Origin of the sequence: Allobosea sp. AAP35, assembly GCF_001295925.1 — a bacterium.
Classification (GTDB): Bacteria; Pseudomonadota; Alphaproteobacteria; order Rhizobiales; family Beijerinckiaceae; genus Allobosea.
Window position 1 is genome coordinate 1 of the sequence record NZ_LJHQ01000022.1, and the last position, 57,498, is coordinate 57,498.

Sequence of the window (57,498 nt, forward strand, 5' to 3'; positions counted from 1 at the left end):
GGGGGGGGGGGGGGGGCCCCTGCCGCTATTTCATTCTGCAGCGTCCGGCCCTCACCCCTGCCCCTCTCCCATACGGGAGAGGGGTTCCTCGCGCCTTTTCCTGCGAGCGGGCACGGTGACCGCCGCGCCCATCGAACTGCCGCGCTGGGCCGATAACGCGCTCGTGCCGCTGGTGTCGGTCTCGGCCGCGCTCGTCATCGCAGGCCTCGTCGTGCTGGGCATTGGCGAGAGCCCGCTGGAGGCGACCGCGCTGCTGCTGCGCGGCGCGCTGGGCTCGGCCGAGGGCATCAGCTTCACGCTCTACTACACCACGAACTTCATCTTCACGGGGCTCGCGGTCGCCGTCGCCTTCCATGCGGGGCTGTTCAATATCGGCGGCGAGGGGCAGGCGACGATCGCCGGCATCTTCGCGGCGCTGGCCTGCCTCTGGCTCGCGCCGCTGCCGGGTTTCCTGCTGGTGCCGCTGGCGGTGCTGGCGGCGGCCGGTGGTGGGGCGCTCTACGGGCTCATCCCCGGCTGGCTGCAGGCGACCCGCGGCAGCCATGTCGTCATCACCACGATCATGTTCAATTTCCTGGCCGCGATCCTGACCGTGTATCTCCTCGTCGAGATCATCGGGAAGCCCGGCTCGATGCAGCCGGAAACCGCCGAGTTCGCCTCGCATGCTATACTGACCCCGATGCACCGGCTGCTCGCGCCGCTCGGCATCAAGCTGCCGTCGACGCCGCTGAATACAGCCTTCCTGCTGGCGCTCGCCGCCCTCGTCGCGGTCTGGGCGCTGATCTTCCGCTCGCGGCTGGGCTATGCGATCCGCACCGTCGGGGCCAACCCGAGGGCCGCGACCTATGCCGGCATCTCGCCGGCGCGCATCACGATGGTGGCCATGGCGATCTCGGGGGCGTTGGCGGGCGGGCTTGCGGTCAACGAGGTGATGGGCGTGCAGCATCGTCTGCTGCTGGATTTCTCCGCCGGCTACGGTTTCGTCGGCATCGCCGTGGCGCTGATGGGGCGTGGCCATCCGGTCGGCGTCGGGCTCGCCGCGCTGCTCTTCGGCGTGCTCTACCAGGGTGGAGCGGAGCTCTCCTTCGATAAACCGAGCATCACCCGCGACATGGTCGTGGTGATCGGCGGGGTGATCATCCTGTTCGCGGGTGCGCTCGACGGGCTGTTCCGCCAGGTGGTGGCGAGCGTTCTGCGGATCGGGCGGGCAAGGTGATGATACGCCCCCTCCTGTCATTCCGGGGCGGCCCGCAGGGCCGAACCCGGAACCCACGACCGGGTGAGCCCGGCTGCAATGGCTTCAAGCGTTTTTACCCCGTCGTGGGTTCCGGGTTCGCACCTTCGGTGCGCCCCGGAATGACAGGGAGGGGCCGCTGACCATGGACGCGCTCGCCACCCTCTCCGTCATCCTCGATTCCGCGATCCGGCTGTCCGTGCCGCTGCTCTGCGCCGCGATGGCCGGCCTCTGGTCGGAGCGAGCGGGCGTCGTCGATATCGGGCTCGAGGGCAAGATGCTGATCGCCGCCTTCGCCTCGGCGGTCATCGCCGCGCAGAGCGGTTCGGCCTGGGCCGGGCTCGGCGCGGGCATCCTCGCCTCGGTGATGCTGTCGCTGGTCCACGGCTTCGCCGCGATCACCTGGCGCGGCAACCAGATCGTCTCCGGCGTCGCCATCAACATGCTGGCGGCGGGGCTGACCGTGGTCGTCGGCAACGCCTGGTTCGGCCAGGGCGGGCGCACGCCGACGCTCGAAGGCGCAGCGCGCTTCGGCGAGATCACCCTGCCCTTCGCCGCGACGCTGCGCACCCATCTTCCGGGGCTCGGCCTAGTCTATGACGAGGTGATCTCGGGCCATTCCGCGCCGGCCTATCTTGCCGTGCTCGCCCTGGTGCTGACGGCGCTCGTGCTGAAGCGCACGCGCTTCGGCCTGCGCCTGCGCGCAGTCGGCGAAAATCCGGCGGCGGTCGACACCGCCGGTATTTCGGTCGCCGGTCTGCGCTACAGCGCCGTCATCATCTGCGGCGTGCTGTGCGGGTTGGGCGGGACCTATCTCGCCGTTTCGCAATCGGCCGGTTTCCTGCCGCATATGACCGCCGGCAAGGGCTTCATCGCGCTGGCCGCCGTGATCTTCGCCAATTGGCGGCCCTGGCCGACGCTGTGGGCCTGCCTTCTGTTCGGCGGGCTGGACGCGGTGGCGATCCGACTGCAGGGCGTGGCGCTGCCCGGCATCGGGCAGGTGCCGGTGCAGGCGATCCAGGCGCTGCCTTATCTGATGACGGTGATCCTGCTCGCGGGCTTCATCGGCAAATCGACGCCGCCCAAGGCCGCCGGCCTGCCATATGTGAAGGAGCGCTGAGCCATGGCCGGAAGCACCGAGGCGATCGATTTCGAGGCGCTGTTTGCGGCCGCCGCGCGGGTGCAGACCTTCGCCTACGCCCCCTATTCGCGCTTTCGCGTCGGTGCCGCGATCCTCGGCGACGACGGCGTCGTCTATCCCGGCTGCAATGTCGAGAACGCGGCCTATCCTTCGGGAAGCTGCGCCGAACAAGGCGCGATCTCGGCCATGATCGCGGGCGGCGGCCGTCGTATCATGGCCATTCTCGTGGTCGGCGATGGCGAGGCGCTGGTCACGCCCTGCGGCGCCTGCCGCCAGCGCATCCGCGAGTTCGCCAGCCCGGACTTAGCCGTCGCGATCGCTGGACCGGACGGCATCAGGCAGCGCTTTTCGTTGGACGGCCTGTTGCCAGCATCCTTCGGACCAGACAATTTGCGCCGGTGATTTGCTTTTCCGGACCTCCTGCCGGGGCGGGTGATTGCGCGACCGGGAGACAAGCCATGGCGGCCGATCCAGTATTCGACAACGCGGCATCGACCTTGATCGACCGCGGTGTCGATGGCGTGATCGATTGCGCGATCGTGCTCGGCACGGGGCTTGGCCGGATCGCAGAGGAGATGCTGGACAGGGTCACGATCCCTTTCGCCGAGATTCCGGGATTTCCCGAAGGCGTCGTCTCCGGCCATGCCAAGCAACTGAGCTACGGCACCCTGCATGGCAAAAAGGTGCTGATTTTCGAGGGGCGGGCGCACTACTACGAAAGCGGCAATCCGGCCGTGATGCGCGTGCCGATCGGCATGCTGGCCGCGTTTGGCTCGCCGCCGCTGATCCTGACCAACGCCGCCGGCTCGCTGAAGCCCGACCTGAGACCCGGCGGGCTCGCCTTGATAACCGACCATATCAACCTGAACGGTCCAAATCCCCTCATCGGCGACATCGGCGACGGTCGATTCGTGCCGATGGTCGATGCCTATGACGTGAACCTGCGCGGACGCTTGACGCGTGCAGCGGCGAGTTCCGGCGCGCATCTCGGCGAGGGTGTCTATATGTGGTTCTCGGGCCCGAGCTTCGAGACGCCGGCCGAGATCAAAATGGCCAAGCTGCTGGGCGCCGATCTGGTCGGCATGTCGACGGTTCCGGAGGTGATTCTGGCGCGACGCTTCGGCATCCGCGTCGCCGCCATCTCGGTCATCACCAATATGGGCGCCGGCCTGCTCGGCGGCACGCCGAGCCACAGCGAGACGCGAGACGTTGCCACAGGCGCGACGACCGGGCTGCGCCGGCTCCTTCGCGCCTTCCTGTCGGAGCTCTAGGCCATGTCGGACGTGGCGATCGCAAAACGGGCGTTGGCGCTGCTCGATCTCACCGATCTGGCGGAGGATTCCAGCACGGCCAGCGTGCAGGCGCTGTGCCAGCGTGCCGTCGGCGGACCGGCGCCCGTCGCCGCGATCTGCATCTGGCCGCGCTTCATCAGCGCGGCCAAAGAAGCGCTCGGCACCTGGTCCATGCGCATCGCCACGGTGGCCAATTTTCCGGCCGGCGGCACGGATGTCGTCGCAGTCACGGACGAGACGCAGGCCGCACTCGGCGCGGGGGCCGACGAGATCGACCTCGTCCTGCCCTGGCGGGCTTTCCTGGTCGGCGATGACGCGGCGGCCGATGCCATGGTTCGCGCCGTCAGGGAGGCCTGCGGCGGCAAGACCCTCAAGGTCATCCTCGAAACCGGGGAGTATCCCGATCTCGACCGGGTGCGGGCCGCTTCCGAACTCGCCATCGCGGCCGGGGCGGATTTCATCAAAACCTCGACCGGCAAGACGGCCAACTCAGCCAGCCTGGCGGCAGCCCGTACGATGCTGGAGGTGATTGCAGCCGCGGGGCGGCCGGTCGGGCTGAAGCCTTCGGGCGGCATCCGCACGCTCGCCGACGCGGCAGCCTATCTCGCGCTAGCCGACGAGATCATGGGCCCGGGCTGGGCAAAGCCGGAGGCCTTCCGTTTCGGCGCGAGCGGGCTGCATCAGGTGCTGGTCGATGTGATCGCGGGCGGGGCGGCGGGACGCGCAAGCGGACCTTATTGAGATGAAACTGACGCAGGAAATCATCGCGGCCAAGCGCGACGGCACTGAACTGCCCGAGGCCGACATCCGCCAGATCGTCGCCGGCATCGCCGACGGCACGGTCAGCGAGGGACAGGCCGCCGCCTTCGCCATGGCGATCTTCTTCCGCGACATGACCGTCAAGGAGCGCGTCGCGCTGACGCTTTCCATGCGCGATTCCGGCACGGTGCTGAACTGGGACGATCTGCCCGGCCCGGCGCTCGACAAGCATTCGACCGGCGGCGTCGGCGATACGGTGAGCCTGCCGCTGGCGGCTGCGGTCGCGGCCTGCGGCGGCTATGTGCCGATGATTTCGGGGCGCGGCCTCGGCCACACCGGCGGTACGCTCGACAAGCTCGACGCTGTGCCCGGCTATGTGACGCAGCCGGACAACGACCTCTTCCGCAAGGTGGTTCGCGAGCAGGGCTGCGCCATCATCGGCCAGACGGCCGATCTGGCGCCGGCCGACAAGAGGCTCTACGCGATCCGCGACGTCACCGCGACGGTGGAGACGATTCCGCTGATCACCTCCTCGATCCTGTCGAAAAAGCTCGCGGCCGGGCTGCACGGCTTGGTGATGGATGTGAAATACGGTTCGGGCGCCTTCCTGCCGGACTATGCGAAGGCGCGTGCGCTGGCCGATGCGTTGGTCGACGTCGCCAATGGCGCTGGGCTACCGACCACGGCGCTGATGACCGACATGGACGAGCCGCTGGCGAGCGCCGCCGGCAACGCCCTGGAAGTCGCCTACGCCATCGATCACCTGACGGGTCAGCGGCGCGAGCCGCGCTTCCACGAGGTTACGGTCACGCTCGGCGCCGAGATGCTGCTGCTGGGACGGCTCGCGGCCGATATCGACGAGGCCAGGGCGAAGATCGAAGCGGCCTTCGCCAGTGGGGCGGCGGCCGAGCGCTTCACGCGCATGGTCGTGGCGCTGGGCGGGCCGGCCGACCTGTTGGAGCAGCCCGGGAACCATCTCGCCGCCGCGCCGATCGCCAGGCCGGTCTTTGCCGCTGCGCCCGGCACGGTCCAGGCCATCGATACGCGCGGCGTCGGCCAGGCCGTCGTGGCGCTCGGCGGCGGACGAACGCGGCCGCAGGATGCGATCGACCACGCCGTCGGCATCGTCGCACTGGCGGAACTGGGCGACGCTGTCGGACCCGATCATCCGCTCGGCATCGTCCATGCCCGCGACGAGGCCGGTTTCGCCAAAGCGGAGGCACGCTTGCGCGATGCCTATCGCCTGGGAGAGGGTACGCCGCAGCGCGGCCGCCTGATCGCGGACCGCATCACGGAGAGATCGCACGCATGAGCCTGCTTCTGGCAATGACCGGCTGGCATGTCGAGGATTGGCGCGCACGCTTCCAGGCGCTGCTGCCGGAGATGCCGATCGTGACGCTCGGAGAGCCCTTCGACCGGCGCTCGGTGCATTACGTCGCGAGCTGGAAGCATCCCGAGGGCAGCCTCGCGGGTCTGCCGAACCTGGCGGCCGTGTTTTCGCTGGGCGCCGGCGTCGACCATCTCTTCGCCGATACCCGCCTGCCCGAGGTGCCGATCGCCCGCGTCGTCGATCCAGACCTGACGACGCGGATGAGCGAATATGTCGTGCTGCACTGCCTGCGCTATCTGCGCCAGCAGCCGCGCTACGACCGCCAGCAGACCGAGAAGAGCTGGGAGGACGACCGCAACCAGCCGGCCGCGCGCTCGGTGCGCGTCGGCATCATGGGGCTGGGCGAACTCGGCCTCGATGCGGCCCGCAAGCTCCAGGTGATGGGCTTCGATGTCGCCGGCTGGAGCCGTTCGCCCAAGACGATCGAAGGGCTTTCGACCTTCGCCGGCTCAGAGGGCATGACGACCTTCCTCGCCCGCACCGACATTCTGGTGAGCCTGCTGCCGCTGACGCCGGAGACGCGCGGGACGATCAACGCCACGCTGCTCGCCGGTCTCGCGCAGGATGGCCGGCTCGGCGGGCCCTTCCTGATCAATGCCGGCCGCGGCGGACTTCAGGTCGAGGCCGACATTCTGGCCGCGCTGGAGGCCGGCACGCTGGAGGGGGCGACGCTCGACGTGTTCGAGACTGAGCCGCTGCCAACGGAGTCCCCGCTCTGGACTCACCCGGCCGTGACGGTCACGCCCCACAACGCGGCGATGTCGGAGCCCGAAGCGATCGCGACGCTGATCGCGGCCCAGATCCGCCGGCTAGAGGCGGGCGAGCCGCTGGAGCATGTCGTCGATCCGGCGCGGGGCTACTGAGCCTCAAGTCTCGCGGGAGACATAGGCCTTGAACGCCTCGGCATGATCGGGGTGCCAGCGCGACAAAGGTGGCCGGTTCTCGATGATGTCGCCCATCGCCCAGGCCATGCGCTTCTCGTCGAGTTCGCGCGGCGTGTCGGCATCGGGGCACAGGATGTAGAAATCGCCCTGCTCCAGCCGCTCCAGCATGAAGGCGACCGTCTGCTCCGGCGTCCAGGCGCCGGCGGGCTTCTCGGTGCGGCCCCGCGCCGTCAGGCCGGTGAAGACGAAGCCGGGGATCAGCAGATGGGCGCTGATCCGAGAGCCTTCCCGTCCACGCAATTCATGTTGCAGCGCCTCGGTGAAGGTTTTCACCGCCGTCTTGGAGACGTTGTAGGCCGGGTCTCCTGGCGGCGTCGTGATGCCCTGCTTTGAGCCGGTGTTGATGATCAGGCCGGGCTGGCCTGCTTCGATCATGGCCGGCGCAAAGACCTGGCAGCCATGGATCACGCCCCAGAGATTGACCGCCAGAATGCGCTGCCAGTCCTCCCAGGGCGAGAAGACCGCACTGCCCGGCTGAATGCCGGCATTGTTCATTACAACATGAACGGCCCCGAAGCGGCCCATCACCTCGTCGCGCAAAGCCTCCAGCGCGGCGCGGTCGGCGACGTCGAGCGGCCGGATCAACACCTCGGCCCCGGACTCGCCGAGGTCTCCCGCTGCCTGCTCGAGCGCGGCCGCGTCGCGATCGACCAGGACGAGCTTCAGGCCCTGACGCGAGAAGGCACGGGCGGCCGCCAGCCCGATGCCGGAGGCGGCGCCCGTGACCAGCGCGACATGGCCGGGGGCGAGGGCTTCGATCGCTGTCATCGGGCTTGGACCTTTCAGAGCGCGCCATCGCGTCAGGAGGTCTGGTTGCCACCCGACGGGGGCATGAGCAAGGCAGGGCCCCGTCGCTGGCTTGGGAGCGGTCGGACGCGGCTTCATCCGATCGTTACCGATCCGTCTTGGCCCTGCAATTCGGGACGGCGCAGATGCGCGCAACCTGCCAACCCGGAGCCTCCCATGCGCCTTTCCCTGATCGCAGCCCTGCTGCTGTCCTCCACCATCCTCGCCGGCGCTCAGGATGCGCCGAAGGAATTTCCGGCCAAGCTGCTGGGCCATGCCCTGTTGCCGGCCAACACCATGGTCGCGGCCCCCGCCGATGCACCGGCCGATCTCAAGGTCTCCGGCAAGTTCGTCGCGCCCGGCAAGCGCAATGAGGCGATCGGCAGCGTGATGGGTCTGTCGGGCGGCCGCCCGACCGGGCTCTCCACACCGTTCCAGGGTCAGCCGGTGCAGGGCTTTTCGGGCATCCGCTCGCTCGGCAATGGCGAATTCCTGGTGCTGACCGATAACGGCTTCGGCTCCAAGGCCAATTCGCCCGACGCGATGCTGTTCTTCCACCGCATCAAGGCCGATTTCGCCGGCGGCAAGATCGAGCGGACCGCCACCACCTTCCTGCACGACCCCGATAAGAAGGTGCCGTTCCGCATCGCCAATGAAGGCACCGAGAAGCGCTACCTCACCGGCGCGGATTTCGATCCCGAGTCGATCCAGCCGATCGGAGGCAAGTTCTGGATCGGTGAGGAGTTCGGCCCCTATCTGATGCGCGTCGACGCCACCGGCAAGGTCGAGGCCGTGTTCGAGACCATGGTCGATGGCAAGCCCGCACGCTCGCCCGACCATTTTGCCGTCACCACGCCGGCGGCCCCCAACCTGCCGGTCGCGTTCAATGTCCGCCGCTCCAAGGGCTATGAGGGCATGGCGCAGTCGCCGGACGGGCGCTTCTTGTATCCGTTGCTGGAAGGCCCGCTCTGGAACGCCGAAACCAAGGGCAATGAGGAGGTCGACGGCAAGGAAGTCCTGCGCATCCTCGAATTCGACGTCGCGGCTGAAAAATGGACCGGGCGCTCCTGGTTCTTCCCGCTGGAGCAGAAGGGCCTCGCCATCGGCGACTTCAACATGATCGATGCGACGACGGCGCTGATCATCGAGCGCGACAACGGCGAGGGCACCGCCGACCGCGCCTGCGCCACCGGACAACGAGGCCCGGACTGCTTCCACGACCTCGCCAAGTTCAAGCGGATCGTGAAGATCGAGATGACCGACGCCAATGTCGGCAAGTCGGTCCGCAAGATCGGCTTCATCGATCTGATGAAGATCGCCGACCCGGACAAGAAGGCCGTCCAGGGCGCCATCGACGGCGTGCTGCCCTTCCCCTTCTTCACCATCGAGAATGTCGACGTCGTCGATCGCGCCAACGGCGTCATCGTCGTCGGCAACGACAACAACCTGCCCTTCTCCTCCTCACGCGACCCGAAGAAGGCCGATGACAACGAGCTCGTTCTGCTGTCGGTGAAGGAGTTGCTCGACGCGAAGTGAGGACGACGGACACTCGAGATGCTCGGGCTTGACCCGAGCATCTCATAACGATCGCCCTGGTTTCCGAGATGGTCGGGTCAAGCCCGACCCTGACGGCTCGATTTAACTGATTCGCTTGTCTGGCGAATCGCAGAGATCGTTCTGGATGCAGCGCCCGCATTCCGGTCTCAGCGCCTTGCAGGTGTAGCGGCCGTGCAGGATGAGCCAATGATGCGCGTGGCGGCCGAACGCGGCCGGCACGGCCTTTTCCAGGCCCAGTTCGACCTCAAGCACGTTCCTGCCCGGCGCGATGCGCAGGCGGTTGCCGACGCGGAAGACATGGGTGTCGACGGCGTGGGTGATCTCGCCGAAGGCGATGTTGAGCACGACATTGGCGGTCTTGCGGCCGACGCCCGGCAGGCTTTCCAGCTCGGCGCGGGTCGTCGGCACCTCGCCGCCGAATTCGGCGATCAGCTTCTCGCAGAGCGCGATGACATTCTTCGCCTTGGTGCGGAACAGGCCGATCGTGCGGACATGCTCGCGCACGACCTCTTCGCCGAGCGCGAGCATCTTTTGCGGCGTATCGGCGATCTCGAAGAGTTTGCGCGTCGCCTTGTTGACGCCGACATCCGTCGCCTGGGCCGAGAGCACGACGGCCACCAGCAAGGTGAAGGCGTTGACGTAGTCGAGCTCGCCCTTGGGCTCGGGATTGGCGGCCTCGAAGCGGGTGAAGATCTCGCGGACGCCGGCGGCGCTGCGCGCACGCGGTTTCGTGATCGGCTTGGGCGCAGGGGCGCGGCGCTTTGGCCCAGGCTTGGCCCTGTTTTCTTGCGTCATGGGGGCGTTATAGTCGGCACATGGACCTCGGCAAGCGCGTTTCGACGGAGCCGGAAGACGACGCTCCGGCTCGCGCCGAGCGGCCGGTCTTCGACGCCACGATCACGCCGCATCGCTCGCTGGACCGCAATGCCTTCCGCATCGTGATGACGCTGGTCTGCCTTGCAGCCATTGCCTCCTCGATCCCGTTCATGGTGCTCGGCGCCTGGCCCGTGGCTGGCTTCATGGGGCTGGATGTGGTTGCGCTCTTTATCGCCTTCCAGGTGAACTTCCGTCATGCACGGGCCTTCGAGCGCATCGTCGTGACTCCGCTGGAGGTCCAACTGCGGAAGGTCTCGCATCAGGGGCAGGAGGCCGTCTGGCGCTCGAACCCGGCCTGGACGAAGCTGGAGCGGCAGGACGACGAGGATTACGGGCTGCTGCGGCTCAGTCTCGTTTCGCGCGGACGCAGCGTGGCGGTTGCCGCGGCCTTGTCGCCGGCCGAGCGCGAAGGCTTCGCCGACGCGCTCGGTACCGCGCTGGCGAAGGCGCGGCGCGGGCCAGATCACGGGACGGCGTAAAGCGCGGGACCGCATGAGCTTGCCAGCTTTCGGGTGGAGTCGGCAGGCCGCGCTCCCTAGTTTCGCCTCATGATCGATGATGCGAAGGTGACGGCGATGACCGCTCATATCCAGAAGCTCGGCGTGATGACGCCGACCCGTTTTTCCAATGCCGTGCTGGCCCGCGCCGTCGAGGCCATGCCGACCGAGGCGGATTTTCCGTCTGTCGCGCCGGGCTCCGATTACGACACGGTGCGGCGCATCCTCGCTTTCATCACCGAGAACTGGCGCGCGCAGCCGACGATCGAGGCGATCGCGGAAGCGGCCGGGGCGACGCCGACCGATGTCCACCACCTGTTCCGGCGCTGGTGCGGGCTGACGCCGAAGGCCTTCCTGCAGGCGATCACGCTCGACCACGCCAAGGGTTTGCTCGGCGCATCCGTCAGCGTGCTCGACACCGCGCTGGAGGTCGGATTATCGGGGCCAGGCCGGCTGCACGATCTCTTCGTGACGCATGAGGCGATGTCGCCCGGCGAATGGAAGGCTGGCGGCGGCGGGCTTGTGCTCTCCTATGGCTTCCACGCCTCCCCGTTCGGCGAGGCGCTGGTCGTCACGACGGAGCGCGGACTCGCCGGGCTCGGCTGGGTGTCGGACAAGCTCGACGGCGGCAAGGTCGTCGGTGGGCGGGCGGAGGCGCTGGCCGACATGATGCGGCGCTGGCCCCATGCGGACTATCGCTTCGACCCGCAGGCGACCGCGCCCTATGCGGGGCGCATCTTCGATCCCAAGGCCTGGGCAGCCGAGACGCCGCTGCGCGTCGTGCTGATCGGCACGGATTTCGAGGTCCGGGTCTGGGAGACACTGCTGCGGATTCCGGTCGGTCGGGCCACGACCTATGGCGACGTGGCCTGCCGGATCGGCAAGCCGACAGCCGCGCGCGCGGTCGGCATGGCGGTCGGCCGGAACCCGATCTCCTTCGTCGTGCCCTGCCACCGTGTCATCGGCAAATCCGGCGCGCTGACCGGCTATCACTGGGGCCTGACGCGCAAGCGCGCCATCCTCGGCTGGGAGGCCGGGCAGATCGCGGCCGGCTGAGCCGCCCGTTTCGTTTTTCGGCTCAATCCTTCAGGTACATGTCCCAACAGGGCGAGAGCGCGACCAGCTTTCGTCCGCGCAAAGCGTCCTCGAAATGCTGGCGGATGGAGTCGCGCGCTGCGGTTGGAGGGCATTTCGGCGCGAGGATCGCGTCCGTCTGAGCCAGTTCCGCGAGGGTGTCGGGTTCCAGCGCCGGCGTGCTGCGTCCGGGATCCATGCCGATCGGGACATGGCGCGGCGGCGTCCGGTCGAGCAGGCGATTGAAGGGGTCGACGAAGTCGAGCGTCAGGAAGCCGTTGAGCCTGCGGCCATGGGCGACTTCCCAGGCGCGAATGGCGTCGACGCCTTGGCGGACCTCAAGCAGCCAGGTCGCCTGATAGTCGATCTCGGAATAGAGGATGTAGGAGGGTGGGAGATCACGCCGCGCGAGATCGCGATAGCTTTCCTGCTGTGTCGCGTAGTGCTCCAGCATCCCGGCGGCGCGCGCGGCCATGTCGGCTTTCAGGCTGACGCGACCGAGCGGGCCGAGTTCAGGTGCGTCGAGCGCGACATGGCCGACCGTGCCCAGCATGGCGCGGGCGCTGCGCTCGACGAAGATCACCGCGCTCGGCAGCGCGACAGCGAGCGCGAGCACCAGCACCGCCGGCTTCAAGGTATCTTGCCGCCCGCGCCAGTCGAGCAGGATGAGCAGCAGGATCGGCCACAGCCCGATATATTCGAGCGAGCCGGTGTTCTGCGTCTCGAAGAAGGTCAGCGCCATGAGCGCCGCCGCCAGCCAGCCGAGATTCGAGGCCAGCAGCTTGCGCAGGCCAGCGAGCGAAAATGTCAGGCCCTCGCGCCAGGACGCCAGCGCCAGCGCGCCGAGCAGGAGCAGGCAAGGCCCGACGACGTTGAACTTGACCGAGGCGACGGTGAGGAAGCGCGGCAGCAGCGCGCCGGTGTTGAGCGCCAGCAGTGCCAGGATGTCGGCGATATAGGCGCGCACCAGCCCGGTCGCGAGATCGAGCGCGCCGAGCGCGGCGAGGACCAGCCCAGCGGCGACAACCGCATCGCGCAGGCGCAGGCGGCCGGCGAGGATGGCGTAGCCGACCAGAAGCGCGCCAGTCACGGCGCCGGTGATCTTGACCAGCACCAGCGTCAGCATCAGCGCCGCTACCAGCCCGGTCGTCAGGCGGCGATCCTGCATGAACAGCAGCGTCGCGATCAGCAGATAGAGCAGCAGGGCGACATGGCGATTGTAATGCCCGTAGCCGTCAAAACCGGGCATCGGGTAGAGGCTATGCAGGTTGATCGGCAACGAAGCGAACAGCAGGAACGGCAGCAACAGCGCCAGCGCCAAAGGGCGCGACTTTGCCGAAACGGAGCCGCAGATGATGGCCGCGACCGGCAGCAGCACGGGCAGCAGCGCCCAGTTCACCAGCAGCATCGGCTGGGCACGCGGGAAGAGCGCATCCAGCAGCGCCGCGCCGTAATAGCCGAGCGGACCGACCGGGGCGAAGAAATCGAGGCTCGGGACCTGACCCATGCGGATGCGCTGGACGGCGTCGAGATAAACGGTCGTGTCCCAGGCGTTGGGTCCGAGCGGCAGGCGAAGCGGCAGGCTCAGCGCCGCAGCGGCCACGAGCGCAAAGGCCACGACCCAGAAAGCGGGCGTGCCGATGAGTTGGGTGAGCCGGGCGGAAGGCCGCTGCGATGCGGCAAGCGGCGCACCGAGATTTCCAACCGACATGCCGCCTCCACCGCCCGATGATGCGCGCGACCTTGCGGGGTAATCGTTACCCCAAGCCTGCGCCGATCCTCGAAAAGCTGGGATTTCGCGGCGTCGTCCAGACGAATCGCTGAAACTGGTTTCCGGGTGGGGTTAACCGCGCGCGATCTCGGCAAAGCGTCCGGGCAGCATAAAGCCATGGCGCAGCGGGTCGTCGGCCTCGATGGCGAAGGTGCCCTCGCCCGCGAAATAGCCCGTCCCGCCCACAGCGATGGTGACCGCGCCTGGCGCGCGGCCATCCGCGCCGCCCAGCACGCGGCCGGTGAAGCTGCCGCCCGTGATGCTGCGGAAACGCCGCGTCTCCCCCGTCGCGACGAGCCCCTTGGCATGGTCCAGCGCCATCCGCGCGGTGACGCCGGAGCCGGTCGGCGAGCGGTCGATCTGGCGCTCGGCAAAGATGCAGAGATTGAAGCTCGTCTCGCCGGGCTGAGCCTCGTCCGTGATGATCGTGCCATAGAGGAAGCTCAGATCAGGCTCGGTTGGATGCGTGATCGAAAGCGTCGCGCGGACCTTGTCGGTGAGGGCGGCGGCCGCTTCGGTCAGTGCCGCGACGGGCGTGTCGAACAGATCGAGCCCGAAGCGGGAGGCCGGCAGGATGCAGTAGAAGGCGCCGCCATAGGCGATGTCGGTGGTGATCGCGCCGAAGGCCGGCACCTCGACGACGAGATCGCGGGCGAAGACGAAGGCCGGCACGCTTTCGAAGACGACGCTTTCGACCTTGCCGTCATGGAGCGTACATTCCAGCCACAGCAGGCCGCAGGGCGCCTCGATGGCGAAACGCGTCACCGGCTCGACCGCCGGCACCAGACCATGCTCGACCGCATAACGGCCCAGCGCGATGGTCGCGTGGCCACACATGGTCGAGTAGCCCTCGTTATGGGTGAACAGAACGCCGAAGGCGGCGTCAGGATGGGAGGCCGTGACCGGGATCACGCCATACATGCCGGCATGGCCGCGCGGCTCCAGCATCATCGCGCGGCGCAGATGATCGTGGTTCTCGCGCGCGTCGCGGCGCTTGTCGAGGATCGTCGCGCCCTTGAGCTCGGGATAGCCTGATGTGACGATGCGAACCGGCTCGCCGCAGGTGTGATAGTCGAGATAGCTCAGGCGCATCTGTCTTCTCCAACGTCATTGCGAGCGCAGCGAAGCAATCCAGCGTCTCGCGCAGTCCCCTGGATTGCTTCGCTTCGCTCGCAATGACGACAATCCGCTCATACTTGTTCGGCTTGCCGGCGCGGCGGATCGCAGCCCGGCCTGGTGCAGCTATCGGCTGCAGCTTCGCAGGCGAAGGCCAGCGCGGCTCGCAAATCCTCGCCGGTCGCGTCCTTCAAGCCCGGCCCAAGCCTGCCGCGCGCGGCCAGCACGGCGAGGAAGCCGCCGATGAAGGTGTCGCCCGCGCCGACCGTATCAACAACAACGACCGGCGGCGCGGTGGCAGCAAGAGCGCCCTCCGGGCCGTAACAGACGGCGCCATCTGGCCCTCGCGTGACGAGGACGAGACGGGCGCCAAGACCGTGCCAGCGTCGGGCAATCTTATCGGCCGGCTCGCCCGGATATAGCCAGGAGAGGTCGTCGAGGCTCGCCTTGACGATGTCGACTTGGCCGATGCGGGCCTCGATCAGGGGCAGGACAAGATCCCGCTCCGGCAGGACAGAGGCGCGGATGTTGATGTCGTAGCTGATCGTCGCGCCTTGATGGCGGGCGCTCGCGGCGAGAGAGGTCACGGCTTCACCCGAGGGACCGACAGTCGCGCCGAAGGAGGCGGCATGGAGATGGACCGCGCTGGGCGGCATGTGGCGGGGTGTGCCATTCGGCTCGGCATGGGCCGTGCCGGCGAGATGCAGCGCGAATTCCGGCACGCCATCGGGGCCGAGCGGCGAGACGATCGCGACGGCCGTCGGCAGGGGGCTGTCATGGATCAGCGCCATGCCGATGCCTTCGGCCATCAGCGCTGCGCGGAAGCGGCGACCAAGCGCGTCGGTGGAGAGCGGGCCGGCATAGGTTGGCTTCGCGCCGAAACGGGCGAGTGCCAGCGCGGCATTGAAGCCGGAGCCGCCGAGCACGGCTTCATAGTGCCGGCCGTCCGCGTCGCGCGGGATGAAGTCGCCGATCGCCTCGCCGACGACGAGGATGTCGGCTGTGCTCACAGCAGGCCGCGCTTCGCCAGGCTCCGCATCAGATGGGAGGTGCCGAAGGTCCAGGGCTCACATTCGTCGGTGCGCTTCATGCGATTGACCAGGGCGCCGAGCTCGGGCGCGGCGATCGTGACGATGTCGCCGTATTTATGCGTGAAGCCACCGCCGACCGTGTCGCGGTCCTTGATCGGCGCGAACATGGTGCCGAGATAGAGCGCCGCGCCGTCGGGATATTGGTGATGCGGTCCGATCATCTGGCTGGCGAGATCGGCGGGGTCGCGGCTGATCTTGGCGATCGAGGACGAGCCCTCCAGGGTGAAGCCGTCCTCACCCTCGACCGTCAGCGTGACAGTGGTGTTGCGGACATGGTCGAGCGTGAAGCCTGCATCAAACAGGCGGATGAACGGGCCGACCGCGGCGGCGGCGTTGTTGTCCTTGGCCTTGCCGAGCAGGAGCGCGGAGCGGCCCTCGACATCGCGCAGATTGACGTCGTTGCCGAGCGTGGCTCCGACGATGCGGCCGTCGGAGGCCACGACCAGCACGATCTCCGGCTCGGGGTTGTTCCAGGTCGAGGACGGGTGCAGGCCGGCGTCGAAGCCGGTGCCGACGGAGGACATCGGCGCCGCCTTGGTGAAGATCTCGGCATCGGGGCCGATGCCGACCTCGAGATACTGGCTCCAGGCGCCCTGCCCGATCAGCACCTCCTTGAGATGCATCGCCTCGGGCGAGCCCGGCTTGAGCTTGGAGAGATCGTCGCCGATGAGCTTGCCGATTTCCTCGCGGATCGTCACGGCGGCGGCCGGGTTGCCGCGCGCCTTCTCCTCGATGACGCGCTCCAGCATCGAGACCGCAAAGGTGACGCCGGCCGCCTTGACCACCTGCAGATCGAGCGGCGAGAGCAGCCAGGGTTTCTCCGCGTCGCGACCGTCGGCGGGGGTGTTGGTGAGGATGTCCGCGAGCGAGCCCAGCGGCTCGCCGGGGGCCGCGCGCAGCGCAGCCGCCGCATCGGGCGTCTCGCAAAGATCGCGGCTGGTCGGGAAGGTGCGGGTGACGTCGATGAGCATGCCGTCGCGCAGGGTCACGATCGCGGGACCCGCGACATCGGGTCGCCAGACGCGGCCGAGCAGGGCGGCATCGGCCGCGTCCTTCGGCAGGGTCTGGTCTGGCGTCAGCGTGAGGCTCGGCATGGCTGTTATCCGTCTGAGGGCTGAGTTGGGCGGGGGAGAACAGCGCCTTCCGAGCGATTGCGCAAGAGGCCTCCGGATCGAGGGGCCTCGGCGCGGTACATGACTGTCATCATTTTGTCATTGAAACGTCGCCTGTCCTTCATGCTAGCTTGCGCACCAACAAGAACAGTGGCTCCGCCCATTGCGGGGCCGAAAGGGAGAGAACGATGACCGTGAAATCTCGCATTCTGATGTCCGTCGCCGCCGTCGTGCTGGCGGGCGCCACACCGGCTGCGGCGCAGACCGAGCTGCAGTGGTGGCATGCCATGACCGGCGCCAACAACGACGTCGTCGTCAAGCTCGCCGAGGAATTCAACGCCTCGCAGAAGGACTTCAAGGTCGTTCCGGCTTATAAGGGTTCCTATGCCGACACGCTGAACGCCGGCATCGCCGCCTTCCGCGCCGGCAATGCGCCGCACATCATGCAGGTCTTCGAAGTCGGCACCGCGACGATGATGTCCGCCAAGGGCGCCATCAAGCCGGTCCAGGATTTGATGAAGGAAGCCGGCGAAACATTCGATCCGAAGAGCTATCTGCCGGCCATCACCGGCTACTACTCGACCACCAAGGGCGAGATGCTCTCCTTCCCCTTCAACTCGTCCTCCACCGTGATGTGGTACAACAAGGACGCGCTGAAGAAGGCCGGCCTCAATGCCGACGCGCCGCCCAAGACCTGGCCGGAGGTGTTCGACGCCGCCAAGAAGCTGAAGGCTGCCGGCTACGACAAGTGCGGCTTCTCGAATGGCTGGGTGACCTGGGTCAACATCGAGCAGCTCGGCGCCTGGCATAACGAGGCCGTCGGCACCAAGGCCAATGGCTTCGACGGCTTCGATACCGAATTCGTCTTCAACAAGGGCGTCTTCCTGAAGCACCTGACCAATCTGGTCGAGATGCAGAAGGACAAGACCTATGACTATTCCGGCCGCACCAACACCGGCGAGGGCCGCTTCACCTCGGGCGAATGCCCGATCTTCCTGACCTCTTCGGCCTTCTTCGGCAATGTCCGCGCCAACGCCAAGTTCGAATGGGCGAACGCGCCGATGCCGTATTATCCGGATGTGGCGGGCGCGCCGCAGAACTCGATCATCGGCGGCGCCTCGCTGTGGGTGATGGGCGGCAAGAAGTCGGATGAGTACAAGGGCGTGGCCAAGTTCTTCTCCTTCCTGTCGAATGTCGACCGCCAGGTGAAGCTGCACACCGAGTCGGGCTATCTGCCGATCACCAAGGCCGCCTATGAGAAGGTCAAGGCGTCGGGCTTCTACAAGGACAAGCCGTTCCTCGAGACCCCGATCCTGGAGCTCAACAACAAGGAGCCGACGGCGAATTCGCGTGGCGTGCGCTTCGGCAGCCTGGTCCAGATCCGCGACATCTGGGCTGAGGAAATCGAGGCGGCCCTGAACGGCCAGAAGACCCCGAAGGCGGCGCTTGACGCAGCCGTCGAGCGCGGCAACCAGACGCTGCGCCAGTTCGAGCGGACGGCTGGTCGCTAAGTCGGAATAGACACGCGCGGCGGCGCTTTGGATCGCGACGTCATGGTCGGGCTTGACCCGACCATCTCGGAAACCAGACATAACTGGTCATGAGATTCTCGGGTCAAGCCCGAGAATGACGGCGAGGCCCAGGCGCCGCTGCGATTTTTCACCAGGTTCGACGATGCAGAAGAACGCCTATTTCACCGGCCTGACCGTGCCGTTGCTGCTGCTGTTGCCGCAGCTCGTCATCACGGTGCTGTTCTTCTACTGGCCGGCGAGCCAGGCGGTGTGGCAGAGCTTCCTGCTGCAGGACGCCTTCGGCATCTCGACCGATTTCGTCTGGTTCGAGAACTACGTCACGCTGTTCTCCAACCCCGGCTACTACAAGGCCCTGGTCAACACCGCGGTCTTTTCGAGCTTCGTCTGCGTTTTGTCCTTGTCGATCGCGCTGCTGTTTGCGGTGATGGCCGACCGGCAGCTGCGCGGCGGCGAGATCTACAAGACGCTGCTGATCTGGCCCTATGCGGTGGCGCCGGCGATTGCCGGCGTGCTCTGGCTGTTCATGTTCGATCCGTCGCTCGGCATGCTGGCGCGCGGGCTGCAGTCGCTGGGCATCGCCTGGAACCCGCGCCTCAACGGCAATGACGCCATGGCGCTGGTGATCCTGGCGGCGACCTGGAAGCAGATCAGCTACAATTTCCTGTTCTTTCTCGCCGGGCTGCAATCGATCCCCAAGAGCGTGATCGAGGCCGCCGTGATCGACGGTGCCGGCCCCTGGCGGCGGTTCTGGACGATCGTGTTCCCGCTGCTCTCGCCGACGACCTTCTTCCTGCTGGTCGTCAACATCGTCTACGTCTTCTTCGACACCTTCGGCATCATCGACACCGTCACCGGCGGCGGGCCTTCGGGCGCGACCGAGACGCTGGTCTACAAGGTCTATTCCGACGGCAAGGGCGGCTCGGATCTCGGCGGCTCGGCGGCCCAATCTGTCATCCTGCTGATCATGGTGATCGCGATGACGGCGGTGCAGTTCCGCTTCATCGAGCGCAAGGTGAGCTACTGATGGTCGAGGACCGCCGCCTGGGCGATGCGATCGCCTATTTCGTCCTGTCGATCGGCGTGCTGATCGTCGCGTTTCCGGTGTGGCTGACCTTCGTCGCCTCGAGCTGGGACAACGCCACCATTATCAACGGCCAACTCCCGCTCTATCCGGGCCCTTATCTGTTCGACAATTACTACCGCATCCTGTTCGTCGGCACCGCCGGCTCGACGCGGGAACCCGTCGCCAGCATGATGCTGAACTCCTTCGTCATGGCGATGGCGATCGCGATCGGAAAGATCGTGATCTCGGTGCTCTCGGCCTATGCGGTGGTGTATTACCGCTTCCGGTTCCGGATGGCGGCGTTCTGGATTATCTTCGTCACGCTGATGCTGCCCGTCGAGGTCCGCATCTTCCCGACCTTCAAGGTCGTGTCCGAACTCAACATGCTCGACACCTATCAGGGCCTTGCGATCCCGCTGATCGCGTCGGCCACCGGCACGCTTCTGTTTCGCCAGTTCTTCATGACGATCCCCGACGAGCTGCTCGAGGCCTCGCGGATCGACGGCGCCGGGCCGTTCCGCTTCTTCAAGGACACGGTCCTGCCGCTGTCGATCACCACGATCGCGGCTCTGTTCGTGATCCAGTTCATCTATGGCTGGAACCAGTATCTCTGGCCGCTGCTGATCACCACCAAGGATTCGATGCAGACCATCGTCATCGGCATCCGCAAGATGATCGTCACCTCCGACGCCTTGACCGAGTGGCCGCTGGCCATGGCCACCGCCATGCTGGCGATGCTGCCGCCGGTGCTGGTCGTCATTCTGATGCAAAGGCTCTTCGTGAAGGGCCTGGTCGAAACCGAGAAATAAGCGCCCGATGGCCCAGGTCACACTCACCAACGTCAAGAAGATCTATCCCGGCGGCGTCGAGGCCGTGAAGGGCGTGTCGTTCGACATTCCCGATGGCGGCTTCTGCGTGCTCGTCGGCCCCTCCGGCTGCGGCAAGTCCACGCTACTGCGCATGGTGGCGGGGCTGGAGACGATCTCGGCCGGCGAGGTCTCGATCGGGTCGCGGGTGGTCAACCAGATCGGCCCCGCCGAGCGCGACATCGCGATGGTGTTCCAGAATTACGCGCTCTATCCGCATATGAGCGTCTATGAGAATATGTCCTACGGCCTGCGCAACCTTGGCACGCCCAAGGACGAGATCGACCGGCGCGTGAAGGAAGCCGCGCGCATCCTCGCCATCGAGCCGTTGCTCGACCGGCGGCCCAAGCAGCTTTCGGGCGGCCAGCGCCAGCGCGTCGCCATGGGCCGCGCCATCGTGCGCAAGCCGCAGGTCTTCCTGTTCGACGAGCCGCTGTCCAATCTCGACGCCAAGCTGCGCGTGCAGATGCGCGTCGAGATCAAGAAGCTGCAGCGCGCGCTCGGCGTCACCGCGATCTATGTCACCCATGACCAGGTCGAGGCGATGACGCTGTCGGACAAGCTCGTGGTGATGAATGCCGGGCAGGTCGAGCAGATCGGCCTGCCGGCCGATGTCTACAAGAAGCCGGCGAGCAAGTTCGTCGCGACCTTCATTGGCTCGCCGCCGATGAACATCCTGCCCGGCACGATCGATGGGCCGGGAATCGTCGCGCTGGGCGATGCGATCCTCGAGGCGCGCGACCTGCGCGAGGACCTGGCCGAGCAGACGCCGGTGGAAGTGGGCCTGCGGCCCGAGGATGTCGAGATCGCCTCGGAAGGTGAGGCCGGCTCGCTGCCCTTCGACGTCGAGTTCATCGAGGAACTGGGCGCAACGCAGCTCTTCCACGGCCAACTCGCCGGCCTGCCCTTCGTGATGCAGGCCGCGACGGACGCGGTCGCGGCGGTCGCGGGACGCATCTGGATCACGGTCGACCCCGACCGCGTGCATGTCTTCGACGTGGCGACGGGCGCGCGGCTGGGGCGTTAGGACACGTCATTCTCGGGCGAAGCGGAGCGCAGACCCGAGAATCTCTTGCAAGACGAGAATCTCTTGCAGGACGAACACTGGTTTACGAGATGCTCGGGTCGAGCCCGAGCATGACGCTGGGTGTCGCCCCTCAACTCACCGGCGCGTACTTCACTGCGCAGCCATAGGCCTTGGTGCTCGCTTCCGAGACCGGCTTGCCGGCCTTGAGCTCGGCCACCGCCTGGCGGACATAGCTCTTGGCGCCGGTGAGGCTGGCGGCGCTCGCCGAGGGCTTGTCGTCGATGGCGCCCATATAGGCCAGCGTACCCTTGGGATCGACGATGTACATATGCGGCGTGGTGGTGGCGCCATAGGCACGGGCCATCCTGCTGTTGGGATCGAGCAGGACGGCGGCCGGGGCGGCGTCGCGGCTCTTGGTCAGCTCATTGGCCTTGGCGCCCTCGACATGGCCCTGTTCGCCGACCGGCGAGGAGATGACCGAGAGCCAGACGACGCCTTCCTTGGCCATGTCCTTCTGCAGGGTCTGCATGGTGGCGCTGGTATAGTGCTTCCGCACATAGGGGCAGTCGTGATTGGTCCATTCGAGGATCACGGTCTTGCCGGCGAATTCGGAGAGCTTGCGCGGCTTGCCATCGGCATCGAGCGCCTCGAAAGCGGGGGCCGGCGCGCCGACCTTGGCAGAGACCTGGGCCGGGGCCGAGCCGGCGGCGAGAGAGAAACCGGCGATGGCAAGGCCGGCGATGAAAGTCTGGCGGGTCAGGTTGGCTTTCACGTCTGTCTCCTGTCTTCGGATTGCTTCATGGGTGAACGGGTTCAGCGGCCGAGTGCCGTCTTCAGATCCTTGCCGGCGGCGCGCTGCGCGGCGGTGACGATCATGTCCGGCGTCAGCAATTGCGGCAGCACCTCGGGCTGGGCGCCCTTCTGGCCCGGATAGAACAGATAGAGCGGCACCCCGGCGCGGCCCTGCTCGGCCAGGGCGAAGGCGATCTGGCTGTCGCGATTGGTCCAGTCGGCCTTGAGATAGACCACCTTGAGTTCGGAAAAGGCGTCCTTGACCTCCTGCCGCGACAGCGCAACGCGCTCATTGGCGAGGCAGGTGATGCACCAGGCCGCGGTGAAATTGACGAAGACCGGCCGCCCTTCGGCCTGCAGCGCGGCCACGCGCTCCGGGGTCCAGGCCTGGCTATCGCCGGCGCGGGCCTGCGTGGTCACCTGCGGAACGGCGCTCTGGAGGACGAACCACCCGGCCGTGAAGACGATCAGGACTGCGAAGGCTGAGGAGATGATGCGGCCGCGCCCCGTCCCCCGCGTCACGCCGACAAGCCAGACGACGAAGCCTGCCGCCAGCACCGCCACCAGCGCCGCCAGCACGCCGCCCGGACCGGCCTGGACCGAGGCGACCCATATCAGCCAGATCGCGGTGGCAAACATCGGAAAGGCGAAGGCCTGCTTCAGGATCAGCATCCAGCGGCCGGGCTTCGGCAGCAGGCGCAGGAGGCCCGGCGCGAAGGACAAGGCCACGACTGGCAGCGCGAAACCCAAGGCCAGCGACAGGAAGACGGACAGGCCGAGCGCGGGCGGCTGCGTCACCGCATAGCCGATCGCCGCGCCCATGAAGGGCGCCGTGCAGGGCGTCGCGACGACCACCGCGAGCGCGCCGGTCATGAAGGCGCCGAGCCGGCCGCCGCGCGTGGCGAGGCCATGGCCGACGCCGACAGCCGAGGTTCCGACCTCGAAGGCGCCGAGCAGGTTGAGGCCGATCAGCGTCATCACCACCGCGAGCGCGATCACCAAAGGCGGCGATTGCAGCTGGAAGCCCCAGCCGACGCTGGCGCCCAGCGCGCCAAGCACGATGACCATGCCGGCCAGCGCCATGAAGGTGACGACGACGCCCGCTAGGAAGAGCAGGCCCTGCTCGCGCACCTGCGTGCGGCTCGCCTGGGCGAGTTGCGCAAAGCCGAGTGCCTTGATGAACAGGACCGGCAGCACGCAGGGCATGAGATTGAGGATCAGCCCGCCCGCGAAGGCGAAGAGCAAAGCCGCCCACAGCGTGAGATCGGCGCCCTCGACCGGCAGGGGGATGCGAACGGCCGGGGGCGGTGTAGCGGCCGTCGCTGTTGCGCCCACGAGGGCGGGATCGACAGCGGCGGTCAGGGTGAAGGCGCGCGGCGCGCCGGCTTCAGTGAAGGTCACGACGCCGGTCGTCTCGCCGTCCGCGACCTTGAAGGCGCTGGAGCGGGTCAGCCGGAGACGCGTGCCGTCCGATGACGACGTCGCCTCCTGCTTCGCGGCATGGTCGATCAGCGTATCCGACAGCGGGAAGAAGCGCAGATCAGCCGGCGCCGCGGACAGGCCCGGCAGCGTCAGCGCCAGCCCCTCGCCATCGGCGTCGAGGCGCCCCTTGAACGCGGCGGGCGTCGGCAGCAGTGCGCGCGTGGCGTCAATACGCGCCTGCGCCGCATCGTCGACAATCGCGGCAGTCGCGACCGGCAGTTCGAGCGTAAAGGCGGCTTCTTCTGGAATGCAGATCTTCTCGCAGACCAGCCAGGTCGCGGCCGCCTGCAGCGTCAGGCGCTCGCCGGGCTTTGCCTCGGCCGGGACGATGATCTCGACCGGCAGGACGACCGTGCCCTCGAAGCCGAAATTGACCAGCGGCTCGACGGGGATCGCCTTTGGCGCCGGCCACTGGATGTCACCGGCCGTGGCGCCTTGCGACAGCGTCCAGGCGATGCGGGTCGGCTCGCCGGAATCGCCGGGATTGGCCCAGTAGGTGTGCCAGCCCGGCGCGATCTTCTGCACCAGTGCGACCTGGAAGCGCTCGCCGGGAGCCACCGCATCACGGCTGGAGAGCAGCGTCGCCGCCACGCGGGGCGTCGATACGGCGGCCGTCTCTGCAGCATTGGCCATACCCGGCGCAAGCAGCGCCAAGGCGACCGCCGCCCGGCGCCAGAAGCGTCGGGTGAGCGTGGAAGACATCATCGTCGTCGTCATCGTTGCCAGCATGCCAGACCCAGTGCCTGATCATAGCACGGGACGCCAATGACAAGGCAGTGAGGCCGGCCTCACTGCCAGGCGCCCCGTCAGGCGCGCGGGCCCGACAGCTTGCGAATTCAGCGATTCACTGCGGCGTCAGCGGCAGCGGACCCGATCCGGAGGTGGGCGCGGCCGGACGCGGCGGCCTTGGCTTGGCCGGCGCCTTGGCCGGTTCATTCGACAAGCCGAGCCTGGCTCGGATCGAGGCGGCGCGAGCCTCGGTCATTCGGGCGCCGCAGAAGCCGAGCTGCCCCTCCCGCAGGAAGGACCGGCAGACCAGTTCGCGCTCGGCGGAGAAGCTCGCCTGCTCGCGTGCGATTGCCCGCTGCTCGACCGCATCGGCCTTGGCGGTCAGCACACGGTAGCCCTCTCGCACGGCGCGCTCGGCGACACCACGGGCGCTCTCGATCTCCTTGGCGCGGGCAGGCAGCGTGCGGGCATCGGGCCCCCACAATCCGCGCGGATCAATCCGGCAGGCAGCAGCCTCGACGATGCAGGGCTGCGCGGGCTCGACGACCAGAAAGGCGCCGTCGAGCACATCGAAGACGATGGGACAGATCGAGGCCTCAAGCCGGTAGCGCGGGACGCCGGCCGGGCGCCCAAGCGAGGTGACGGGCACGGGTGTCTCTCCAAAAGACACCGCACAGGACTCAACGAGGTTGCTCGACTGGAAACCATTGGCGGTGAGCTTCAATCCAAAGCCCGTCGCGGTCTTCTCAAAAACCGCCTCGCCGAGCCCACCGTTCTGGAGCAGCACGCGCCCGAGGATGGCCTCCTCGCCCGCGACCCTGATGGCAGGCATCGAGGGCGCACGCGGCGCAGGAGCCGGCGCGCCAGAGGCCGGCGGCGCGGCCTGCTGCGTGCCGGGCGCATTGAAGGGCTGCGCTCCAGGCAGTTGCAGCGGCTGCGCGAGCGCGGCCGACGATGCTCCGGCGAAACCCAGCTGGGCGAGGCAGAAAGCAAGATGGACCTGTCGGATCACCAAATGACCATTTTCGAACGGGAACAGCCGCATTTGCATGAAATGTCGAGACGCGGCACGCAAGGGCACATCCGCAACACTCGCCGGCAATGAGCACGCATCAACCTTGATGCCGGAAACCGGCACGGGCGCGAGTTCTTAATCGGCTCGCCTGTCTTGCAAGGGCAGGAACACCCTCCCTATATACGCCGCCAAGGGGTGGTTTCACGACCGCCCGACGTGGAATGCCGGTTTCGTTCGCCGCACCAAGTGGGGGCGAGCCGGTCCATGGGCCGGAATGTGGCGGTTGTCGTCGCAGGCCGGCGATCTGCTCAATTCAAAAGGGATCCCCTCCATGGGTAAAGTCATCGGTATCGACCTTGGCACGACCAACTCCTGCGTCGCGGTCATGGAAGGCTCTACGCCTAAAGTCATCGAGAATTCGGAAGGCGCCCGCACCACGCCGTCGATCGTCGCGATCACCGACGATGGCGAGCGTCTCGTCGGCCAGCCGGCCAAGCGCCAGGCGGTCACCAACCCCGAGCGCACCTTCTTTGCGATCAAGCGCCTGATCGGCCGGACCTTCGACGATCCGATGACGCAAAAGGACATGCATCTCGTCCCCTACAAGATCAAGAAGGCTGCCGCCGGCGACGCCTGGGTCGAGGCCGACGGCACCGACTACTCGCCCTCGCAGATCTCGGCCTTCACGCTGACCAAGATGAAGGAGACCGCAGAGGCCTATCTCGGCTCCTCCGTGACCCAGGCCGTCATCACGGTCCCCGCCTATTTCAACGACGCCCAGCGCCAGGCGACGAAGGATGCCGGTCGCATCGCCGGCCTCGAAGTGCTGCGCATCATCAACGAGCCGACGGCCGCCGCGCTGGCCTATGGCCTCGACAAGAAGCAGGCCGGCACGATCGCGGTCTATGACCTCGGCGGCGGCACCTTCGACGTCTCGATCCTCGAGATCGGCGATGGCGTCTTCGAGGTGAAGTCGACCAATGGCGACACCTTCCTCGGCGGCGAAGACTTCGACATGCGCCTGGTCGAGTATCTCGCCGACGAGTTCAAGCGCGAGCAGGGCATCGACCTCAAGAAGGACAAGCTCGCGCTGCAGCGCCTGAAGGAAGCCGCTGAGAAGGCCAAGATCGAGCTCTCGACCACGGCCCAGACCGAAATCAACCTGCCCTACATCACGGCCGATGCCTCGGGTCCGAAGCATCTGGCCATCAAGCTCTCGCGCGCCAAGTTCGAGAGCCTGGTCGACGATCTCGTCCAGCGCACGATCGAGCCCTGCAAGAAGGCGCTCAAGGATGCCGGGCTGTCGGCAGGCCAGATCGACGAAGTGGTCCTGGTCGGCGGCATGACCCGCATGCCCAAGGTCCAGGAGGTCGTGAAGCAGTTCTTCGGCAAGGAGCCGCATAAGGGCGTCAACCCCGACGAGGTCGTCGCCATCGGTGCGGCGATCCAGGCCGGCGTCCTCCAGGGCGACGTCAAGGACGTGCTGCTGCTCGACGTGACCCCGCTGTCGCTAGGCATCGAGACGCTGGGCGGCGTGTTCACCCGCCTGATCGACCGCAACACCACGATCCCGACCAAGAAGAGCCAGGTCTTCTCGACCGCGGAAGACAACCAGAACGCGGTGACCATCCGCGTCTTCCAGGGCGAGCGCGAGATGGCGGCCGACAACAAGATGCTCGGCCAGTTCGACCTGATGGGCATTCCGCCGTCCCCGCGCGGCATGCCGCAGATCGAGGTGACCTTCGACATCGACGCCAACGGCATCGTCTCCGTGACCGCCAAGGACAAGGCCACCAACAAGGAGCAGCAGATCCGGATCCAGGCATCCGGCGGGCTGTCGGAGGCCGACATCCAGAAGATGGTCAAGGATGCCGAGGCCAACGCCACCGAGGACAAGAAGCGTCGCGAACTGGTCGAGGCGAAGAACCAGGGCGAAAGCCTTGTCCATTCGACCGAGAAGTCGCTGAAGGACTACGGCGACAAGGTCTCCGCCGCCGATAAGACGGCGATCGAGACCGCGCTCGACGCGCTGAAGGCCGCGCTGACCGAGGACGATGCCGAGGCCATCACCTCGCGCACCACCGACGTGATGCAGGCTTCGATGAAGCTCGGCGAGGCCATGTATGCGGCGAGCCAGACGGAAGGCGCCGCCGATGCGGATGCGCCTGCCGCTGAGGCCAAGAAGGAAGACGACGTCATCGACGCCGACTTCAAGGATGTCAGCGACGACAAGGGCGACAAGAAGAAGAGCGCCTGAGCCCTCTTCTCTTTCATGGATGACGTCATGGCCGGGCTTGACCCGGCCATCGCGTTACGGGAATGCGTCGTGACGCAACAATCTCGTTCTTGCTGCGGTCTCGCGACGGGGTCTTAGGGACCCGCCGCGCGCCGACGAAGAACGAAGGGGCCGCTGTTTGATGTCCAAGCGCGACTATTACGAAATCCTCGGCGTCTCGAAGACGGCCAGCGAGGCGGAACTGAAAAGCGCGTTCCGCAAGCTTGCGATGGGCTGCCACCCTGATCGCCACCCCGGCGACACGGCGGCAGAGGCCAAGTTCAAGGAATTGAACGAGGCCTATCAGGTTCTGTCCGACGCCCAGAAGCGCAGTGCTTATGACCGATACGGCCATCAGGCCTTCGAACATGGCGGCGGTGGCCAGCAGGGGCCGGAATTCTCCGACTTCATGTCGGACATCTTCGATTCCTTCTTCGGCGACGCCCGTCGCGGCGGGCCGCGCAGCGCGAACGGCCGCGAGCGTGGCGCCGATCTGCGTTACAATCTCGAAATCGGGCTTGAGGACGCTTTTTCCGGCAAGAACGCCTCGATCCGGGTGCCGACATCGATCGCCTGCGAAGTCTGCTCGGGCAGCGGCGCGAAGCCGGGCTCGAAATCGCGTCAGTGCCCAACCTGCGGCGGCCACGGCAAGGTGCGCGCAAACCAGGGTTTCTTCTCGGTGGAGCGGACCTGTCCGACCTGCGCGGGGCGCGGCGAGATCATCGACGACCCGTGCAAGAACTGCCAGGGCGCCGGTCGCGTCACCCGTGAGCGCACGCTGTCGGTGAATATCCCCGCCGGCGTCGAGGACGGCACGCGCATCCGGCTCGCCGGCGAGGGCGAGGCCGGCCTGCGTGGCGGTCCAGCCGGCGACCTCTACATCTTCCTGTCGATCCAGCCGCATGCGATCTTCCAGCGCGACGGCGCCGATCTGTTCTGCCGCGTGCCGCTGGGCCTGACATCGGCTGCGCTCGGGGGCGAAATCGAGGTGCCGACGCTCACCGGCGAGCAGGCCCGGGTCAAGGTGCCCGAGGGCACGCAGACCGGCAAGCAGTTCCGCCTCAAGGGCAAGGGCATGAGCGTCCTGCGCTCGCGCGAGTTCGGCGATCTCTACATCCAGGTCGTCGTCGAGACGCCGCAGAAGCTCACGGCGCGCCAGCGTGAACTGCTGATGGAATTCGAGCGCGAAAGCTCAGGCGCAACGCATCCCGAGGCGGCCGGGTTCTTCGGCCGGGTCAAGGATTTCCTCGGCGGCATCGGCGGGGCGGCCTGAACCCCAGCCTCATGTGAGCGCAGCGAAGCCATCCAGGATTCCGTCGCTGGTCTATTCGATTGCTTCGCTGCACGCGCAATGACGAATAGGCATACCGCACAAAAAAAACGGGCCGCCTTGCGGCGACCCGTTCTTGGTCTGGCTCTGATCGAAATCAGGCCTTGTCGACCACTTTCTTGACAGTTTCCTTGCCTTCGCCGAGCGCCTGCTGGGCTTCGCCCTTGCGCTCCTGCACGAAGCCCTCTGCCTCGAGCTCAGGCTTGTCCAGCGCCTTGCCGGCGGCCTGCTTGACGTTGCCGGTGGCCTCGTTGGCCATGCCCTTGACCTTGTCCATGGTGCTGCCCATCGTGGTGCTCCTTGCTTTGAATCACGTGCCGCCCTTGCGGCTTGCGAGAAAGAAACGGGCAGCCCGCGCGAAGGTTCCGATTAAATTTTGGACCTAGCCCGCAGCGCCTGAAGGCTCGCAAGAGGCCGCAGCCATGGCATGCAGCGCCTGCGCGGTTGCCGCATCTTCCGGGAAGAACGTCTCCAGCGCCAGCTCCGACAAGGTGATGTCGACCGGCGTGCCAAACACCGTCGTTGTCGAGATGAAGGACAGTGTCACCTCGCCGACACGCAGGCGCAGTGGCACCACGATGGCCGGCTCGGCTTCGACAGGCTGGGTGTGCGCCTTCCGCGCGGGCGCGATCGGGGCGTCATAGGACAATAGCTCGGCCAGCAGCTCTGCCAGGACAGGATCGGCCGTCGCTCTGACCTGCTGGCGCAGGCGCGCCAGCAGGTGGGATCGCCATTCCTCCAGATTGATGATCGCGGCGGCGAGACCGCCCGGATGCAGCGCGAGCCGCAGCACGTTGACTGGCGGGCGCAGCAGATCGGGATCGGCGACGAGGCTCAGCAGGGGCGCGACGGCGGCATTGGCGGCGAGCATGATCCAGTGACGATCCACCGCGAGCGCCGGATAGGGCTCATGCCCCTTCAGAACGAGGTCGATGGCAGATTTCGCGGCTTGGAGGCCGGGGTCCTCCAATGCGCGCTCCAGATAGACCGGCGCGTAGCCCGCCGCGAGCAAAAGCGCGTTGCGCTCACGCAGCGGCACGCCGAGATGCTCGGCCAGCAGCAGGACCATGTCGCGGCTCGGCTGCGAACGCCCGCTCTCGACGAAGGAGAGATGCTTCTGCGAGATCTCGGCTTCGAGCGCGAGGTCGAGCTGGCTGAGCCGGCGCAGCTGCCGCCAGTCGCGGATGAGGTGGCCGACGCTGGGTTGCTGATGTCTGTTCATGGGACAAACCTAGCCGGCGCCTGAGCCCGTTCCAATTACCTGCCGCTTAATCGACCGGCCTGCCCGATCTCGTCAGCATGCCCTCCATCGACACCGAGGCATCTCAAGCCTCCCAGCCAATGGAGACCGACCATGTCCATGATCCAGTCCTCGCGCTTCCTGCGGAATGCTCTCGCCCTCGACGCCGCCGCCTGCGCCGCCACCGGTCTGTTGCTTTCGCTCGCTGCCGGTCCCCTCGCGGGCCCGCTCGGCCTCCCCGAAAGCTTTCTGCGCGGAGCGGGGCTCGTCCTGCTGCCCTGCGCGGCCGTCCTCGCCTTGTTCGCCAACCGAGAGACACTGCCAAGGCTTGCCGTCTTTGCCGTGATCGGCCTCAACCTGCTCTGGATCGCCGACAGCATCGCAATCCTGATGGCGGGTTGGTTTTCGCCAACGGGACTTGGCATCGCCTTCGTCCTGGCTCAGGCTGGAGCGGTTGCGGTGGTCACCGAGCTTGAGGTGATCGGCCTGAAGCGCTCGGCTCGCATCGACGGCATGGCGCCCGCCAGCGGCTGATCGCGGGCGTTGAGAGCCGTGCCACTCGCTGCCGCGGGTGGTGCGGCCTTCGTGTTGCTCCAGCCGGCAAACTGTCACGAAACCGTCGTGCGCGCTCACTAGCCGTCCGGATGTCAGTTTCATGCTCCAGCCGGTCAGGATCGCCCCATGCGCAACCCCTTCGTTCTCGCGGCTCTCGCATCCGTTCTGCTCGGCGGCACCGCGCTCGCCGAGCCGATGTTCAACCGCATCGCGACCTTCTCCGTGCCGCTGAACCTGCCGGCCGACCGTGATGCGTCGAAGAAGACGGTCGCCGAGATCATCGCCGCCAATGAGGATGGCACGCTACTCGCCTATACCGATGGCGAGCAGAAGGCTGTCGGGCTCATCGACCTCACCGATCCCGCTCAGCCCAAGCCGGCCGGTATCGTCGCGCTCGGCGGCGAATCGACCTCGGTCGTGATCCTTGGGAGCAGGGCCTTCGTGGCCGTCGTCACCTCCGGCGACAACTATAAGGAGCCGGCCGGGCACCTCGCGACCGTCGATCTCAAGTCGAAGCAGGTCGTGGCGACCTGCGATCTCGGCGGCCAGCCGGATTCGATCACGCTGAGCAAGGACAAGACGAAGCTCGTCATCGCGATCGAGAACGAGCGCGACGAATCCCTGAACAAGGGCGCGCTGCCCCAGCTCCCGGCAGGCAACCTCACCCTGATCGGCATCAAGGATGGCGGCGTCGACTGCGCTTCCCGCCAGGTCGTCGACATGACCGGCATCGCCGCGGTGGAGCCGACCGATCCGGAGCCGGAATTCGTCGACGTCAACCAGGATGGGCTTGCAGTGATTACCCTGCAGGAGAATAACCACATCGCCATCGTCGATACCAAATCCGGCAGGCTGGTGGCGCATTTCCCGGCGGGCACTGTCGATCTCAAGGGCATCGACAAGACCCGCGACGGCCAGATCCGGCCGGTCGAGGAGCTCAAGGGCGTGCCGCGCGAGCCCGATTCGGTGCGCTGGCTCGACAATGATCGCTTCGTCACCGCCAATGAGGGCGACTGGAAGGGCGGCTCGCGCGGCTTCACGATCTTCCGCAAGGACGGCACGGTCGAGTTTGATTCCGGCGCGACCACCGACCATCTCGCGATCAGCCTCGGCCATTATCCGGAGCGCCGCTCGGCCGCCAAGGGCAGCGAGCCCGAAGGCATCGAGGTCGGAACCTATGGAAACGACCGCTTGATCTTCGTCGGGCTGGAGCGCGCCTCGCTGGTGCTCGTTTACAAGGACGAAGGCCCCGGCAAGCTCCCGCGCTATCTCCAGGCGCTGCCGGGCGGCATCGCGCCGGAGGGTCTGCTGGCGATCCCGCAGCGCAATCTTTTCGTCTCGGCCTCCGAGGCCGATCTCGTCGCCAAGGGCGGCCCGCGCTCGGCCGTGACGATCTACCAGCGCAGCGAGGCGCCGGCCGCCTATCCGACGCTCGTTTCCGCAGAGGTCGAAGGCGCCCCGATCGGCTGGGGCGCGTTGTCGGGCCTGTCGGCGCATCCGACGCTACCGGGCCGGCTGCACGCGGTCACCGACAGCGCCTATTCGCCCTCGCGCATCCTTGAGATCGACCCGACCCAGAAGCCGGCCAAGATCACCGGCGCTATCACCGTGACCAAGGCCGGCAAGCCTGTGGCTTACGACCTCGAAGGCATCGCCGCCCGTGCGGGCGGCGGCTTCTGGCTGGCCTCCGAGGGCAACCCGGAAGCCAAGGACAAGCCGACATCCAACATTCTGCTGCGGGTTTCGGCCGCGGGCGAGGTCGAGGAGGAGATCATGCTGCCGGAAGAGCTGGCGAAGCAGGCGACCCGATTCGGCTTCGAGGGCGTCGCTGTGACCGGCTCCGGCGCCGAGGAGACGATCTGGCTCGCGGTGCAGCGGGAATGGAAGGACGATCCCAAGGGGAAGGCCAAGATCCTGGCCTACAAGCCCGTGACCAAGTCCTGGGGCGTGCTGCATTATCCCCTGACCGCCCCCACTGCGGGCGCCTGGATGGGGCTGTCCGAGCTGACCGCGCTTGGCGATGACCGATTCGCCGTGATCGAGCGCGACAACCTCTTCGGCGCGAAGGCGGTGAAGACGCTGGCGACCTTCTCGGTCAAGGGCCTGACGCCGGCGCCGATTGGTTCCACGACGATCCCGACCGTCGAAAAAAAGCTGCTGCGCGACCTGACGCCCGACCTGATGGCCAAGGGCGGCTACGGCCTCGACAAGGTCGAGGGCATGGCGGTCGACCGCGACGGTGGCGTCTTCGTCGTCACCGACAATGACGGCGTCGACGATTCGTCGGGCGAGACGCAGTTCTTCGCTTTCGGGAAGATCGCGAACTGAGGATGGGCAGGCACGTCATTCTCGGGCGGCGCGAAGCGCCGACCCGAGAATCTCAGGCAGGTCGGGTTATCGATGCCATCTGGTCATGAGATGCTCGGGTCGAGCCCGAGCATGACGCGCGTCTCTGAAAAAAGCCCCGGATGCGCGTCGCATCCGGGTCAGTCGCCCGACCCGGCCAGCGACCGGGTCGGGACAACAGATCACCAGCCGGCGAGCACGTTGCCCTTGAAGCGCTCGGCCACGAAGGCCTTGATCTCGGGCGACTGATAGGTCTCGACCAGCGTCTTCACCCAGGGCTTGTCCTTGTCGGCGGTGCGCACCGCGATGACGTTCACGTAAGGCCCCTTGGGGTCCTCGCGCAGGATCGCCGAGGTCGGCTCGATCTTGGCGTCGACGGCGTAGTTGGTGTTGATCGCGGCTGCGGCGACATCAGCCAGTGTGCGCGGGGTCTGCGCCGCCTCGACCTCGACGATCTTCAGCTTCTTGGGGTTGGAGACGATGTCGATCGGCCCCGGCTTGAAGCCAACGCCGTCCTTCAGCTTGATCACGCCCTTGTCCTGCAGCAGCAGCAGCGCCCGGCCGCCATTGGTCGGGTCGTTCATGATCGCGATGGACGAACCGTCGGGCACCTCGGCCCAGCTCTTGTACTTCGACGAGTAGATGCCGAGCGGGAAGTTCACGGTCAGGCCGACGCTGACCAGCTTGAAGCCGCGATCCTTCACCTGGTTGTCGAGATAGGGCTGGTTCTGGAAGGAATTGGCCTCTAGTTCGCCGGCGTCCAGCGCCTGGTTGGGCACGACATAGTCGGAGAACTCGGTGATCTTGAGGTCGATGCCCTTCTTGGCCAGAAGCGGCTTCACCTGTTCGAGGATCTCGGCATGGGGGCCCGGCGAGACGCCGATGCGGACGATCTGCGGCGCCTGGGCGAGCGCGGGGACGGACAGGGCGAGCGCGGCAAGCGCCGTGGCGGCGAGCGCGGTGCGGCGGGTGATGATGGTCATGGGGTGGTTCCTTCAGTTCGATTTGGTTTGGAAAGACAAAAGAAATCCGCGCGCCGTCATCCCGGGCGACCGCAGGGAGACCCGGGATCCATGCCTGAGCCTCTCAGGTCAGCGTTCCGGCATGGATCCCGGGTCTGCGCTTCGCTTCGCCCGGGATGACAATGCGTTGGGATGAAACTCAGGCGTGGCGCAGGCGCTTGTTGAGCCGGCGGGCGAGATGGTCGCCGATGGTCTGGACTGTCTGGACCAGCACGATCAGCACGGCGACGACGGCGGCCATGACCTCGGGCATGAAGCGCTGATAGCCATAGCGGATGCCGAGATCGCCCAGGCCCCCGCCGCCGACCGCGCCGACCATGGCCGAGAAGCCGATCAGGCTGACGATGGCGAGCGTGAGACCCAGCGCGATCGCCGGTAGCGCCTCGGGCACCAGCACCTTGCGAACGATCTGCAGCGGCGTCGCGCCCATCGACCGGGCGGCCTCGACCAGCCCCTGATCGACCTCGCGGATGGCGCCCTCGATCAGCCTGGCGATAAAGGGCGTCGCCGCCACCGTCAGCGGCACGATCGCGGCATTGGTGCCGATCGAGGTGCCCGCAATGAGGCGGGTGAAGGGGATGATCGCGACGACGAGGATGATGAAGGGCGTCGAGCGCGTGGCGTTGACCAGCGTGCCGAGCAGCGTGTTGACGAGGGGCGCGGCAAACAATTCGCCGCGCTTGCTGGTGGCGAGAAAGACGCCGAGCGGCAGGCCGAGAACCGTGCCGAGCCCGGCGGCAACCGCCACCATCTGCAGCGTGTCGAGCGTGGCCTGCGCGATCAGCGCCACGATCTGGGGCGAGATGATCTCAGGAAACATGGCCGATGACCTCCGCCTTGAGTTCGAGGCTGTTGAGCGCGCCGAGCACGGCAGCCAGTTCCGGCTCGCGCGTCGGGACCGAGACCAGCAGGCTGCCGAAGGGCTTGCCCGCGATGGCGTCGATGCGGCCGGCGAGGATGTTGACGTCGACGCCGATGGTCGAGCTGAGCCGGCTGATGACCGGCGCGGTGGCGTTCTGCCCGGTGAAGGTGATGCGCAGCACGGTGTCGTCGCCCGGCTGAGCGTCCTTGCGGATTCGGCCGGCGAGATAGGCCGGCAGCTCGACGCCGGTCACCGCCTCGACGAAGCGCGCCGTGGTCGGGTGCTGGGGACGCGTCAGCACCGAGAAGACGTCGCCCTCCTCGACGATGCGGCCGTCCTCGATCACCGCGACGCGGTCGCAGATCTCCTTGATGACGGGAATCTCGTGGGTGATCAGCAGGATGGTGATGCCTAGATCGCGGTTGACCTGCTTCAGCAGGGCCAGGATCGACTTCGTCGTCTCGGGATCGAGCGCCGAGGTGGCCTCGTCGCAGAGCAGCACCTTGGGGTCTGTCGCCAAAGCGCGGGCGATGCCGACGCGCTGCTTCTGGCCGCCGGAGAGTTCGGCCGGGTAGCGCTCGCGCTTGTCGGCGAGACCGACCAGATCGAGCAGGCGCGCGACCTTGTCCTCGATCTGCAGTCTCGGCGTGCTCGCGATTTCCAGCGGCAGGGCGACATTGTCGAAGACCGTGCGCGAGGAGAGCAGGTTGAAGTGCTGGAAGATCATGCCCGTGGCGCGGCGGCGGGCGCGCCAGCCGGCCTCGGTGAGTCCCGTGACGTCCTCACCCTCGATCAGGAGGCGGCCGGAGGTGGCGCGCTCCAGCCCGTTGACGAGGCGGATCAGCGTCGATTTGCCGGCACCCGAGCGGCCGATGACGCCGACGATCGCGCCCTTGGGCACGTCGAGATCAATGCCCGACAGGGCCGTGACCGACCCTTGCGCACCACGGGCGGCATAGGTCTTGCCGATCCGTTCGAAGCGGATGATCGGATCGGGCTGGTTCGGCGCTGGGCCGGGTTCGACGCGGAAGGCGTCGGGCTTTGCAGGAGCGTTCATGGTGACCTCAGGACGAAATCGGGGCGCGGCTGCGCCGGTGCGAAGCCAGCTGCCGGGCCGCGCGCTCGGCCGCGCCCGGCGTGGCGAAGCGATGGCCTTCGAGCGCGTCGAAGGCGGACGCGGCGGAAATGAAGGTGAAGACGCGCTCGCCGCCGCGACGGCTGACAAGGCCGGCCTGGGTCTCGCCGATCTCGATGACATAGGCCTGGTCACTGCGCAGCGGCAGGCCCTGATCGGGCCGGCCGGCGCCGGAGGAAAGAATGTTCATGGCTGGCCTCCCGCCGCATCGCGGCGCTGATAGACATCTGATCGGGCTTGAGGAGGCTCGCCGATGCGAGCGCCGGAACCGTCAGAGTCGACAGCGACAGGCTGTGGGGCGGGACGGGAGGGCGCGGAATGGGGTGGCTTCGATCATGGTCGTCTCCTGTCGATTGGAGCCCACGACCGCGTCGTGGCGCTTTAGCGTTTGGTGACGCGGCGCAAGCTGCTCGCTCAAATCCCCGCGGCCTTTCGGCGTAGCCGAATGACGAAGTCCAATGTGGCGGACGAAATCCTTTTTGTCAACGCGATCGTTCTTTTAAAGAAACGAAACTCGCAGGATTGCTCATCCCCGCACTGCCTTTGGCGGAGAAGGATCCTCCGGGTCGATGCGAAGCGGCCCATGACAGGCCGGCCCGCGCGATGCTAGGAAACAGCGCCTCAGCTTCAGGAACGCTTGCCTTGTCCGCCTCCCGCTCCATCCTGCTGATCATCGGTGGTGGCATCGCCGCCTATAAATGTCTGGAGCTGATCCGCCGGTTGAAGGATCGCGGCATCGCCGCGCGCTGCATCCTGACCCAGGCGGGCGAGCAGTTCGTGACGCCGCTCGCCGTCTCCTCGCTTGCCGGCGAGCGCTGCTTCACCGACCTGTTCTCGCTGACGGACGAGGCCGATATCGGCCATATCGCGCTGTCACGCTCGACAGACCTCCTGGTCGTGGCGCCAGCCACCGCCGATCTGATCGCCAAGATGGCCAATGGGCTCGCCAACGATCTCGCCTCGACGGCGCTGCTGGCGACCGACAAGCGCGTGCTGATCGCGCCCGCGATGAACCCGCGGATGTGGCTGCACCCGGCCACGCGCCGCAACATGGCGCAGCTCCAGAAGGACGGCGTGCTCGTCGTCGGGCCCAATGCCGGCGCGATGGCCGAGCGGGGCGAAAGCGGCGTGGGCCGGATGGCGGAGCCCGCCGAGATCCTGGCGGCGATCGAGGCCACGCTCGCTGGCGAAGCGCCCTCCCCGCAGCGTGCGATCGGATTTCTCGGCCGGTTGCCCGGAGGCGGCCCGGATTCACAGGGTCCGCTGGCCGGCCGGCATGTGCTGGTGACCTCGGGCCCGACGCATGAGGCGATCGACCCCGTGCGCTACATCGCCAACCGCTCCTCGGGCAAGCAGGGGCACGCGATCGCGGCTGCGGCCGCCGCCGCCGGGGCGCGCGTGACGCTGGTGTCTGGCCCCGTCGCCATCCCCGATCCGGCCGGCGTCGAGACGGTGCATGTCGAATCGGCGCGACAGATGCTGGCCGCGGTCGAGGCGGCGCTGCCGGCGCAGATCGCGATCTTCACCGCCGCGGTCGCCGATTGGCGGGTGGCCGATGCCGCGCCCGAAAAGATGAAGAAGGATGGCGGCGGCCTGCCGCCTCTGGCCCTGGTCGAGAACCCCGACATCCTTGCCACCATCGCGCAGCGGGCGAGCGGCCGTCCCGAGCTCGTCGTCGGCTTTGCCGCCGAGACGCAGAATGTCGTTGCCTATGCACAGGCGAAGCTCGCCAAGAAGGGCTGCGATCTGATCGTCGCCAACGATGTCGGCGGCACGGGGGTGATGGGCGGCGACGTCAACACCGTGCATCTGGTGACGCGGGAGGGGGTCGAGAGCTGGCCGACGCTGGCCAAGTCGGAGGTCGCCAATCGTCTCGTCGATCATCTGACGCGGCTGCTCGGCTCGCAGGGCGGCAGGTAAGCGTCATGGTCAAGATTGCTTGTCTTCGCCTGCCGCATGGCGCCGGCCTGTCCCTGCCGGCTTATCAGAGCGCGGGCGCCGCCGGCATGGATCTGCGCGCCGCATTGCCTGCCGGGGCCGTGCTGGAACTGGCGCCCGGCGCGCGCGCGCTTGTGCCGACCGGGCTTTGCCTGCAACTGCCGGACGGATACGAAGCGCAGGTGCGGCCGCGTTCGGGGCTGGCCGCCACGCACGGCGTCACCGTGCTGAACGCTCCCGGAACGATCGACAGCGATTATCGCGGCGAGGTCAAGGTCATCCTGATCAACCATGGGCAGGAGACGTTCGCGATCGGGCGCGGCGACCGGATCGCACAGCTGGTCGTCGCGCCGGTGACGCGCGCCATGATGGCCGAGGCGCTGACGCTCGACGAGACCGAGCGTGGCCCCGGCGGCTTCGGCTCGACCGGCGTGCTGGATGCAGGCTTGCAGCCTGGGGATGCGAACCCGGAAGGAGCCGTCGCGTGAACCTGTTGTCGCGACGCAGCCAGCTTGCCATCGCGGCGGTGGTGGACATCGCCCTGCATGCCCGGCCCTCGCCGGTCGCGGCCAAGCTCCTGGCGGCGCGCCACGATCTGCCACCGCGCCATCTGGAGACGTTGCTGCAGGCGCTGGTGAGGGTCGGCATTCTCAAGGGCGTGCGCGGCCCGCGCGGCGGCTACGAACTGGCACGCGAGCGCCGCAGGATCACCGCCGGCGACATCGCGCGCGCCGCCATGCAGGAAACTGGCGACGAAAGCCTTGGGCCCGCGCCGCAGTCCCGCCTCGTCGATGATGTGATCGGGCCTGAGGTGATGCGCGCCTCGCAGGCCTTCCTTTCCGTGCTCGACGCGATCAGCGTCGAGGAACTCTGTCGCCGGGCGCAAACCCTGTCCGGCGTCGACCAGGACAGAGCCGGCGCCGATTTCACCATCTAATTCTGTGATTAATCGAATTCATCGACAGCGCATGTGAATAAGTCTAGGCTTATGCATGAAGCGTCGGGTTCGAACACCGATCGCACAAGGAGCATGTCATGACTGAGGTAGCGCGCGAGCAGTTATCGGCAGCGGCCAAGGCGCCCGGCCGCGGCCGCATCTATAACTCGATCACCGACACGATCGGGAACACCCCGCTGGTCAAGCTCAACCGCCTGCCCGCCGCGCGCGGCGTCCAAGCGACGATCCTGGCCAAGCTCGAATTCTTCAACCCGATCTCCAGCGTCAAGGACCGGATCGGCGTCAGCATGATCGACGGGCTGGAGGCATCCGGCGTGCTGAAGCCGGGCGAAACGCTGATCGAGCCGACCTCGGGCAACACCGGCATCGCGCTTGCCTTCGTGGCGGCGGCGCGCGGCTACCGCCTGATCCTGGTCATGCCCGAGACCATGTCGCTGGAGCGGCGCAAGATGCTGGCGCTGCTGGGCGCCGAACTCGTGCTGACGCCGGGCCCCGGCGGCATGCGTGGCGCGGTAGCGCGGGCCGAGGAGCTGAAGGCCGAGATTCCGGGTTCGATCATTCCGCAGCAGTTCGAAAATCCGCATAATCCCGAGATCCACCGCAGGACGACGGCCGAGGAGATCTGGAACGACACCGACGGCAAGGTCGACATCTTCATCTCCGGCGTCGGCACCGGCGGCACGATCACCGGCGTCGGCCAGGTGCTGAAGGCAAAGAAACCGGCGGTGAAGATCATCGCGGTCGAGCCCGAGGATTCGCCCGTGCTCTCGGGCGGCGCGGCCGGCCCTCACAAGATCCAGGGCATCGGCGCCGGCTTCGTTCCCGGCATCCTCGACCGCTCCGTGATCGACGAGGTGGTGACCGTCGGCAACCAGACCTCGTTCGAGACGTCGCGCGCGCTGGCAAAGCAGGAGGGCATTCCCGGCGGCATCTCATCGGGCGCCGCGATCGCGGCGGCGCTCGAAGTCGGCGCGAGGCCGGAGAATGCCGGCAAGACGATCGTGGTGATCATCCCCTCCTTCGCCGAGCGCTACATCTCCAGCGCCCTGTTCGAGGGGCTTTGAAACAAGCCCGGCAGGGCCGTCACCACCGAAAGAAGTCCACCAGGCCCGATCGACCGATCGGGCCTGGTTCGTTTTCGGGTCGAGAGTTGCGCCCGTTCAGTCCCGCCGGGGGAAGATCAGCTTCACACAGGTGCCGGGTCGGTCGGCGCCCGGAGTGAGCGGGGTCGAGGTCATCGTCGCCTTCATGCTCCGGAGCAGGCTCGCGATGACGGTCTGACCCAGGCCCTTGGCCTCGATCTCGGCGGGCATGCCGACGCCGTCATCCTCCACCGAGAGAGCCAGCGCAGGGACGCCCTGCATCGCCGTTTCCTCGAAGCGAATGACGATCTTGCCCGACAGGCCGTCGGGAAAGGCGTGCTTGATCGCGTTCGTGACCAATTCGTTGACGATGACAACGAAGGACACCGCGTCGCGGCCCGGCAGCCGGATCGCGCTCATCGCCAGCGAGAGTTCGATCGGACGGCCCTCGGCAGCCTTGCCGATCTCGGCCAGCAGATCCTCCATATAGGGACGGGCCTCGATCTCGTCGGTCTCGAGGTCGAGCCGCAGGCGGCGTTGTCCGGCGGCGATTGCCTGGATGCGTGACTGCGCCTGCTGCAAAGCGAGGCGCACCGCCGGCTCGCGACTCTGCCGGCTCTGGACGTTGAGCAGCGCCGAGACCATCGCCAGATTGTTGCCGACACGGTGGCTCACATCACGCAGCAGCGCCTCCATGCGCAAGCGCTCGTTTTCGAGTTCGCTGGTCCGTTCGCCGACGATACCTTCCAGCCGGGCGTTGCTTGCGGCCAGCGAGACGCTCCGGCGCTGGCGAATGCGGAACTGCTGCCAGGCGGCGAAGGCGAGAGCGGCCAGCGCCACCACGATCCCGATGCTTGCCAGAAGGCGGCGCCGTTCCTCATTGCGATTGAGCGATATGAGGCGAACGTTCTCGGCGAGCTGGACCTGCTGGATGCCATCGCGCACATCCTCCATCGCGCCTATGCCGTCGCCTTTGAGGATGACCGCGAGGGCCTCGCTTTGGCGACCATCGCGCGCAAGAGCCACCGTCGCATCGAGTTCGGCGAGCTTTCGGTCGATCGGCTCCACCAATGAGGCGACCCGCGACTTCTGCTGCGGATCGTCCGTCACCAACTGCTGCAGCGCCTCCAAAGCAGGCAGGGCGGCACCGCGTCCGCTCTCGAACGGATCGAGATAGCTGGCCGTGCCGGTGAGCATGTACCCGCGCTGGCCTGTTTCGGCATCGCGCAAATGGCCGAGCAAACGTTCGGCGCTCTCCCGAACAGCGATGGCGCGCGAAACCTGGGCAGCAGTAATCTGCGCCTGGAAATTGATCCAGGCTGCCAGCACCACGGCAACCGCCACGACGCCCATGGCCACGACAGCGACCGTCGCGGCACTGAGACGCTCCCAGAAAGCCGGGACCGCGGGAATAATCGCGCGTGCGCGAGGCCTCGGCTGATTCTGCATCCACCCGTGTTACAGGCGGATGGCGGCGGCGCTTATGTAAAATGACAGGCGCATTCTCACGTTTTCGCAGCAAATGTGGCGCTGCGCCCGTTCAGGCCTCGTCTTCCCCACCACCGGTGAAGAACTGTCGTCCAAGCAGGGCGCCCAGGACCACGACGCCGCCGACCATGGCGATGCGCCACTTGCTGCGCGACCTCATGCCCGAGCCGAGAAGCTTGGCGGCGAACGGCGCCGCGACCAGCGCGGTCGCCGCCATCGGTCGGCCGGGACGCGGACGGTTCTTGAGATACATCGCACCGCCGAGCGCCAGCAGGGCCGTCACCAGCAGACCACCCGCGACGAACAGGCTTGCCTCGACCATCCCGTATCGGAACGAGAGCATCGTGTGCAGCGCGCTTAGCGCGTAGCCACCGGCGCAGACCACAAGCAGGCCCGCAAAGCCCATGAGACCGTAGATGGTGAGGTTGCGCCTGACCGCCCCGGATATCTCCGAGGTGATATAGCCTCCGATTCCCCCAAGCATCGGTTCACCGTGCCGAAAGGAAGCCGACGAACAGGCCGACTGCCGCCGCCAGCCCCAATGCGCGCAGCGGGCGCTCGCGGATTTCGTCCTCGATCAGCCGCTGAAGATCGGTTGCCTGTTCCTTCGCGACATCGACCATCCGGTCCGTGTCGACCCCGACCGAGCGCAGCGTCTCGCTGACCGTGGCCACCAGTTCCTCGGCCCCGCGCGTCAGGCTGTCCTCGAGCGCACCGGCCTCGCGCTTGACGCGATCTGCAGTGTCCCTGGCGCCGTCGGCCACCTTTTCGCTACCGGAGACGATGTCATCCTTGACGTTTTTGATGGCCGTTTCGGCCTCGCGTTTCGCGGAAGTCGTGGTGGTTGGCATGTCGCTGGTTCCTTGCATCGATCGGTTCAATTAGCGTTTCTCGTCAGCGGTTATGACCTGCTGATCACAGTCGGACGTGCTTTGCGAGGCAACGCCGGTGGACCGTGCGGGGTTCCGTCGCAGGGCTATCAGGCCGGCACTGGCGCCGCCTGAGCTGTGTCCTGCTGCCCCGGGTCCTGTGCCTCCGCCGCCTGGGCCGCGCGGTAACGGGCAAACTCCTCCTGCGCCACCATGGCAACGAGCAGGATCGGAGTCGAGAGAACAGCGCCAAGCGGTCCCCAAAGCCAGAGCCAGAAGATGAAGCCAATGAAGACGAGAAAGGGCGAGACCGTCAGCCGGTTTCCGACGAAGACCGGGGTGACAACATTGCCTTCGATCATGTTGACGAAGAAATAGGCCAAAGCAGGCCACAGCGCCGTCAGCAGGAACGGCGCATCGATCAGGGCTCCGGCGAACAGCATCACCGTGACGATCATCGGCCCGATGAAGGCAAGGTAGTTCAGAACGAAGGCGAGCGCGCCCCAGAAGATCGGAAAGGGCAGACCTGCCATCCAGGCGATGGTCATGGTCACGACGCCCATGCCCAGATTGATCAGCGTGACCAGCCCGAAATAGCGCGCGACACGCGTCTCGATCTCCTGAAAAAAGGCGCCGGCGGACTTGCGAGCACCGCGGCCGAGACAGAAGCGCAGCGCGCGCGCCTTGAGATGACGGCGGGTCGCCAGCCAGAAATAGACGGTCGCGACGAAGACCAGCATGCCGCCGGCAACCGCCGAGGAGGAGACGGCGATGTCGATCAGCGGGTTGCCCTGGGAGATGCTGAGCTCGGCGCCGCTCTTGCCGGTCAGCGCACCAATGGCAGCCTTGGCCTGATCCATCACCGCCACGACGCCGACGAGCTTGGTCTTCATCGCCGCCATCATCGCCGGACCCTGATCGCTCCATGCCGCCATCGGCACGGCGAGCACGGTGATCGCGGACCCGATCACGCCGAGAAAGAGCAGAACGATGATTGCCGCCGCCAGATGCTGCGGGACGTTGCGACGGACCATCCAGTCGACGGCAGGCCCGAGCACGAGCCCGAAGATGATACCGGCCACGATCGGCAAGGTAATGGCCTGCGTCAGATGCAACGCGGCGGTCGCCAGGATGACGAAGATGCCGATGATCGTGTAGCGGACGATCAGATCATGTTCGGACGGCGTCACGTCCTCATGCAGATCCTCGACCTCCGGTTCCGCCATGTAACGCGGAAAGGGTTTCCAGACGGATGAGCTGAGCATGAGTTCGGATCCAACGCGCGAACCGCGCCCCCCCGGCGCGTCGCCAGCGATAACGTCGGCTTGCCGGCGAAGGTTCCGCTAATGCGCCTCGTCCCAATTGCCCGCCGCACGGGCGTCGACCTGGAGCGGCACCCGCAGCTGGACGGCCGGATGCGGCGCCTCGACCATCACCCGCCTGATCACCGGCAGCGCCGCTTCGACCTGATGGTCGGGCACTTCGAAGACCAGTTCGTCATGGACCTGCAGGAGCATGCGGACATCGAGCCTGGCTGCTTCCAGCGCGTCTTCCATGCGGATCATGGCCCGGCGGATGATGTCGGCGGCAGAGCCTTGAATCGGCGCGTTGATCGCCTGACGCTCGACGAAGGCGCGCTCGGAGGGGTTCTTCGAGGCCACCGCCGGGAAATGGCAGATGCGCCCGAAGATCGTCTCGACATGGCCGTTGGCGCGCACGAAAGTCTTGGTCTGATCCATATAGTCGCGGATGCCCGGGAAGCGCTCGAAATATTTGCGGATATAGGCGCTGGCCTCCTCGCGGCCGATGCCGAGCTGGTTGGCGAGGCCGAAGGCCGAAATGCCGTAGATGATGCCGAAATTGATCGCCTTGGCGCGGCGACGCACCTCGCTCGGCATGCCCAGAACGGGGACGCCGAACATTTCGGACGCCGTCATCGCATGGATGTCGATGCCATCGGCGAAGGCTTGGCGGAGCTGCGGGATCTCTGCGATATGGGCGAGCAGCCGCAGCTCGATCTGGCTGTAATCGGCCGAGACCAGCTTGTAGCCCTTCTCGGGGATGAAGGCGGTCCGGATCTTGCGGCCGGCTTCGGTGCGGATCGGGATGTTCTGGAGATTGGGCTCGGAGGAGGACAGCCGGCCCGTCGTGGTGGCCGCCAGCGCAAAGGAGGTGTGCACGCGCTGCGTCTGCGGGTTCACATAGGCCGGCAGCGAGTCGGTATAGGTCGATTTCAGCTTCGAGAGCTGGCGCCATTCCAGGATTTTCGAGGGCAAAGGATGGCCCTGCTCGGCCAGTTCCTCGAGCACGCCGGCGCCTGTCGCCCATTGGCCGGTCGCGGTCTTCTTGGCGCCAGCAAGGCCCATCTTGCCGAACAGGATGTCGCCGAGCTGCTTGGGCGAGCCGATGGTGAATTTCTCGCCGGCGATCTCGTGGATCTCGTCCTCCAGCCGCGCCAGCGACTGGGCGAATTCGCCCGAGAGCCGCGACAGGATCTGCCGGTCGATCGCGATGCCGCGCGCCTCCATGCGGGCCAGTACGGCGATCAGCGGCCGCTCCAGCGTCTCATAGACCGTCGTGCGACCCTCCGCCGCCAGGCGCGGTTTGAGCGCGAGCCAGAGCCGCAGCGTCACGTCGGCGTCCTCGGCGGCATAGTCCGTCGCCTTGTCGAGCGCGACCTTGTCGAAGGTGACCTGCGCCTTGCCGGTGCCGGCGACCTGCCCGAAGGTGATCGTCTCATGGCCGAGATGCAGCTCGGAGAGGCGATCCATGCCATGCGTGTTGTTGCCGGCATCGAGCGCGTAGGAAATCAGCATCGTGTCCTCGATCGGGGCGACGTCGAGGCCGTAGCGCTTGAGGAGCACGAGGTCGTATTTCAGGTTCTGGCCGATCTTGAGCACGCCGGGATCGGCGAGCACGGGCTTGAGCGCGGCCAGCGCCTGGTCGAGCGGGATCTGACCCTCCAGCATGCCGCCGCCGAAGAGATCGCTGCCGCCGCGATGCTGAAGCGGGATGTAGCAGGCCTTGTTCGGCGCAACGGCCATGGAGACGCCGACGAGATCGGCCTGCATCGGGTCGATGGCGCTGGTCTCGGTGTCGATCGCGACCTGGCCGGCCTCGTAGGCGGCGGCGATCCAGCGATGGAGCGTGTCGAGATCGCGCACGCATTCATAGGCGCTCCGATCGATCTTGGCCGCGATCGCCTGGTTCTTCCGGGACGCCGCGAGATCGGCGGGCCTGAGCCAGCCATCGCCCTGGGCCGTCGCCGGCTGGGTGACGGCGGCGCTCGCCACCTGACCCAGCGAGGGCTGTCCCTCGCCGGCATCGCCACCGACATAAAGCGCCTTCAGCTCAGCCGCGCGCGCGCCGCCGGGCGCCAGATCGGCATCGGCGTCGATCGCCGCGACATCGGCGTCATAGGCCTCGCCGACCCGCTTGGTGATGGTGGTGAACTCCATCGCCTTGAGAAAGGCGACGAGGCGCACCGGATCGGGCTGGCCGAGCGTCAGATGCGACAGCGGCGTCTCGACCGCGACGTCGTCGACCAGCGTGACGAGCTTGTGCGAGATGCGGATCTTCTCGACGATCTCGGGATTGGTCAGCGTCTCCCGGCGCTTGGGCTGCTTGATCTCGGAGGCGCGGGCGAGCAGCGTGTCGAGATCGCCATATTCGCCGATGAGCTGGGCCGCCGTCTTGATGCCGATGCCCGGCGCGCCCGGCACATTGTCGGTCGCGTCGCCGGCCAATGCCTGCACATCGGTGACCCTGTCGGGCATCACGCCGAAATATTCGACGACCTCGGGCTCGCCGATCTTGCGCTCGGCGCGGAACCCCGCGCCCTTCTTGGCGTCGCCGGAGGCGGGGTCGTACATCGCCACGCCAGGCCGCACGAGCTGCATCAGATCCTTGTCGGCGGAGACGATCAGCACATCGGCGCCGGCCTCGCGCGCTTGTCTCGCATAGGTCGCGATCAGATCGTCGGCCTCGTAGACATCCTGCTCGACCGGCAGCAGGCCGAAGGCGCGCACCGCCTCGCGCATCAGCGGGAACTGCGGGATCAAATCCGGCGGCGGATCGGAGCGGTTGCCCTTATAGGCAGGGTAGATCGCCTTGCGGAACGAGTTCTCCGACTTGTCGAAGACGATGGCGAGATGGGTCGGGCGCACGCCGAGCACGCCCTCACGCACGAACTGGAACAGCTTGGTGGCGAAGAGCCGGACTGCGCCGGAGGGCAACCCATCGGAACGGGCATTGTATTTCCGGTCCTGATTGATCGACTGGAAATAGGCCCGGAAGATGAAGTTCGAGCCATCGACCAGGAAGAGATGGTCGCCGGGCTTGAGGTCCGGGGCGGCTGCCTCAGGGGCTATCTTGGCTGTCTCGCTCATGGCGCGGACCATAGTGGGCCCGCGCCGGCAATGTCCATCGGCCGCAGCGGCCGATGTCGCAAGAAGCTGTCAGCAGCCAAACCGCCGGCCCGGAGACCGGCGGCAGCGCCGCTTCAGAGCGCGGCGCGCTTGTCGGTCCGGGCGACGCGGGCGAGCAGATAATCGACCTCGGCGCGGGCGGTGGCGCTGATCGCGGAGCCCGGCTTGCGCTGCGCGTCGCTCTTGAGGATGCCGCGCTTCATCAGCGTATATTTGCGGACCGCGAGGCCGACGCCCTGCTGCTGCTCGTAGCGCATCAGCGGCAGATGCGCGTCGAAGATGTCATGCGCCTCGTCGCGCTGGCCGGCCTGCTGCAGCTTGACGACATCGATTAGCAGCTCCGGGAAGGCATAGCCGGTCATCGCACCGTCGGCACCGCGCTCCATCTCGAAATCGAGGAACAGCCCGCCATTGCCGGTGAGGATCGAGATCGGCCGCAATGAGCCATCCGCCTGGAACTTGCGGAGCGCCGTGATCTTCTCCAGCCCCGGCCAGTCCTCGTGCTTGAGCATCACGCAGGAGGGGTTGTCGGTGACGATCTTGCGGATCACGGCCGGCGTCATCACCACCGAGAGCGTCAGCGGGTAGTCCTGGATGACGAAGGGGATGTCCGTCCCGATCGCCTCGACGGCCTGGGCATAATAGCCGGTGATCTGGTCGTCGGTGCGCAAGGAGGGCGGCGGCGCGATCATCACGGCGGCGGCGCCCAGTTCCATCGACTGGCGGGCGAGCGAACGCATGGCGGCAAAGCCCGGCGCCGAGACGCCGACGATCACCGGCTTGCCCGGCATGCCCGCCACCGCCGTCTTGACGATGCGCAGCGATTCCTCCGGCTCCAGCTTGGGCGCCTCGCCCATGATGCCGAGCACCGTCGTGCCGTCCGAACCAATCTCGTCATAGAACGAAAAGAGCTTCTCGGTGGAGGCCCAGTCGAGCGTGCCGTCGGGGTTGAACGCGGTCGGGGCAATCGGGAAGACGCCCTTGGCGTCGGCGGTGAGGGTCATGGATGGGGCTCCCGTCTGGGGTGGTTTTTCGACATTGACGTTGACGACGCCCTCCCCGTCATCCCGGACGCAGCGAAGCGGAGCTCCGGGATCCATCATGGAGCCCTGTCGAGCCCTGTGATGGATCCCGGATCGGCGCCGCTACGCGGCTTGTCCGGGATGACGGCGGAGGTTCATGCGTCTCAGATAATTCGGGTGCGCACCGTGCCGACGCCGGCGATCTCGCCTTCGAGGACGTCGCCGCTGACGACGGCGGCGACACCCTCGGGCGTGCCGGTGAAGATCAGGTCACCCGGTGCGAGTTCGACCAGGCCCGACAGATAGGCGATCGTCTCGGGCACGTTCCAGATCTGCTTGATCAGATCCGAACTCTGGCGGGCGACGCCATTGACGAGGAGCTCGATCTTGCCCGCGCTGGGATGGCCGATATGGCTCGCGGGCGCGATCTCGCCGACCGGGCCGGAACAATCGAAGCCCTTGCCCATATCCCAGGGCTTGCCGCCCTTCTTGGCCGCGGCCTGCAGATCGCGGCGGGTCATGTCGAGGCCGGCGGCATAGCCAAAGACATGGCTGAGCGCATCGGCCTCGGCGATGTCCTTGCCGCCGGTGCCGATCGCCACGACCAGTTCCATCTCGTGATGGAGATCGCCGGTCTTGGGCGGATAGGGCATGTCGGCGCCGTTGATCAGCAGCGCGTCGGCCGGCTTGGTGAAGAAGAACGGCTCCTCGCGGTCGGGGTCGCCACCCATTTCGCGGGTGTGTTCGGCATAGTTGCGGCCGACGCAGAAGACGCGCCGCACCGGGAAGAGCCCGCCACCGGCCACCGGAACCGCCGTCACGGCCGGCGGGTCGATCACATAGTTGGTCATGCGGAAGCTCTCCTGAAACGATTATTGAAACGGTTTCCCGCGCCGTTCATGCGCGAGGCCGTGTCCCTCGGCAAGACCCGCCCGTGCTGCCAGCGTTGTTCCTGCGGCATGCCGCGACATCGCCCGAAAGACCGTTGTGCGCCGCGTCATTGCAACCTGAGCGATTTGCACCATACAGTAGAGCCGGGCCGGCATGAGCCGGCCTGAACAGAGACTGAAGGAACAGCACGTGAGCACGGGTACCGTGAAGTGGTTCAACGAGACCAAGGGCTATGGATTCATCACGCCGGACCAGGGCGGCCAGGATGTGTTCGTGCATATCAGCGCTGTCGAGCGCTCGGGCATGCGCGGCCTGAACGAAGGTCAGAAGATCAGCTATGATCTCGAGGCCGATCGCAAGACCGGCAAGTCCTCGGCGGTCAATCTCAAGACGGCCTGATCCGACACCTAGACGGGAAGCCGATCGGCGGCGTCGCTTCCCGAGCCAATGCGAATCTCTATCGATCTATCCGGACTGAAGACGATTCCCGGCATGCCCGTCGCCAAGAAGGCGGCGGTCGAGGGCCCGAGAGCCTCGGGCCCCACCAAGCGCTACAAGCGCGGTCCCGCCTTAGGCGATGGCTTCCCTTTAATCTTTCGATTTGCCTTTCGGCTTCGGCTGGCCCCCCTGCCAATCCGAGGCATGCTGGCCTGCGCATCGGGTCGGAAACGCTGCCTTCGGTTCAGACGCGCCCAGGCGCGGGCCGAAACAGCCGGCCATTTTCCGCCACCAGCACGATCGCCAACGCAGCCAGTCCGCACAGGGCAAAGCCCAACGTCAACGGCACGACCGTGCCGTCGAAATGCTGCCCAATATAGAAGCCGAGCGAGGCGCCGCCGACCGTGGTGACGAAACCCTGCACCGAGGAGGCCGTACCCGCGACATGGCCGAGCGGGTCCATCGCCATGGCGCCGAAATTGGGCGCGACGAGACCGAAGCAGAACATCGCCCCGGCCTGGAAGGCGGCAAAGCTCCACAGCGATTCATGGCCCGACAGCGCCAGCAGCGCATGGGCGACGGTCAGGGCGATATAGACCAGCAGCGCGCCATGCGAGACGCGGCGCATGCCCAGGCGCCCGACGATGCGCGAATTCAAAAGCGAGGCCGCCGCCATGAACATCGCGATCAGCGCGAAGATGGTGGTGAACCATTCCGGTGCCTGGAAGACATCGACGAAGACCTGCTGCGCCGAGTTGATGAAGCCAAACAAACCGCCAAGCACGAAGGCCATCGCCAGCATGTAGCCGACGGCGAGCCGCGTCGTCAGCGTGGTGCGGAAGGCGGCGACGACGGCGCCGAACGCAAGCGGCTTGCGGTCCTCGAGCGCTTGCGTTTCGCGCAGGCTGAGGATGACCCAGAGCATCACCAGCGCGCCGAAGATCGTCAGCACGCCAAAAATCCAGCGCCAGGGCGCGAACCACAGGATCGCCTGGCCAACCGATGGCGCCAGGATCGGAACCGCCAGGAAGACGATCATCGCCAGCGACATGACACGGGCCATGTCGCGGCCGGAATAGCAATCGCGCACGATCGAGACGACCAGCACGCGCGTCGCCGCCGCGCCGACGCCCTGGATGACGCGCGCCAGCATCATCGTCTCGAAGGAACCGGCGAAGGCGGCCGCGACGCTGGCGGCGACATAGACGACGAGCCCAAACAGCAGCACCGGCCTGCGCCCGAATCGATCCGCCAGCGTGCCGTAGACGATCTGCGCGCCACCGAAGCCGAGCAGATAGGCGGTGATGATCCATTGCCGCTCATTGGCCTCGGCGATGCCGAGCGCCTCCGCCATCTGCGGCAGGGCCGGCAGCATCGCATCGATGGCCAGCGCATTGCACGCCATCAGCGCCGCCATCAGCATCACGAAGGGACGAAAGCTCATGCCGTGGCGGGGCTCAGCCGGCTGGGAAGCGTCTGTCATGGCAGCCTGTCTGCGGGTGCGTCGCTGGCAGCGGACGCGCGGTTATTGCCCCTCGGGAGCGATCTAGACCCTCTTGAAACGCATGACAACCCGGCTTTTTCAGCTTCGGTCATGCGTCAAGCGGTGGTCAACCGGGAGCAATCCAACCGCTTTGGCGTGGGGCTTCTGCCTGCCGAAGCGTCAGCGTTCGCGCTGCCGGATCCGCCGGACCATCTCGTTGAGCGCCAGCAGCACCAGGGCGAGAACGAAGGGCAGGATGTAGTAGATGATCCGGAAGATCAGCAGCGCCCCGAGCACGGGCTCGAAGGGCAGGCGGCTGAGCGCGACCAGCATCGTCGCCTCGAACACGCCGAGCCCGCCGGGCGCATGGCTGGCGATGCCGACGAGGCAGGCGAAGACATAGACCGCCAGGAAGCTCGGATAGTCGATGCCATGGCCACCCGGCAGCAGCACGAACAGCACCGCGGCCGCGGCGCAGACCTCGGCCGCGCCGAGGAACATCTGGCCCAGCGTGATGGCGAGCCCCGGCAGGGGCAGGTTCCAGCCGCGCATGCGGATGGTGCGCTCCCCGGTCGCGACCCAGGCGAGATAACCGAGCGTGCCGGCCGCGACCGCCGCGCCGACAGCCTGCACGACCAGCGGCGTGGTCCGCGCCAGCGCGGCGACGGAAGGCGTCGAATAGAACAGGCTGGCACACAGGATCGCGCCCAGGCCCAGCCAGAAGGTCAGGCCGGCGATGACGGTCAGGCTCGCAACCTCCGACGCACGCACGCCCTTGGGAGAATAGATCCAGTAGCGCACCGTACCGCCAGTCACGATCGGGAAGCCCAGCGTGAAGGACACCGAATAGCTGGTGAATGAGGCGAGCGCGGTCGTGCGATAGGGGATCGAGAGACCCAGCCGCTTCAGCGCCAGCGCGTCATAGCCGGTGAGCAGCAGATAACTCAGCGCCGTGAAGGCGAGGGCCAGGCCAAGTTGCCGCTGGCTGGCATTGGCGAAGGCGCTGGCCAGTTCGCCCGGCTCGATCTCCTGCAGGATGTACCAGAGCACCACCAGCGAGGCGCCGAAGATGACGATGCTGGCGAGCGGCCCCAGCCACCACCAGCGGCTGCGCTTGCGGGGCGGCATTCCCGGCTCTGACTGGCCAAACGACATACGCACTCATCGTCGGTTGAGCGCAGGAGGCGGGAGCCAGCGGCGCCGATTGCAGGCGAGAGCCACGCGCGGCCCTGGCCGCAGACATAACGTTTGCGCGCTGATGCACAAGGCGGCCCGGCGCGACGAATGCGCGCCAGGCAGCCGGAACCCCCTGCGATCAGACGATTTTCCTGAACACGCGCAATGTCTTGAAGGTAGCAACCTCCTCGACGGGGGCCGTCTTCGCCCAGTCAGCGATGATCGGCTCGGCGGTCGCATAGGCAAACGAGCCGGTGTAGAACATCAGGTATCCGCCGGCGTCGGTCTGGTCCGTGAACAGGTCGATCACCTCGCGATCGGTGAGCGCGCCATAGGCATCGTTGGCTTCAGTCCTGAACTCGCAGGCGTGAAACAGGGTCACGATGTCGAAGCGCGGCAGCAGCCTCGCATTGCTGGTGTAGATATCGCCGAAATAGGCGCTGTAGGTCCTGGTGATCGTCGGGTTGCCGGTCGCGAGCTTGACGAAGGCATCATATTCCTTCGGCGAGGCGGTAATGCTCAGCACGGTGCAGTCGAGTTCGGGTTCCGCACAACGGATGCCGACATAATGATGCCCGCCGCTGCCAAAATGGTAGATGCGCTTGCCGGTGATCCCTTCCTCTTCCAGCCATTCGACGAAATGGACGTCGCAGGGACATTGCTCGACGCGCAGCCCCCAGTAAACGTCCCAGATGTTCATCGCGGCGGTGGTCATGATCGTCGGCTCCAGAAGGGTGGTCGTGGTCATTCAGCGGGTTCGGACTGCGCGGGCAATCCTGCCGGCAGGGCGGACATGTCGGGCCCGGCCTGACGCAGGGCCATGCGCACGACGCCGCCGGCGCGCTTGAGCAGCAGGCGGTGAGTCGCGGCCTCGGCGAAGCCCGCGCCCTGGCCGAGCGCGATGATGATCGCATCGGGGCGCGCCGCCCGCAGTTGTGTCAGGAGTTCGAGCGCGACATCGGTGTCGAAGGCGCTCGTCGCCTCGTCGAGCAGGATGACGTCGGGATGTTCAAGCTCGGCCCTTGCCAACGCCAGGCGCTGGCGGTCACCGGTGGCCAGTTCCTTGTCCCAGTCGCGGCTTTCGTCGAGCAGCGGCGCCAGGGCCGACAGGCCATAGCGGCGTAAAGCGCCTTCGAGTTCGTCCTGCGGCAGAGCCCTGCCCGTCTCCAGCACGGCACGCAGGCTGCCTTCCGAGAGATGCAGCTTTTGCGGCACGGCGGTGACGAAGGCGCCCTGCGGCAGCGTGATCGCGCCTCGTCCCCAGGGCCAGAGCCCGGCGATCGCCTGGATCAGCGCCGCCTTGCCGAGGCCGAGTTCGCCCGAGACATGCAGGGTCGCGCCCGTCGGCAGGCAGCAGGCGATATCGGCAACCAGGGTGCGGCCATCGCGGTCGATCAGCGTGACCTCGTCCAGACGGAACCGACCGTCCGGGCTGGCGGCGATGACCAGATGCTCGCCCGGCGGCTCGCCATCGACGCGCTCCAGCGCATCGGCCAGTTCATTGACCCGCCGCGCCGCCGCGAGCCATTCGGCGATGCGCATGAAGTTGTCGAGCACCCAGTTGAAGGCGTTCTGCACGGCGACAAAAGCTGCCGCGACCTGAACGACGCCGCCCAGCGACATCTCGCCGGAGAGATATTTCGGCGCGGCCAGCAGCAAGGGCACGACCGGGACCAGCGCGCCGCTGCCATTGGTGATCCAGGTCAGACGACCGCGCTGGCGGATCATCGCCAGCCAGCGCCCGACCAGCCCGTCATAGGTGCGCGCCACGGTGCGGCGCTCGCCGGCCTCGGTGCGGGCGAGCGCGATCGTCTCGCCATGGTCGCGAATGCGCATCAGCGAGAAACGCAGCCGCGCCTCGCCCTCGTTGCGCGCCGCGATCAGGCTCGGCAGGCGTCGCCCGACGATGGTGACGAGCAGCGACACCAGGATGGCATAGACGATCGCTGCCAGCACAAGATATGCCGGGATGATGATGGTGGCTTCGCCCGAGTGCAGCGTCAGAGCCCCGCCGATCGTCCAGAGGATCTCGATGAAGGTGATGATGGTGATCACCGCCGAGAGCAGGCCGATGGCAAAGTCGACCACCGGCTCGGTCGCCCAGCGGACATCGTCGGCGATGCGGTATTCGGGGTTGGCGGGTTCGTAACCCGAGAGGCTGAGCCGGAAGAAGCGACGCTGGCCGATCCAGCCATCGGCAAGCCTGGCGGTGACCCATTGGCGCCAATGCACCTGAAAGGTTTCGCGCGAGACCAGGATGATCACGCCGAGCCCCGCCACGATCAGGACCAGGACCGGGAACACCGCCATCGCGATCAGCGCGCTCTCGCTGTCACGCTTTTCCAGCGCGTCGAAGAACCAGCCGTTCCAGCGGTTGACCGTGACGTTGGCGAAGACCGAGAGAATGATCGCGCCCGCCAGCAGCAGCGACCAGAACCAGGCGCGGCCTGCCCCCTCGCCCCGCCAGAAACCGCCAGTGAGATGAGCGAATCGCAGCGCGACCTGCCCGTCGCCGGGCGCAGCCATCTTCTCGCCCGCCATCTCGCTGGCCGCCTGCACGACTTCGCCCGTCCCCGCCGACCGGTTGAACCGGCTCTGGCATCAGGCTGAAGGGTCGAGAATGAACTCGGTATGAACGAGAGCGGCGAAGGCCGCCGCCCTCATGGATCGCGCTTTAGCCGCCGATGTTGAACGCCGCCAGGGCCGCCATGTTGACGATGTCACTGTCCTTGGCGCCGAGCGGCACGATCTGGACCGGCTTGTCGAGGCCGACGATCAGCGGGCCGATCACGGTCGCGCCGCCGAGTTCCTGCAGCATCTTGGTCGAGATCGAGGCGGAGTGGAATGCGGGCATGACCAGCACATTGGCCGGCCCGCTCAGGCGGCAGAACGGATACTGCGCCATCAGATCGCGGTTGAGCGCGACGTCGGCGGCCATCTCGCCATCATACTCGAAATCCACGCGCTGGCCGTCGAGCAGCTTGACCGCCTCGCGCACCTTCTCGGAGCGTTCGCCGGCCGGGTGGCCGAAGGTCGAGAAGGCGAGCATCGCGACCTTGGGCTCGTAGCCGAGGCGACGCGCCACGCCGGCGGCCTCGATCGCGATCTCGGAGAGTTGCTGCGCGGTCGGCATCTCGGTGATGGCGGTGTCGGCGACGAGCACGGTGCGCTCGCGCGAGAGCACGATCGAGACGCCGATCAGCCGGTGGCCGGGCTTCTCGTCGATGACGCGGCGAACCTCCTCCAGCGCGATCGAGTAGTTGCGGGTCACGCCCGTCACCATCGCGTCGGCATCGCCGAGCGCGACCATGGCCGCGGCGAAATGGTTGCGGTCCTGATTGATCAGGCGCTGGCAGTCGCGGAAGAGGTAGCCGTGCCGCTGCAGCCGCTCGTAGAGATACTGCGCATAGGCCGCGTTGCGCTTCGACAGCCGGGCGTTCTGGACCGAGATGCCCTTGGCCTCGAGATCGACGCCCAGCGCGGAGGCGGTCTCGAGGACGCGCTCCTCGCGGCCGACAAGGATGGCGTGGCCCAGGCCCTGGTTGACGAACGAAACCGCGGCGCGGATGACCTGCTCCTCCTCGCCCTCGGCGAAGACGACGCGCTTGGGATAGCGCCGGACGCGCTCGAAGATGCGGTTGAGCGTGCCCGCGACAGGATCGCGCCGCGCCGAAAGCTGCGCCTTGTAGGCGGGGATGTCGACGATCGGCTTGCCGGCGACGCCGGTTTCCATCGCCGCCTTGGCCACCGCCACGGGCACGACATGGATCAGCCGCGGGTCGAAGGGCACGGGGATGATGTATTCGCGACCATAGCGCGGGCGCGATCCCTGATAGGCGGCGGCGACCTCGTCGGGCACGTCCTCGCGGGCCAGCAGCGCCAGCGCCTCGGCTGCGGCGATCTTCATCTCCATGTTGATCGTCTTGGCGCGGACATCGAGCGCGCCGCGGAAGATGTAGGGAAAGCCCAGCACGTTGTTGACCTGGTTGGGATAATCCGAGCGCCCCGTGGCCATGATCGCGTCGTCGCGGACGGCATGGACCTCCTCGGGCGTGATCTCCGGATCGGGATTGGCCATCGCGAAGATGATCGGGTTCTTGGCCATCGAGGCGACCATCTGCGGCGTCACCGCGCCTTTCTGGGAGAGGCCAAAAAAGGCGTCGGCCCCGTCCAGCGCCTGCGCCAGGGTGCGCCGATCGGTCACCGCCGCATGGCCCGACTTCCACTGGTTCATGCCCTCGGTGCGGCCCTGATAGATCACGCCCTTGGTGTCGCAGAGGATGACGTTGTCGGGCTTGAAGCCCATCGCCTTGAGCAGTTCGGTGCAGGCGATGGCGGCCGCGCCCGCCCCGTTGATGACGAGGCGGGTCGATTTGATGTCGCGGTCGGTCAGGTCGAGCGCGTTGATCAGGCCGGCTGCGGCGATGATGGCTGTGCCGTGCTGATCGTCATGGAAGACGGGAATGTCCATCAGCTCGCGCAGGCGCTGCTCGATGATGAAGCATTCGGGGGCCTTGATGTCCTCAAGGTTGATACCGCCGAAGGAGGGGCCGAGATAGCGCACCGCCTCGATGAACTTGTCGGCGTCCTCGGTATCGACCTCGAGATCGATCGAATCGACGTCGGCGAAGCGCTTGAACAGGACCGCCTTGCCTTCCATCACCGGCTTGGAGGCGAGCGCCCCGAGATTGCCGAGCCCAAGAATGGCGGTGCCGTTCGAGATCACCGCGACGAGGTTGCCGCGCGCCGTGTAGTCGTAGGAGCGGGTCGGATCTTCCGCGATCGCCAGCACCGGCACGGCGACGCCCGGCGAATAGGCCAGCGACAGATCGCGCTGCGTCGCCATCGGCACGGTGGCGACGATTTCGAGCTTGCCCGGCCGACCCTCGGAGTGGAACAGCAGCGCCTCCTGATCGGTGAAGGTCGGGCGGGTGCGTTTGAGCGGCGGCTGGTCGGTCATGGCGAATATTCTTTTTGAGAGCGTTTCCTGAAGGACGCGGACCATAGGCAAGCGCCCGCGCGGCCACAAGCCGCCGCGCGGTCAGGACATCCCGACGTCCGGGTGGCTGCGTTGCCGCTCAGCCACCGGGGGATGGCAACCGCCGATGCGCTTCATGCGGACCACGGGGCCCAACACTGCGAACGCATTGTCCTACAAGCGTCGGCGCAGGCTGCCCACAAACTCGCCGACATAGCGGTCGACCGAGGCCGTCTGCTCATCGACCTTGCGGGCGACATCGAGAACGCGCTCGGCCGCGCCGCCGGTGATGGAGACTTCCGCGGCCACCGATCCGACGCTGGCGGTCACGGCGCTGGTGCTGCCTGCGACGGCCTGGGCATCGGCCGTGATGGACGAGGCGATATCAGCCTGTCGGCTGACGACCTCGGCGATGGCGCCTGAGGTCTGCTCGATCGTCGTCATCGTGCCCTCGATATGGGCAACCGCATCGGAGGCGGTCGCGGCTGCGCTGCGGATGTCCTGCAGCGTCGCGGCGATGTCGCGGGTTGCCTTCTGGGTCTGTTCCGCGAGATTTTTCACCTCGCCCGCGACGACGGCAAAGCCGCGCCCGGCAGCCCCGGCGCGAGCGGCCTCGATCGTGGCGTTCAGAGCCAGAAGGTTGGTGCGCGAGGCGATGTCCTCGATGAAGTCGAGCACGGAGCTGACCTTGTCGGCGGCTTCTCCGAGACCCGCGACATCCCGGCGGGTGGAGCGAACATAGCTCGCCGCCTCGCGCACCGTCTGATCGGCATGGGCGGTCTGGCGGGTCAGTTCGCGGATCGAAGCTTCGATCTCCTCGGCTGCAACCGCCACGCT

Annotated in this window: 51 protein-coding genes (1 of these 51 only partly in view); 23 read left to right on the plus strand and 28 right to left on the minus strand. The window is 66.9% G+C overall.

Annotated elements, in window-relative coordinates; all coding sequences use genetic code 11:
• Positions 1-115: 115 nt before the first annotated feature.
• The 7 genes from IP69_RS08915 (at position 116) to IP69_RS08945 (ending at position 6,679) form a co-directional block, all read left to right on the plus strand.
• A complete protein-coding gene (locus IP69_RS08915; protein WP_054142474.1) occupies positions 116-1,216 on the plus strand; it encodes an ABC transporter permease in 1,101 nt (366 codons plus the stop codon).
• 163 nt (positions 1,217-1,379) lie between these two features.
• Positions 1,380-2,354, plus strand: coding sequence for an ABC transporter permease (locus IP69_RS08920; protein ID WP_054142475.1), 975 nt, complete (start codon positions 1,380-1,382; stop codon positions 2,352-2,354).
• A 3-nt stretch (positions 2,355-2,357) separates the two neighbouring features.
• The gene (locus IP69_RS08925) at positions 2,358-2,777 is read left to right on the plus strand and encodes a cytidine deaminase (RefSeq protein ID WP_054142476.1); all 420 of its coding nucleotides are present in this window, start codon (positions 2,358-2,360) and stop codon (positions 2,775-2,777) included.
• 56 nt (positions 2,778-2,833) lie between these two features.
• Positions 2,834-3,646, plus strand: coding sequence for a purine-nucleoside phosphorylase (locus IP69_RS08930; RefSeq protein WP_054142477.1), 813 nt, complete (start codon positions 2,834-2,836; stop codon positions 3,644-3,646).
• A gap of 3 nt (positions 3,647-3,649) precedes the next feature.
• Positions 3,650-4,408, plus strand: coding sequence for a deoxyribose-phosphate aldolase (deoC, locus tag IP69_RS08935; RefSeq protein WP_054142478.1), 759 nt, complete (start codon positions 3,650-3,652; stop codon positions 4,406-4,408).
• A 1-nt stretch (position 4,409) separates the two neighbouring features.
• Complete coding sequence (gene deoA, locus IP69_RS08940) at positions 4,410-5,738, plus strand: thymidine phosphorylase (protein WP_054142479.1); 1,329 nt, start codon at positions 4,410-4,412, stop codon at positions 5,736-5,738.
• Positions 5,735-6,679, plus strand: a complete 945-nt coding sequence (locus IP69_RS08945) for a glyoxylate/hydroxypyruvate reductase A (protein ID WP_054142480.1) — start codon at positions 5,735-5,737, stop codon at positions 6,677-6,679. The genes deoA and IP69_RS08945 overlap by 4 nt, the downstream gene beginning before the upstream one ends.
• A gap of 3 nt (positions 6,680-6,682) precedes the next feature.
• Here the strand turns inward: IP69_RS08945 and IP69_RS08950 are convergent, their stop codons facing one another.
• Positions 6,683-7,528, minus strand: a complete 846-nt coding sequence (locus IP69_RS08950; protein ID WP_054142481.1) for an SDR family NAD(P)-dependent oxidoreductase — start codon at positions 7,526-7,528, stop codon at positions 6,683-6,685.
• A gap of 195 nt (positions 7,529-7,723) precedes the next feature.
• Between IP69_RS08950 and IP69_RS08955 the strand changes: the two genes are divergently transcribed.
• A complete protein-coding gene (locus tag IP69_RS08955; protein WP_054142482.1) occupies positions 7,724-9,082 on the plus strand; it encodes an esterase-like activity of phytase family protein in 1,359 nt (452 codons plus the stop codon).
• A gap of 102 nt (positions 9,083-9,184) precedes the next feature.
• On the opposite strand, the gene nth is transcribed toward IP69_RS08955, so the two are convergent.
• Positions 9,185-9,898: an endonuclease III gene (gene nth, locus IP69_RS08960; RefSeq protein WP_054142483.1), complete on the minus strand. Its 714-nt coding sequence runs from the start codon at positions 9,896-9,898 to the stop codon at positions 9,185-9,187.
• Positions 9,899-9,918: 20 nt separating this feature from the next.
• On the opposite strand from nth, the gene IP69_RS08965 reads away from it, so the two are divergent.
• Positions 9,919-10,458 (plus strand): DUF2244 domain-containing protein, encoded by a 540-nt coding sequence (locus IP69_RS08965; protein WP_082359170.1) that lies wholly within the window; start codon positions 9,919-9,921, stop codon positions 10,456-10,458.
• Positions 10,459-10,635: 177 nt separating this feature from the next.
• Positions 10,636-11,532: a methylated-DNA--[protein]-cysteine S-methyltransferase gene (locus tag IP69_RS08970; protein ID WP_054142600.1), complete on the plus strand. Its 897-nt coding sequence runs from the start codon at positions 10,636-10,638 to the stop codon at positions 11,530-11,532.
• 22 nt (positions 11,533-11,554) lie between these two features.
• Here IP69_RS08970 and IP69_RS08975 read toward each other — a convergent pair whose 3' ends face one another.
• The 4 genes from IP69_RS08975 to IP69_RS08990 all read right to left on the minus strand — a co-directional run bounded on the left by IP69_RS08975 (position 11,555) and on the right by IP69_RS08990 (position 16,622).
• Complete coding sequence (locus IP69_RS08975) at positions 11,555-13,261, minus strand: hypothetical protein (RefSeq protein WP_054142484.1); 1,707 nt, start codon at positions 13,259-13,261, stop codon at positions 11,555-11,557.
• A 132-nt stretch (positions 13,262-13,393) separates the two neighbouring features.
• A complete protein-coding gene (locus tag IP69_RS08980) occupies positions 13,394-14,413 on the minus strand; it encodes a proline racemase family protein (RefSeq protein WP_054142485.1) in 1,020 nt (339 codons plus the stop codon).
• Between the two features lie 98 nt (positions 14,414-14,511).
• The gene (locus tag IP69_RS08985) at positions 14,512-15,447 is read right to left on the minus strand and encodes a carbohydrate kinase (RefSeq protein ID WP_054142486.1); all 936 of its coding nucleotides are present in this window, start codon (positions 15,445-15,447) and stop codon (positions 14,512-14,514) included.
• Positions 15,444-16,622, minus strand: coding sequence for a fumarylacetoacetate hydrolase family protein (locus tag IP69_RS08990; RefSeq protein ID WP_054142487.1), 1,179 nt, complete (start codon positions 16,620-16,622; stop codon positions 15,444-15,446). Before IP69_RS08990 ends, IP69_RS08985 begins: the two co-directional genes overlap by 4 nt.
• A 206-nt stretch (positions 16,623-16,828) precedes the next feature.
• Between IP69_RS08990 and ugpB the strand changes: the two genes are divergently transcribed.
• From ugpB to ugpC, 4 genes are all read left to right on the plus strand, one after another.
• Positions 16,829-18,151, plus strand: coding sequence for a sn-glycerol-3-phosphate ABC transporter substrate-binding protein UgpB (ugpB, locus tag IP69_RS08995; RefSeq protein WP_054142488.1), 1,323 nt, complete (start codon positions 16,829-16,831; stop codon positions 18,149-18,151).
• A 163-nt stretch (positions 18,152-18,314) separates the two neighbouring features.
• A complete protein-coding gene (gene ugpA / locus IP69_RS09000) occupies positions 18,315-19,196 on the plus strand; it encodes a sn-glycerol-3-phosphate ABC transporter permease UgpA (RefSeq protein WP_054142489.1) in 882 nt (293 codons plus the stop codon).
• Complete coding sequence (gene ugpE, locus IP69_RS09005) at positions 19,196-20,044, plus strand: sn-glycerol-3-phosphate ABC transporter permease UgpE (RefSeq protein WP_054142490.1); 849 nt, start codon at positions 19,196-19,198, stop codon at positions 20,042-20,044. Before ugpA ends, ugpE begins: the two co-directional genes overlap by 1 nt.
• A gap of 7 nt (positions 20,045-20,051) precedes the next feature.
• The gene (ugpC, locus tag IP69_RS09010; RefSeq protein ID WP_054142491.1) at positions 20,052-21,128 is read left to right on the plus strand and encodes a sn-glycerol-3-phosphate ABC transporter ATP-binding protein UgpC; all 1,077 of its coding nucleotides are present in this window, start codon (positions 20,052-20,054) and stop codon (positions 21,126-21,128) included.
• Between the two features lie 130 nt (positions 21,129-21,258).
• On the opposite strand, the gene IP69_RS09015 is transcribed toward ugpC, so the two are convergent.
• From IP69_RS09015 to IP69_RS09025, 3 genes are all read right to left on the minus strand, one after another.
• Positions 21,259-21,900 (minus strand): thioredoxin family protein, encoded by a 642-nt coding sequence (locus tag IP69_RS09015; RefSeq protein ID WP_054142492.1) that lies wholly within the window; start codon positions 21,898-21,900, stop codon positions 21,259-21,261.
• Between the two features lie 41 nt (positions 21,901-21,941).
• Positions 21,942-24,107: a protein-disulfide reductase DsbD domain-containing protein gene (locus tag IP69_RS09020; RefSeq protein ID WP_197279770.1), complete on the minus strand. Its 2,166-nt coding sequence runs from the start codon at positions 24,105-24,107 to the stop codon at positions 21,942-21,944.
• A 139-nt stretch (positions 24,108-24,246) separates the two neighbouring features.
• A complete protein-coding gene (locus IP69_RS09025; RefSeq protein WP_156323363.1) occupies positions 24,247-25,143 on the minus strand; it encodes a hypothetical protein in 897 nt (298 codons plus the stop codon).
• 334 nt (positions 25,144-25,477) lie between these two features.
• Here IP69_RS09025 and dnaK point away from each other — a divergent pair, with 334 nt between their 5' ends.
• Together dnaK and dnaJ are read left to right on the plus strand one after the other, a co-directional pair.
• Entirely contained in the window at positions 25,478-27,403 is a 1,926-nt protein-coding gene (gene dnaK / locus IP69_RS09030; RefSeq protein WP_054142601.1) for a molecular chaperone DnaK, read from the plus strand.
• 160 nt (positions 27,404-27,563) lie between these two features.
• Positions 27,564-28,694: a molecular chaperone DnaJ gene (gene dnaJ / locus IP69_RS09035; RefSeq protein WP_054142495.1), complete on the plus strand. Its 1,131-nt coding sequence runs from the start codon at positions 27,564-27,566 to the stop codon at positions 28,692-28,694.
• Positions 28,695-28,848: 154 nt separating this feature from the next.
• Here the strand turns inward: dnaJ and IP69_RS09040 are convergent, their stop codons facing one another.
• Positions 28,849-29,040, minus strand: a complete 192-nt coding sequence (locus IP69_RS09040) for a CsbD family protein (RefSeq protein ID WP_054142496.1) — start codon at positions 29,038-29,040, stop codon at positions 28,849-28,851.
• Between the two features lie 93 nt (positions 29,041-29,133).
• Positions 29,134-29,973 (minus strand): helix-turn-helix transcriptional regulator, encoded by an 840-nt coding sequence (locus IP69_RS09045; protein WP_054142497.1) that lies wholly within the window; start codon positions 29,971-29,973, stop codon positions 29,134-29,136.
• A gap of 132 nt (positions 29,974-30,105) precedes the next feature.
• Between IP69_RS09045 and IP69_RS09050 the strand changes: the two genes are divergently transcribed.
• Positions 30,106-30,525: a hypothetical protein gene (locus IP69_RS09050; protein ID WP_054142498.1), complete on the plus strand. Its 420-nt coding sequence runs from the start codon at positions 30,106-30,108 to the stop codon at positions 30,523-30,525.
• Positions 30,526-30,672: 147 nt separating this feature from the next.
• Complete coding sequence (locus IP69_RS09055; RefSeq protein WP_054142499.1) at positions 30,673-32,874, plus strand: esterase-like activity of phytase family protein; 2,202 nt, start codon at positions 30,673-30,675, stop codon at positions 32,872-32,874.
• A gap of 200 nt (positions 32,875-33,074) precedes the next feature.
• Here IP69_RS09055 and IP69_RS09060 read toward each other — a convergent pair whose 3' ends face one another.
• The 4 genes from IP69_RS09060 to IP69_RS09075 all read right to left on the minus strand — a co-directional run bounded on the left by IP69_RS09060 (position 33,075) and on the right by IP69_RS09075 (position 36,101).
• Positions 33,075-33,875: a MetQ/NlpA family ABC transporter substrate-binding protein gene (locus IP69_RS09060; protein ID WP_054142500.1), complete on the minus strand. Its 801-nt coding sequence runs from the start codon at positions 33,873-33,875 to the stop codon at positions 33,075-33,077.
• Between the two features lie 178 nt (positions 33,876-34,053).
• Complete coding sequence (locus IP69_RS09065) at positions 34,054-34,719, minus strand: methionine ABC transporter permease (RefSeq protein WP_054142602.1); 666 nt, start codon at positions 34,717-34,719, stop codon at positions 34,054-34,056.
• A 4-nt stretch (positions 34,720-34,723) separates the two neighbouring features.
• Positions 34,724-35,833, minus strand: a complete 1,110-nt coding sequence (locus IP69_RS09070; RefSeq protein WP_054142501.1) for a methionine ABC transporter ATP-binding protein — start codon at positions 35,831-35,833, stop codon at positions 34,724-34,726.
• A 7-nt stretch (positions 35,834-35,840) separates the two neighbouring features.
• On the minus strand, positions 35,841-36,101 hold the full coding sequence (locus tag IP69_RS09075) for a hypothetical protein (RefSeq protein ID WP_054142502.1): 261 nt from the start codon (positions 36,099-36,101) through the stop codon (positions 35,841-35,843).
• Positions 36,102-36,514: 413 nt separating this feature from the next.
• On the opposite strand from IP69_RS09075, the gene IP69_RS09080 reads away from it, so the two are divergent.
• The 4 genes from IP69_RS09080 to cysK all read left to right on the plus strand — a co-directional run bounded on the left by IP69_RS09080 (position 36,515) and on the right by cysK (position 39,871).
• The gene (locus IP69_RS09080; RefSeq protein ID WP_054142503.1) at positions 36,515-37,831 is read left to right on the plus strand and encodes a phosphopantothenoylcysteine decarboxylase; all 1,317 of its coding nucleotides are present in this window, start codon (positions 36,515-36,517) and stop codon (positions 37,829-37,831) included.
• A 5-nt stretch (positions 37,832-37,836) separates the two neighbouring features.
• The gene (dut, locus tag IP69_RS09085; RefSeq protein WP_054142504.1) at positions 37,837-38,337 is read left to right on the plus strand and encodes a dUTP diphosphatase; all 501 of its coding nucleotides are present in this window, start codon (positions 37,837-37,839) and stop codon (positions 38,335-38,337) included.
• Positions 38,334-38,786: an Rrf2 family transcriptional regulator gene (locus IP69_RS09090; protein WP_054142505.1), complete on the plus strand. Its 453-nt coding sequence runs from the start codon at positions 38,334-38,336 to the stop codon at positions 38,784-38,786. Before dut ends, IP69_RS09090 begins: the two co-directional genes overlap by 4 nt.
• Positions 38,787-38,884: 98 nt before the next feature.
• Positions 38,885-39,871, plus strand: a complete 987-nt coding sequence (cysK, locus tag IP69_RS09095) for a cysteine synthase A (RefSeq protein ID WP_054142506.1) — start codon at positions 38,885-38,887, stop codon at positions 39,869-39,871.
• 96 nt (positions 39,872-39,967) lie between these two features.
• Here cysK and IP69_RS09100 read toward each other — a convergent pair whose 3' ends face one another.
• The 7 genes from IP69_RS09100 to IP69_RS09130 all read right to left on the minus strand — a co-directional run bounded on the left by IP69_RS09100 (position 39,968) and on the right by IP69_RS09130 (position 48,546).
• Entirely contained in the window at positions 39,968-41,242 is a 1,275-nt protein-coding gene (locus IP69_RS09100; RefSeq protein WP_248306779.1) for a CHASE3 domain-containing protein, read from the minus strand.
• A gap of 187 nt (positions 41,243-41,429) precedes the next feature.
• Positions 41,430-41,861: a hypothetical protein gene (locus IP69_RS09105; RefSeq protein ID WP_054142508.1), complete on the minus strand. Its 432-nt coding sequence runs from the start codon at positions 41,859-41,861 to the stop codon at positions 41,430-41,432.
• 4 nt (positions 41,862-41,865) lie between these two features.
• Positions 41,866-42,228: a hypothetical protein gene (locus IP69_RS09110; RefSeq protein WP_054142509.1), complete on the minus strand. Its 363-nt coding sequence runs from the start codon at positions 42,226-42,228 to the stop codon at positions 41,866-41,868.
• Between the two features lie 128 nt (positions 42,229-42,356).
• A complete protein-coding gene (locus IP69_RS09115) occupies positions 42,357-43,511 on the minus strand; it encodes an AI-2E family transporter (protein WP_082359172.1) in 1,155 nt (384 codons plus the stop codon).
• A 78-nt stretch (positions 43,512-43,589) separates the two neighbouring features.
• Complete coding sequence (gene polA / locus IP69_RS09120) at positions 43,590-46,634, minus strand: DNA polymerase I (protein WP_054142603.1); 3,045 nt, start codon at positions 46,632-46,634, stop codon at positions 43,590-43,592.
• Positions 46,635-46,747: 113 nt separating this feature from the next.
• The gene (locus IP69_RS09125; RefSeq protein WP_054142511.1) at positions 46,748-47,677 is read right to left on the minus strand and encodes a dihydrodipicolinate synthase family protein; all 930 of its coding nucleotides are present in this window, start codon (positions 47,675-47,677) and stop codon (positions 46,748-46,750) included.
• A gap of 182 nt (positions 47,678-47,859) precedes the next feature.
• Positions 47,860-48,546, minus strand: a complete 687-nt coding sequence (locus IP69_RS09130; protein ID WP_054142512.1) for a fumarylacetoacetate hydrolase family protein — start codon at positions 48,544-48,546, stop codon at positions 47,860-47,862.
• A gap of 229 nt (positions 48,547-48,775) precedes the next feature.
• Here IP69_RS09130 and IP69_RS09135 point away from each other — a divergent pair, with 229 nt between their 5' ends.
• On the plus strand, positions 48,776-48,985 hold the full coding sequence (locus IP69_RS09135) for a cold-shock protein (RefSeq protein WP_054142513.1): 210 nt from the start codon (positions 48,776-48,778) through the stop codon (positions 48,983-48,985).
• A 283-nt stretch (positions 48,986-49,268) separates the two neighbouring features.
• Here IP69_RS09135 and IP69_RS09140 read toward each other — a convergent pair whose 3' ends face one another.
• The 6 genes from IP69_RS09140 to IP69_RS09165 form a co-directional block, all read right to left on the minus strand.
• Positions 49,269-50,507 carry a multidrug effflux MFS transporter gene (locus tag IP69_RS09140; protein WP_248306774.1) on the minus strand — a complete coding sequence of 413 codons (1,239 nt, stop codon included), beginning with the start codon at positions 50,505-50,507 and terminating at the stop codon, positions 49,269-49,271.
• A 180-nt stretch (positions 50,508-50,687) separates the two neighbouring features.
• Positions 50,688-51,635: a lysylphosphatidylglycerol synthase domain-containing protein gene (locus IP69_RS09145; protein WP_054142515.1), complete on the minus strand. Its 948-nt coding sequence runs from the start codon at positions 51,633-51,635 to the stop codon at positions 50,688-50,690.
• A gap of 187 nt (positions 51,636-51,822) precedes the next feature.
• A complete protein-coding gene (locus IP69_RS09150) occupies positions 51,823-52,431 on the minus strand; it encodes a hypothetical protein (RefSeq protein WP_197279775.1) in 609 nt (202 codons plus the stop codon).
• Positions 52,428-54,242 (minus strand): SbmA/BacA-like family transporter, encoded by a 1,815-nt coding sequence (locus IP69_RS09155; protein ID WP_054142516.1) that lies wholly within the window; start codon positions 54,240-54,242, stop codon positions 52,428-52,430. Before IP69_RS09155 ends, IP69_RS09150 begins: the two co-directional genes overlap by 4 nt.
• Positions 54,243-54,357: 115 nt before the next feature.
• Positions 54,358-56,643: an NADP-dependent malic enzyme gene (locus IP69_RS09160; RefSeq protein ID WP_054142517.1), complete on the minus strand. Its 2,286-nt coding sequence runs from the start codon at positions 56,641-56,643 to the stop codon at positions 54,358-54,360.
• A gap of 192 nt (positions 56,644-56,835) precedes the next feature.
• Positions 56,836-57,498, minus strand: the 3' end of a protein-coding gene (locus IP69_RS09165; RefSeq protein WP_054142518.1) for a methyl-accepting chemotaxis protein. The gene runs 1,173 nt beyond the window's last position; 663 of the gene's 1,836 nt are visible here — the last part of the coding sequence; the start codon falls outside the window, past its right edge — the gene reads right to left on this strand; it ends in the stop codon at positions 56,836-56,838.

Coding starts and splice junctions, on each gene's coding strand:
- IP69_RS08920 (WP_054142475.1), top strand. CDS start 1,380: ATGGACGCGCTCGCCACCCTCTCCGTCATCCTCGATTCCGCGATCCGG.
- IP69_RS08925 (WP_054142476.1), top strand. CDS start 2,358: ATGGCCGGAAGCACCGAGGCGATCGATTTCGAGGCGCTGTTTGCGGCC.
- IP69_RS08930 (WP_054142477.1), top strand. CDS start 2,834: ATGGCGGCCGATCCAGTATTCGACAACGCGGCATCGACCTTGATCGAC.
- deoC (WP_054142478.1), top strand. CDS start 3,650: ATGTCGGACGTGGCGATCGCAAAACGGGCGTTGGCGCTGCTCGATCTC.
- deoA (WP_054142479.1), top strand. CDS start 4,410: ATGAAACTGACGCAGGAAATCATCGCGGCCAAGCGCGACGGCACTGAA.
- IP69_RS08945 (WP_054142480.1), top strand. CDS start 5,735: ATGAGCCTGCTTCTGGCAATGACCGGCTGGCATGTCGAGGATTGGCGC.
- IP69_RS08950 (WP_054142481.1), bottom strand. CDS start 7,528: ATGACAGCGATCGAAGCCCTCGCCCCCGGCCATGTCGCGCTGGTCACG.
- IP69_RS08955 (WP_054142482.1), top strand. CDS start 7,724: ATGCGCCTTTCCCTGATCGCAGCCCTGCTGCTGTCCTCCACCATCCTC.
- nth (WP_054142483.1), bottom strand. CDS start 9,898: ATGACGCAAGAAAACAGGGCCAAGCCTGGGCCAAAGCGCCGCGCCCCT.
- IP69_RS08965 (WP_082359170.1), top strand. CDS start 9,919: ATGGACCTCGGCAAGCGCGTTTCGACGGAGCCGGAAGACGACGCTCCG.
- IP69_RS08970 (WP_054142600.1), top strand. CDS start 10,636: ATGCCGACCGAGGCGGATTTTCCGTCTGTCGCGCCGGGCTCCGATTAC.
- IP69_RS08975 (WP_054142484.1), bottom strand. CDS start 13,261: ATGTCGGTTGGAAATCTCGGTGCGCCGCTTGCCGCATCGCAGCGGCCT.
- IP69_RS08980 (WP_054142485.1), bottom strand. CDS start 14,413: ATGCGCCTGAGCTATCTCGACTATCACACCTGCGGCGAGCCGGTTCGC.
- IP69_RS08990 (WP_054142487.1), bottom strand. CDS start 16,622: ATGCCGAGCCTCACGCTGACGCCAGACCAGACCCTGCCGAAGGACGCG.
- ugpB (WP_054142488.1), top strand. CDS start 16,829: ATGACCGTGAAATCTCGCATTCTGATGTCCGTCGCCGCCGTCGTGCTG.
- ugpA (WP_054142489.1), top strand. CDS start 18,315: ATGCAGAAGAACGCCTATTTCACCGGCCTGACCGTGCCGTTGCTGCTG.
- ugpE (WP_054142490.1), top strand. CDS start 19,196: ATGGTCGAGGACCGCCGCCTGGGCGATGCGATCGCCTATTTCGTCCTG.
- ugpC (WP_054142491.1), top strand. CDS start 20,052: ATGGCCCAGGTCACACTCACCAACGTCAAGAAGATCTATCCCGGCGGC.
- IP69_RS09020 (WP_197279770.1), bottom strand. CDS start 24,107: ATGATGTCTTCCACGCTCACCCGACGCTTCTGGCGCCGGGCGGCGGTC.
- dnaK (WP_054142601.1), top strand. CDS start 25,478: ATGGGTAAAGTCATCGGTATCGACCTTGGCACGACCAACTCCTGCGTC.
- dnaJ (WP_054142495.1), top strand. CDS start 27,564: ATGTCCAAGCGCGACTATTACGAAATCCTCGGCGTCTCGAAGACGGCC.
- IP69_RS09040 (WP_054142496.1), bottom strand. CDS start 29,040: ATGGGCAGCACCATGGACAAGGTCAAGGGCATGGCCAACGAGGCCACC.
- IP69_RS09045 (WP_054142497.1), bottom strand. CDS start 29,973: ATGAACAGACATCAGCAACCCAGCGTCGGCCACCTCATCCGCGACTGG.
- IP69_RS09050 (WP_054142498.1), top strand. CDS start 30,106: ATGTCCATGATCCAGTCCTCGCGCTTCCTGCGGAATGCTCTCGCCCTC.
- IP69_RS09055 (WP_054142499.1), top strand. CDS start 30,673: ATGCGCAACCCCTTCGTTCTCGCGGCTCTCGCATCCGTTCTGCTCGGC.
- IP69_RS09060 (WP_054142500.1), bottom strand. CDS start 33,875: ATGACCATCATCACCCGCCGCACCGCGCTCGCCGCCACGGCGCTTGCC.
- IP69_RS09070 (WP_054142501.1), bottom strand. CDS start 35,833: ATGAACGCTCCTGCAAAGCCCGACGCCTTCCGCGTCGAACCCGGCCCA.
- IP69_RS09075 (WP_054142502.1), bottom strand. CDS start 36,101: ATGAACATTCTTTCCTCCGGCGCCGGCCGGCCCGATCAGGGCCTGCCG.
- IP69_RS09080 (WP_054142503.1), top strand. CDS start 36,515: ATGCTAGGAAACAGCGCCTCAGCTTCAGGAACGCTTGCCTTGTCCGCC.
- dut (WP_054142504.1), top strand. CDS start 37,837: ATGGTCAAGATTGCTTGTCTTCGCCTGCCGCATGGCGCCGGCCTGTCC.
- cysK (WP_054142506.1), top strand. CDS start 38,885: ATGACTGAGGTAGCGCGCGAGCAGTTATCGGCAGCGGCCAAGGCGCCC.
- IP69_RS09100 (WP_248306779.1), bottom strand. CDS start 41,242: ATGGGCGTCGTGGCGGTTGCCGTGGTGCTGGCAGCCTGGATCAATTTC.
- IP69_RS09105 (WP_054142508.1), bottom strand. CDS start 41,861: ATGCTTGGGGGAATCGGAGGCTATATCACCTCGGAGATATCCGGGGCG.
- IP69_RS09110 (WP_054142509.1), bottom strand. CDS start 42,228: ATGCCAACCACCACGACTTCCGCGAAACGCGAGGCCGAAACGGCCATC.
- IP69_RS09115 (WP_082359172.1), bottom strand. CDS start 43,511: ATGCTCAGCTCATCCGTCTGGAAACCCTTTCCGCGTTACATGGCGGAA.
- polA (WP_054142603.1), bottom strand. CDS start 46,634: ATGAGCGAGACAGCCAAGATAGCCCCTGAGGCAGCCGCCCCGGACCTC.
- IP69_RS09125 (WP_054142511.1), bottom strand. CDS start 47,677: ATGACCCTCACCGCCGACGCCAAGGGCGTCTTCCCGATTGCCCCGACC.
- IP69_RS09130 (WP_054142512.1), bottom strand. CDS start 48,546: ATGACCAACTATGTGATCGACCCGCCGGCCGTGACGGCGGTTCCGGTG.
- IP69_RS09140 (WP_248306774.1), bottom strand. CDS start 50,507: ATGACAGACGCTTCCCAGCCGGCTGAGCCCCGCCACGGCATGAGCTTT.
- IP69_RS09145 (WP_054142515.1), bottom strand. CDS start 51,635: ATGCCGCCCCGCAAGCGCAGCCGCTGGTGGTGGCTGGGGCCGCTCGCC.
- IP69_RS09150 (WP_197279775.1), bottom strand. CDS start 52,431: ATGACCACGACCACCCTTCTGGAGCCGACGATCATGACCACCGCCGCG.
- IP69_RS09160 (WP_054142517.1), bottom strand. CDS start 56,643: ATGACCGACCAGCCGCCGCTCAAACGCACCCGCCCGACCTTCACCGAT.